The sequence below is a fragment of the uncultured Nostoc sp. genome, assembly GCF_964245445.1.
GTDB lineage: Bacteria > Cyanobacteriota > Cyanobacteriia > Cyanobacteriales > Nostocaceae > Nostoc.
In genome coordinates, this window is the sequence record NZ_CAXTNE010000015.1 from 1 (window position 1) to 54913 (window position 54913).

The 54913-nt window shown below is 40.2% G+C and carries 53 protein-coding genes, 1 tRNA gene and 1 pseudogene; 23 read left to right on the top strand and 32 right to left on the bottom strand.

Features of this window, described 5'->3' with window-relative positions; translation table 11 throughout:
• Positions 1-169: 169 nt before the first annotated feature.
• Positions 170-901, bottom strand: coding sequence for a hypothetical protein (locus tag ACFE90_RS04345; protein WP_375498069.1), 732 nt, complete (start codon positions 899-901; stop codon positions 170-172).
• A gap of 253 nt (positions 902-1154) precedes the next feature.
• The gene (locus ACFE90_RS04350) at positions 1155-2639 is read right to left on the bottom strand and encodes a sensor histidine kinase (RefSeq protein WP_375498071.1); all 1485 of its coding nucleotides are present in this window, start codon (positions 2637-2639) and stop codon (positions 1155-1157) included.
• 747 nt (positions 2640-3386) lie between these two features.
• Here ACFE90_RS04350 and ACFE90_RS04355 point away from each other — a divergent pair.
• The 7 genes from ACFE90_RS04355 to ACFE90_RS04385 all read left to right on the top strand — a co-directional run bounded on the left by ACFE90_RS04355 (position 3387) and on the right by ACFE90_RS04385 (position 14829).
• Positions 3387-6116, top strand: a complete 2730-nt coding sequence (locus tag ACFE90_RS04355) for a pre-peptidase C-terminal domain-containing protein (RefSeq protein WP_375498073.1) — start codon at positions 3387-3389, stop codon at positions 6114-6116.
• Between the two features lie 154 nt (positions 6117-6270).
• Entirely contained in the window at positions 6271-6873 is a 603-nt protein-coding gene (locus tag ACFE90_RS04360) for a hypothetical protein (protein WP_375498075.1), read from the top strand.
• A gap of 292 nt (positions 6874-7165) precedes the next feature.
• Positions 7166-7663 carry a hypothetical protein gene (locus ACFE90_RS04365; protein WP_375498077.1) on the top strand — a complete coding sequence of 166 codons (498 nt, stop codon included), beginning with the start codon at positions 7166-7168 and terminating at the stop codon, positions 7661-7663.
• Positions 7664-7729: 66 nt separating this feature from the next.
• Entirely contained in the window at positions 7730-8668 is a 939-nt protein-coding gene (locus tag ACFE90_RS04370; protein WP_375498161.1) for a molecular chaperone, read from the top strand.
• A 210-nt stretch (positions 8669-8878) separates the two neighbouring features.
• On the top strand, positions 8879-11917 hold the full coding sequence (locus ACFE90_RS04375) for a carboxypeptidase regulatory-like domain-containing protein (RefSeq protein WP_375498079.1): 3039 nt from the start codon (positions 8879-8881) through the stop codon (positions 11915-11917).
• A gap of 124 nt (positions 11918-12041) precedes the next feature.
• Positions 12042-14222, top strand: a complete 2181-nt coding sequence (gene ppk1, locus ACFE90_RS04380) for a polyphosphate kinase 1 (RefSeq protein ID WP_375498081.1) — start codon at positions 12042-12044, stop codon at positions 14220-14222.
• A gap of 190 nt (positions 14223-14412) precedes the next feature.
• The gene (locus tag ACFE90_RS04385) at positions 14413-14829 is read left to right on the top strand and encodes a response regulator transcription factor (protein ID WP_375498083.1); all 417 of its coding nucleotides are present in this window, start codon (positions 14413-14415) and stop codon (positions 14827-14829) included.
• A gap of 129 nt (positions 14830-14958) precedes the next feature.
• Here the strand turns inward: ACFE90_RS04385 and ACFE90_RS04390 are convergent, their stop codons facing one another.
• Positions 14959-15132, bottom strand: coding sequence for a hypothetical protein (locus ACFE90_RS04390; protein ID WP_375498085.1), 174 nt, complete (start codon positions 15130-15132; stop codon positions 14959-14961).
• A gap of 307 nt (positions 15133-15439) precedes the next feature.
• On the opposite strand from ACFE90_RS04390, the gene ACFE90_RS04395 reads away from it, so the two are divergent.
• Positions 15440-16009 (top strand): DUF2854 domain-containing protein, encoded by a 570-nt coding sequence (locus ACFE90_RS04395; RefSeq protein WP_375498087.1) that lies wholly within the window; start codon positions 15440-15442, stop codon positions 16007-16009.
• Between the two features lie 346 nt (positions 16010-16355).
• On the opposite strand, the gene ACFE90_RS04400 is transcribed toward ACFE90_RS04395, so the two are convergent.
• Positions 16356-16616, bottom strand: a complete 261-nt coding sequence (locus ACFE90_RS04400) for a chlororespiratory reduction protein 7 (RefSeq protein ID WP_375498089.1) — start codon at positions 16614-16616, stop codon at positions 16356-16358.
• A gap of 282 nt (positions 16617-16898) precedes the next feature.
• Between ACFE90_RS04400 and ACFE90_RS04405 the strand changes: the two are divergent.
• Positions 16899-17845, top strand: a pseudogene (locus ACFE90_RS04405) (transposase); the annotation flags it as partial.
• A 107-nt stretch (positions 17846-17952) separates the two neighbouring features.
• On the opposite strand, the gene ACFE90_RS04410 reads toward ACFE90_RS04405, so the two are convergent.
• From ACFE90_RS04410 to ACFE90_RS04435, 6 genes are all read right to left on the bottom strand, one after another.
• A complete protein-coding gene (locus ACFE90_RS04410) occupies positions 17953-18780 on the bottom strand; it encodes a glycosyltransferase family 2 protein (protein ID WP_375498091.1) in 828 nt (275 codons plus the stop codon).
• 39 nt (positions 18781-18819) lie between these two features.
• Positions 18820-20124 carry an NAD(P)/FAD-dependent oxidoreductase gene (locus ACFE90_RS04415; RefSeq protein ID WP_375498093.1) on the bottom strand — a complete coding sequence of 435 codons (1305 nt, stop codon included), beginning with the start codon at positions 20122-20124 and terminating at the stop codon, positions 18820-18822.
• Positions 20125-20214: 90 nt separating this feature from the next.
• Positions 20215-20571 (bottom strand): EamA family transporter, encoded by a 357-nt coding sequence (locus ACFE90_RS04420; RefSeq protein WP_375498095.1) that lies wholly within the window; start codon positions 20569-20571, stop codon positions 20215-20217.
• A gap of 3 nt (positions 20572-20574) precedes the next feature.
• Positions 20575-20988 carry an EamA family transporter gene (locus ACFE90_RS04425; RefSeq protein ID WP_375498097.1) on the bottom strand — a complete coding sequence of 138 codons (414 nt, stop codon included), beginning with the start codon at positions 20986-20988 and terminating at the stop codon, positions 20575-20577.
• A gap of 204 nt (positions 20989-21192) precedes the next feature.
• On the bottom strand, positions 21193-21594 hold the full coding sequence (locus ACFE90_RS04430) for a hypothetical protein (protein ID WP_375498099.1): 402 nt from the start codon (positions 21592-21594) through the stop codon (positions 21193-21195).
• Positions 21595-23199: 1605 nt separating this feature from the next.
• Positions 23200-23454 carry a hypothetical protein gene (locus tag ACFE90_RS04435; RefSeq protein WP_375498101.1) on the bottom strand — a complete coding sequence of 85 codons (255 nt, stop codon included), beginning with the start codon at positions 23452-23454 and terminating at the stop codon, positions 23200-23202.
• A gap of 648 nt (positions 23455-24102) precedes the next feature.
• Between ACFE90_RS04435 and ACFE90_RS04440 the strand changes: the two genes are divergently transcribed.
• The 4 genes from ACFE90_RS04440 (at position 24103) to ACFE90_RS04455 (ending at position 27612) form a co-directional block, all read left to right on the top strand.
• Complete coding sequence (locus tag ACFE90_RS04440) at positions 24103-26262, top strand: Tex family protein (protein ID WP_375498103.1); 2160 nt, start codon at positions 24103-24105, stop codon at positions 26260-26262.
• A 13-nt stretch (positions 26263-26275) separates the two neighbouring features.
• Positions 26276-26617, top strand: a complete 342-nt coding sequence (locus tag ACFE90_RS04445; RefSeq protein WP_375498105.1) for a 2Fe-2S iron-sulfur cluster-binding protein — start codon at positions 26276-26278, stop codon at positions 26615-26617.
• A 275-nt stretch (positions 26618-26892) separates the two neighbouring features.
• A complete protein-coding gene (locus ACFE90_RS04450) occupies positions 26893-27291 on the top strand; it encodes a phage holin family protein (protein ID WP_375498107.1) in 399 nt (132 codons plus the stop codon).
• A gap of 129 nt (positions 27292-27420) precedes the next feature.
• On the top strand, positions 27421-27612 hold the full coding sequence (locus tag ACFE90_RS04455) for a YqaE/Pmp3 family membrane protein (protein WP_100898558.1): 192 nt from the start codon (positions 27421-27423) through the stop codon (positions 27610-27612).
• Between the two features lie 408 nt (positions 27613-28020).
• Here ACFE90_RS04455 and ACFE90_RS04460 read toward each other — a convergent pair whose 3' ends face one another.
• Positions 28021-28821 (bottom strand): histidine kinase, encoded by an 801-nt coding sequence (locus ACFE90_RS04460; RefSeq protein ID WP_375498109.1) that lies wholly within the window; start codon positions 28819-28821, stop codon positions 28021-28023.
• Between the two features lie 191 nt (positions 28822-29012).
• Here ACFE90_RS04460 and ACFE90_RS04465 point away from each other — a divergent pair, with 191 nt between their 5' ends.
• From ACFE90_RS04465 to ACFE90_RS04475, 3 genes are all read left to right on the top strand, one after another.
• Complete coding sequence (locus tag ACFE90_RS04465) at positions 29013-29237, top strand: hypothetical protein (RefSeq protein WP_375498111.1); 225 nt, start codon at positions 29013-29015, stop codon at positions 29235-29237.
• A 55-nt stretch (positions 29238-29292) separates the two neighbouring features.
• The gene (gene petJ / locus ACFE90_RS04470) at positions 29293-29628 is read left to right on the top strand and encodes a cytochrome c6 PetJ (protein ID WP_375498113.1); all 336 of its coding nucleotides are present in this window, start codon (positions 29293-29295) and stop codon (positions 29626-29628) included.
• A gap of 372 nt (positions 29629-30000) precedes the next feature.
• Positions 30001-31020: an aldo/keto reductase gene (locus tag ACFE90_RS04475; protein ID WP_375498115.1), complete on the top strand. Its 1020-nt coding sequence runs from the start codon at positions 30001-30003 to the stop codon at positions 31018-31020.
• 417 nt (positions 31021-31437) lie between these two features.
• Here ACFE90_RS04475 and ACFE90_RS04480 read toward each other — a convergent pair whose 3' ends face one another.
• Positions 31438-31911, bottom strand: a complete 474-nt coding sequence (locus ACFE90_RS04480) for a DUF4385 domain-containing protein (RefSeq protein WP_375498117.1) — start codon at positions 31909-31911, stop codon at positions 31438-31440.
• A 76-nt stretch (positions 31912-31987) separates the two neighbouring features.
• Here ACFE90_RS04480 and ACFE90_RS04485 point away from each other — a divergent pair, with 76 nt between their 5' ends.
• Together ACFE90_RS04485 and ACFE90_RS04490 are read left to right on the top strand one after the other, a co-directional pair.
• Entirely contained in the window at positions 31988-32455 is a 468-nt protein-coding gene (locus tag ACFE90_RS04485; protein WP_375498119.1) for a VOC family protein, read from the top strand.
• A gap of 28 nt (positions 32456-32483) precedes the next feature.
• A complete protein-coding gene (locus ACFE90_RS04490; protein WP_375498121.1) occupies positions 32484-32780 on the top strand; it encodes a hypothetical protein in 297 nt (98 codons plus the stop codon).
• Between the two features lie 401 nt (positions 32781-33181).
• On the opposite strand, the gene ACFE90_RS04495 is transcribed toward ACFE90_RS04490, so the two are convergent.
• From ACFE90_RS04495 to ACFE90_RS04525, 7 genes are all read right to left on the bottom strand, one after another.
• Positions 33182-34456, bottom strand: coding sequence for a ribulose bisphosphate carboxylase small subunit (locus tag ACFE90_RS04495; RefSeq protein WP_375498123.1), 1275 nt, complete (start codon positions 34454-34456; stop codon positions 33182-33184).
• Between the two features lie 91 nt (positions 34457-34547).
• Entirely contained in the window at positions 34548-34934 is a 387-nt protein-coding gene (locus ACFE90_RS04500; RefSeq protein WP_375498125.1) for a type II toxin-antitoxin system VapC family toxin, read from the bottom strand.
• Positions 34931-35158 carry a type II toxin-antitoxin system Phd/YefM family antitoxin gene (locus tag ACFE90_RS04505; RefSeq protein ID WP_375498127.1) on the bottom strand — a complete coding sequence of 76 codons (228 nt, stop codon included), beginning with the start codon at positions 35156-35158 and terminating at the stop codon, positions 34931-34933. The genes ACFE90_RS04500 and ACFE90_RS04505 overlap by 4 nt, the downstream gene beginning before the upstream one ends.
• A 60-nt stretch (positions 35159-35218) precedes the next feature.
• Positions 35219-35845: a GDSL-type esterase/lipase family protein gene (locus tag ACFE90_RS04510; protein WP_375498129.1), complete on the bottom strand. Its 627-nt coding sequence runs from the start codon at positions 35843-35845 to the stop codon at positions 35219-35221.
• 177 nt (positions 35846-36022) lie between these two features.
• Positions 36023-36361: a ribulose bisphosphate carboxylase small subunit gene (locus ACFE90_RS04515; protein ID WP_334824616.1), complete on the bottom strand. Its 339-nt coding sequence runs from the start codon at positions 36359-36361 to the stop codon at positions 36023-36025.
• Between the two features lie 47 nt (positions 36362-36408).
• Positions 36409-36816: a chaperonin family protein RbcX gene (locus ACFE90_RS04520; protein WP_229460141.1), complete on the bottom strand. Its 408-nt coding sequence runs from the start codon at positions 36814-36816 to the stop codon at positions 36409-36411.
• Positions 36817-36948: 132 nt separating this feature from the next.
• Positions 36949-38379, bottom strand: a complete 1431-nt coding sequence (locus tag ACFE90_RS04525; protein WP_375498131.1) for a form I ribulose bisphosphate carboxylase large subunit — start codon at positions 38377-38379, stop codon at positions 36949-36951.
• A gap of 805 nt (positions 38380-39184) precedes the next feature.
• On the opposite strand from ACFE90_RS04525, the gene ACFE90_RS04530 reads away from it, so the two are divergent.
• From ACFE90_RS04530 to trmFO, 4 genes are all read left to right on the top strand, one after another.
• Positions 39185-40291, top strand: a complete 1107-nt coding sequence (locus tag ACFE90_RS04530) for a two-component regulator propeller domain-containing protein (protein WP_375498133.1) — start codon at positions 39185-39187, stop codon at positions 40289-40291.
• Positions 40292-40418: 127 nt separating this feature from the next.
• Entirely contained in the window at positions 40419-41189 is a 771-nt protein-coding gene (gene panB / locus ACFE90_RS04535) for a 3-methyl-2-oxobutanoate hydroxymethyltransferase (protein WP_229497845.1), read from the top strand.
• 64 nt (positions 41190-41253) lie between these two features.
• Positions 41254-41970 (top strand): Uma2 family endonuclease, encoded by a 717-nt coding sequence (locus tag ACFE90_RS04540; RefSeq protein ID WP_375498135.1) that lies wholly within the window; start codon positions 41254-41256, stop codon positions 41968-41970.
• 180 nt (positions 41971-42150) lie between these two features.
• Positions 42151-43467, top strand: coding sequence for an FADH(2)-oxidizing methylenetetrahydrofolate--tRNA-(uracil(54)-C(5))-methyltransferase TrmFO (gene trmFO / locus ACFE90_RS04545; protein WP_375498137.1), 1317 nt, complete (start codon positions 42151-42153; stop codon positions 43465-43467).
• 476 nt (positions 43468-43943) lie between these two features.
• On the opposite strand, the gene ylqF is transcribed toward trmFO, so the two are convergent.
• The 10 genes from ylqF to ACFE90_RS04595 form a co-directional block, all read right to left on the bottom strand.
• Positions 43944-44825, bottom strand: a complete 882-nt coding sequence (gene ylqF / locus ACFE90_RS04550; RefSeq protein ID WP_375498139.1) for a ribosome biogenesis GTPase YlqF — start codon at positions 44823-44825, stop codon at positions 43944-43946.
• Positions 44826-44856: 31 nt separating this feature from the next.
• On the bottom strand, positions 44857-45240 hold the full coding sequence (locus ACFE90_RS04555; protein ID WP_375498141.1) for a VOC family protein: 384 nt from the start codon (positions 45238-45240) through the stop codon (positions 44857-44859).
• 129 nt (positions 45241-45369) lie between these two features.
• Positions 45370-45792 (bottom strand): type II toxin-antitoxin system VapC family toxin, encoded by a 423-nt coding sequence (locus tag ACFE90_RS04560; RefSeq protein ID WP_375498143.1) that lies wholly within the window; start codon positions 45790-45792, stop codon positions 45370-45372.
• Positions 45792-46049, bottom strand: coding sequence for a DUF2281 domain-containing protein (locus ACFE90_RS04565; protein WP_375498145.1), 258 nt, complete (start codon positions 46047-46049; stop codon positions 45792-45794). The genes ACFE90_RS04560 and ACFE90_RS04565 overlap by 1 nt, the downstream gene beginning before the upstream one ends.
• Before the next feature lie 35 nt (positions 46050-46084).
• The gene (locus ACFE90_RS04570) at positions 46085-46213 is read right to left on the bottom strand and encodes a hypothetical protein (RefSeq protein WP_375498147.1); all 129 of its coding nucleotides are present in this window, start codon (positions 46211-46213) and stop codon (positions 46085-46087) included.
• Between the two features lie 48 nt (positions 46214-46261).
• The gene (locus ACFE90_RS04575; protein ID WP_375498163.1) at positions 46262-46411 is read right to left on the bottom strand and encodes an N-6 DNA methylase; all 150 of its coding nucleotides are present in this window, start codon (positions 46409-46411) and stop codon (positions 46262-46264) included.
• Positions 46412-46615: 204 nt separating this feature from the next.
• Positions 46616-46688 (bottom strand) — tRNA-Arg (locus ACFE90_RS04580).
• A gap of 66 nt (positions 46689-46754) precedes the next feature.
• Positions 46755-47960: a murein hydrolase activator EnvC family protein gene (locus tag ACFE90_RS04585; protein ID WP_375498165.1), complete on the bottom strand. Its 1206-nt coding sequence runs from the start codon at positions 47958-47960 to the stop codon at positions 46755-46757.
• Positions 47961-48103: 143 nt separating this feature from the next.
• A complete protein-coding gene (locus ACFE90_RS04590) occupies positions 48104-48298 on the bottom strand; it encodes a hypothetical protein (protein ID WP_375498149.1) in 195 nt (64 codons plus the stop codon).
• Between the two features lie 387 nt (positions 48299-48685).
• Positions 48686-49234, bottom strand: coding sequence for a hypothetical protein (locus ACFE90_RS04595; RefSeq protein WP_375498151.1), 549 nt, complete (start codon positions 49232-49234; stop codon positions 48686-48688).
• 306 nt (positions 49235-49540) lie between these two features.
• Here ACFE90_RS04595 and ACFE90_RS04600 point away from each other — a divergent pair, with 306 nt between their 5' ends.
• On the top strand, positions 49541-51148 hold the full coding sequence (locus tag ACFE90_RS04600; RefSeq protein ID WP_375498153.1) for an NAD(P)H-hydrate dehydratase: 1608 nt from the start codon (positions 49541-49543) through the stop codon (positions 51146-51148).
• 484 nt (positions 51149-51632) lie between these two features.
• Here ACFE90_RS04600 and ACFE90_RS04605 read toward each other — a convergent pair whose 3' ends face one another.
• The 3 genes from ACFE90_RS04605 to larC all read right to left on the bottom strand — a co-directional run bounded on the left by ACFE90_RS04605 (position 51633) and on the right by larC (position 54824).
• Positions 51633-52253 carry a hypothetical protein gene (locus tag ACFE90_RS04605; protein ID WP_375498154.1) on the bottom strand — a complete coding sequence of 207 codons (621 nt, stop codon included), beginning with the start codon at positions 52251-52253 and terminating at the stop codon, positions 51633-51635.
• Positions 52254-52472: 219 nt separating this feature from the next.
• A complete protein-coding gene (locus tag ACFE90_RS04610; protein WP_375498156.1) occupies positions 52473-53069 on the bottom strand; it encodes a hypothetical protein in 597 nt (198 codons plus the stop codon).
• 468 nt (positions 53070-53537) lie between these two features.
• Positions 53538-54824 (bottom strand): nickel pincer cofactor biosynthesis protein LarC, encoded by a 1287-nt coding sequence (gene larC, locus ACFE90_RS04615; RefSeq protein ID WP_375498158.1) that lies wholly within the window; start codon positions 54822-54824, stop codon positions 53538-53540.
• Positions 54825-54913 lie beyond the last annotated feature (89 nt).

Below are 54913 nucleotides of genomic sequence, written 5' to 3' on the forward strand. Positions count from 1 at the left end.
TGGTAACTTTCATCTTCTTACTTCTCCCGCCTTTTTTCTAATTCACATTAGGCGTGAGTTATAAGTTAGTAGTAATTCTTTTGTAGGGTGTGTTATGGCTTTAGCCTAACGCACCACCATATAACTAATAACTAACTCCTCACTCTTCACTTCTAACTCCTAAGTATTTTTAATTCAAGAACACTGAACCGTTTTGTTCAATTCTCATAGTACTTCTACCCTGTGCTGCATTCGTGGCTTCGTTAAATCTAACTTCCAAACTTCCTGATTCTGAAGAGGGTTGTGGAGTAACTATCAACTGTCCACCATCTTCTCGTTCAAATGTCACTGTTACTGGTGCGTTTAGAGCTTGCAATATTACATTTGACTTACCAGCTAGCGATCGCGGTGCCGTATCACCAATTACTTGGTAGGTTACCTTAGCCGCAGTGTCATTTACCAACGTGACATTAACTTTACCATTTGCTAGTGCGATCGTAGTGCTGGGGGTTTGCCGTGGTTGTAGTAGTTGTTGATCAGTAGAAACCGTCCCTGTTGCAGGCTGTTGAGTTTGATCGCCAGAAACTGGGCTTTGTGAACTGACACTTGGTACTGGAGCTTCACCACCGACACCCAATTTTGTTTGCTCTTGTGATGGGGTAGCAGGTACGGGAAGAAGCCCTTGAGCAGCTAGTCTTTGTGTTATCGCATTAGGAGGACATCCCTGTGGCACGACAACCTGACTATTGTGTGGTTCTTCATAGAAAATTCTAGGACAAGGGTTAACCTTGGGAGTAGATTGTTGTGTTACTGATTGTTGTGCTAGTGCTTGGGGAATTGCTGGCAGAGTGATTAGTAATCCACCGCATATAGCACCAAATAACTCAGCAGACTTGCGAAAACTTTGAAACTTCATATTCATTCTTAACTCCTGATACAATTCAATTTGTCTTTCTTTAAAAGAAAAGTTTCTCAAACAAAAAGTTGAATTAGCAGTTAATATATGCAATTTGAATGTATAACAGCTTACTAATTACTCAGCTAAAGTATAAATAATATAAATTATGATGTTAGTAAGCAATTCGATTGCTAAATATTACAACTGTCTTCATATAAATTAGTAAATAAATTGACTTGTCTACATCTATCACAGGAAACAAAAATTTATTGTCTAATTAAGACTCAAGATTTATTGGTAAAGTGATAGTGAATGTAGTGCCAATGCCTTGAGTGCTTTCAACTTGAATGTGACCCTGGTGATGTTCAACAATAGCTTGAGCGATCGCTAATCCCAATCCTGAACCAGTAACACTGGCTGTAGCTGTATTCTCAGTTGTATGAGTCCGTGCCGGATCTACCCGATAAAACCGATCAAACAAGCGTGGTAGTGCAACTGATGGAATTCCAACACCAGTATCACTCACTTTAACTTGCAACTGGGCGCTGGTATAACGCAGTCCAGAAACGCGATTTATTCCTTCTATCCGCGCTAATTCTACTTTCACCCGTCCACCTGCTGGAGTGTAATGCAAGGCGTTAGCAATCAAATTTGTGAACAGCCGCACCAGTTGATCCCAATTGCCCACAAGGGTAAACCAATTTTCCAGTAATTCCGGGCTAGTTTCAAAGACGGGAGGATCAACTAAGTCTAGAGAAAGAGCGATTTTTTTTTCAGGGACTAACAATTGTTGTTCTTCAACCACTTCCATCAGCAAGGCATCTAGCGGACAAAGTGAAAAAGTATCTTTGCTAATACCACTATCCTGTCGTGCTAAAAACAGTAAGTCATTAACTAACTTACCCAAACGCTGCGTTAACCGTTCCACCACCTTTAACTGTTGTCGATACTGCAAAGAAGTAGTCGCTTCTGCCTCTGCTAAATCCAAGTCAGCAAGAGCGACTTGCACATTAGTTTGAATCAAAGTAATGGGACTTCTAAGTTCATGAGAAGCATCAGCAGTAAATTGTTTGAGGCGTTGATAGGACTCGCCTACAGGTTCCATCGCTTTACCCGAAAGAAACCAGCCACTTGCGCCGACAGAAAGCACCATTAACCCAATACCTAGCGCCAAATCAAAAATTAACTGGCGACTGGGTTTAGTAACTTCAAACCAGGGATGACTAACACGCAGATATCCTAATACTTGTCGCCCTACTTCCACCCGTTGGGTAACTTGCCGTAATAACAGTGCTGAGTTGGGAGTGGGAAGTGAGGAGTTAGGATTGAGGAGTTTATCATCTTTGCCTTTTTCTTTCTCTGCCTTAACTACGCGCACAGTTTCACCAGTGCGGTTGGCATGAATGGGAATATTTAGGGGTTCGGATAGCGTTGACCAAAGTAATTCACCAGTCGGACTAAACCATTCTAGGTCGATGTGGTCATCTTCTACGGTGTCAGTATTGTCACGAAAACTGGCTTCTACATTAATGCGAAATTTATCTGCATCAGCATTAATTGGCTCAAACATGAGCTTAGATGCACAGGGGCTTGTTGTGAGACAACGCTCCACTATTTCCACTACATGGTTAAGGGTATCATCAATCCGTTCAATTAGTGTACTGCGGACGTATAAATAAACGCCACTGGCAAACAGCAGTAATAATACAGCAGTGACAGTAGTATACCAAAGGGCGAGACGGCGACGAGTAGCTTGAAACATATTGCAATGCCACGAAAAATGCTTTGGGTAAGCGAGTTAGCAAAGAAGAAAACAGATATGGTATTATCGATTATTTTCCTTGAAAATACTCTTAGTTAGGATATAACCGGAAAAATTTTATACTAATACTCTTTAATGAAATAATTTGATTTTTTAACAATCAATATTAAAAAAATAAGTACTTTTACGCAGGCATCATCTTTTACCTAAGAGTTAAATTTTATTTGCAGTGAAGTTTGAAGGATAAATGCAAAAGAACATTAAAATTTTCATAGCAACAGCTAATACATAACTCTTTTGTGGATGAATTTATAAAGTTGTAACAAAATTACAATTGGCTACAAAAAGTTTGAGTAACTTCGTAATGGCAAAAACTTTCCTCATCTAGTACTTATTTTTCGCTGAAATGAACCAAATTGACTGCTAACGAAAGACTAGGAAAATTTAGCAATATGTTTAAAATTTGAACCCTAGACTCAAATCTATGCAGTTATCTATTTACACAGGTGCAACAAATATCATGATTTGAAATATTTCACATCAACTAATTCACATACAGCCGCTTAAATTACGACATAAAAACCATACTTGTGAAAGGGTGCATTATCACGACATAGTTTAACAATTTGCCAGAAGTAACAAAAAATTTGTGGTTGATTAATAGTAAAAAACTTGCGTTAGTTGCAAAGCTATGAGTAATTTGCAGCCAATACAAGTGTTTATTTTATACAAAATAATAGATAATTTATGCCAAGTCCTTATTCAGGATTCCCCGATCCAGGAAGTACAACAGCCACAGCTTTAAATACTACATCTGCATCTTATATTGGTGGCTCTCTCACTAGCACATCCAATATATTTCAAGACTCTCTCAGCAACTCTGATAGAAACGATTACTATAAATTTACTCTTAATAGTTCTAGTATAGTTACCTTAAGCCTCACTGGATTAGCGGCAAATAGTGATGCCAATTTAATCTTAACAGACAGTACTGGTGCAACTATAACTGCTCCTAACTTGTCTGGTAATGCATCAGAAAATATACGTTTTACTCTCAATAACCAACCTTCCAACACTTACTATGCCCGGATTTATTTAGTTACTGGGACAGTTAGCACAACTTATAATCTCACTATGTCAGCCGAAGCCATTCAAGATAGTGGCATCGCTGACGATACAACTACACTAGCAAACACTAACAGAGATATTAGTGCAAGTGTCAATGCCGGCAGCTACAGCGCAACTGATTTTGTTGCAAGCACAGGTAAAGGGAACATTACTGACCCTAGCGACTACTACAAATTTACCTTAAATAACAACGGTACTATTGGTATTAACCTCAATCCTTCAAGTGGTAATGCTGATATACAGTTGTTGAATAGCTCTGGACAGTCTCTTCAACCTGCCGCCACTAGTACTCAAACAGGTACAAACCCAGATTCTATAAATCGTTCTCTCGCCGCAGGTACTTATTATGTCCAAGTCTATGCAAACGCAGACTCGACTAATTATAATTTGCAGGTTAATTTTACCGCAGATGCACCAGACCAAGGAGGAAACACTCTAGCAACTGCTACTACTATCAATCTTCCTGCCACTATCTCAGATTTAGTCAGCACTGTTGATACTCAAGACTATTACAAATTCACTCTTGCCTCAAGTGCCTTAGTTGATATTAAATTCACATCACTCTCAGCAGACGCTAATTTAACACTGCAAAATCAAAACGGTAGTAATATTGTAACTACTAGCCAGTCAGGAACAACGCTAGATCAAATTCGCCGCAGCTTATTAAATCCTGGTACCTACAACATCTTAGTAACTCCTGGTGCTGGTACAACAACAGCTAACTATACTCTGAGTGTAGTTGCCCAAACTATAGGCGCAGACCAAGCTGGTAACAGTCAAGGAGCAGCCCAGAATTTAGGTACTTTAAATGGTTCTATTTCCCGCAGTGAGTTTGTAGGCAATATAGATACTAATGATTACTATAAGTTCAATCTTAATAGCACCAGTTCCTTTAACCTCACCCTTTCTGGTTTGAGTGACAATGCAGATGTGCAACTAATTAGGGGTAGCAATGGCCAAACAATACCATATACTAACCAAACGGGGAGTACTAATGAAACCATCACCAATCTTCCTCTGAGTGCAGGTACATACTACATTCGCATCTACGCCTCTGGTTCAGCCGAAACTTTCTACAACTTGGACATCACGGCGCAGCCACAAGCACAACAACTGGAAATTAATCCAGGCTCTGGCAGTTCTGACCCTAAAAACTTAACTGTTTGGGGCAATACTTTGTACTTCACTGCCAATGATGCTACTACGGGTATTCAACTGTGGAAGAGTGATGGAACTACAAACACTCGCATCACTAATAATAGTGGTTTCAACCCTGATGCTCTAATAGTCTTTAATAACAAGTTATACTTCACTGCTACTGACAGCACCTATGGTACAGAACTTTGGCAATACGATGGCACATCTGTAACTAGGATTAGTGATATTAATTTGAATTCTGGCAGTTCTAACCCCAGTAATCTCACCGTTGTCGGTAACAAACTCTTCTTTACAGCAGTTGATAGCAGCAATACCAGAAAACTTTGGGTTTATAACAGCACAAACGTCAGTTTAGTAGACATTAACCCCGGTTTCAGTAGTTCTCAATCACCCACTTTCACTGCTTTTAACAGCAAGCTATTTTTCACAGCCAAAAATAACACTCAGCTTTGGTCAACTGATGGCACTATAGGCGGTACGCAAGTTATCAGTGTCGGAGGAACTACTCAATCATATCCTGCAAACTTTAGGGTGGTTGATAGTACACTATACTTTACTGCCAGCAATGCTACAAGCGGTTTTGAGGTCTGGAAATACCAAAGTGGTACAACAGCTAGCTTGCTGAAAGATATTACACCTGGGAACAATGGGTTCGCGCCGACATATTTGACAGCCGTTGGTAACACTTTGTACTTTGTGACAGATAGCGATAATGACTTTAACTTGGAACTGTGGAAGAGTGATGGAACATCTAGCGGAACCGTCAACATTAGAACTAATGGACAAGCACCTAATGTTGGTTTAGGGTCTTTCTTTCTAACTGCTGTTGGTAATATTCTCTACTTTGTTGGCAACGACCCAGTAACTGGTCTAGAATTGTGGCGAACTGATGGCACAAACGCCAACACAGTATTAGTAAAAGATATTTGGACTGGCGCAAACGCCAATAACCAGCCCAATAACAGTATTCCCACTAGTCTCGTTAATTTCAATAGCACTCTGGCTTTTGCAGCTTCTGATGGCAGCAACAGGGAGGTGTGGTTCAGTGACGGCACAACTGTCAATACTCGCAAGGTTAGCAACATTAACGCTACAGGAAATGCTAACCCTGACAGGCTGACTGTCGTTGGTACACAGCTGTTCTTCACCGCCAACAACGGGACTAACGGTACAGAATTGTACGTGCTTTAAATAGGAGGTGATTGTTAATAACAAAGTCGATATAAGAATAAGCCAAATTTAACTGGTTGTAGTTTCACTAAAATTTCAGCCATTTGTAGACAAACTATCGAGTCCACGAAATTTACTAACGGTCAACACAAACAATAGAGAGATATTTTCCAATATGAAGAACAAATTTTTAGCTCTTGCTGCTTTTGTTACTGCTGTTTTAGGTGGTGCGATTCTTTCTGCCCCTGCTAGCGCTCAGATTGCTCAAGGTTCAGGCCCGAATAGCACAATTAATGTTACTGTCAGTGTGCCTGAGATTCTCTACTTGAGAACTATCACAACTGCCAATGTAGCCATTACTCCAGCTGATTTAGTTGGTACATCAGGAGCAGCAGGGTTAACTGCAGTTAGTAGTAGTACTCCCCCCGCTTATCAAGGCAGTGGCACATCTTCTGGTGCTACTGTTGATACTACATCCCCCTTCTCAGTGGGCGCAACACCTGTAACCAAAACGATTACCAGTGCCTACGTTGTTTTTTCTAACAGTCCCACAGGAACTTATGAAGTAGCCATTACACCCGGTACTTTTACCGGACCAAGCAGTAATACTCTTGCCGTTGGTGTTAATGCTAGTGATGTTAGTAGCGCTGCAATAACTGCTGAAGGCTTAAGTAGTGCTACTGCAAAGGATATTATTCTAGATGTCCCGTTAAGCGCTACTGCACCGGCAGGAAGCTACACAGGTACTCTGGCAGTTGAAGCTTTCAGACCTAACTAACCTTTCTTTAGGTGACAGTGGGAGGAGTAATCTGACTCAAACCTGACAAGCAAAAGACAGATTGCTCTCTTACTGCTGATGTAATTCCGTAAACTGGTTAACTTCGTGAATATCTCCCCAATCCCCTAGAATCTTGGGAGATATTCTCCATATTAAATCTATTAGCAACAAAGTTCAGTAAAGATTTGATTTGTATACATGACTTGAATGTGAATAACTTAGCAATATGTCATGGCATCTAACTAAGAGTTACAAACATTACCTACTCAACTCCATAGCTGTCAGTATAGCTATGTTAGCGTGTTCACAAACACCGACTGCGGCACAATTAATCCCCACCATTCAACCCATAGAGATTTACCAGTTAGCTACTCCCCAAAGACTCAAAATTCCTCCCATCACACAGTCAGAAATTTCTGTGGCTACTAAAAGTGAGTCAGTTACTAATTCAGGAGACTTATTAGCACCTCCCCGATTTAATACTTTGATTGTTCGGGAATTTCCTAATATTTGGCAGATGCGTATTCCTACAAACCAAGTGAATTTACTTTATGCCACTTATGAGATGAAAGCCGAAAATGGCAGAAGCGATGCAATTAGCAGTGAACAGCGTTCTAATTCTGCGGTTCAAGTTGTTATAGAGCCGTTGCCCATCATAGAAATTTCTCGTGATTCCAATACTAATACAGCTTTGGTACAAGGGGGATTCCGATTAAAAATGGACGTTTCTGGTACTCAAGTTGCAGGTCAATATACCGGGGAATTGTCAGTAGTAGTAAATAGCCGTTAATTGCTGTAATTAGATGGAGAAAATAATTGCTTTATGGTGTGTTTTAAAATGAAAAATTTAATCCCCATGTTGCCAAAATCAATAAATATTGCCTTGGGTGTAATGGGAGCATTAGCTCTAAGTATGCCTTCTGCAATGGCAGTTAATATTGGTGTGAGTCCACCCAGATTTCACATAGATATGAACAGCAACAAAACACGCTCTCAAGCTATTCGTGTTTTCAACCTTGATTCTCAACCAGTTGAGCTTAAGGTTTATGTGCAATCGTGGGCAATGAACGAGGAAAATAAAGTACAAATACTTCCTCCTAAAGAGCAATCTTTAGAGCAGTGGATTATTTTTACTCCTTCTAGATTTATAATTCCACCTGGTGGCTCACAGACTGTTCGTTTTGCCATTCGTCCTAGAGTTAAGCCCCAATCAGGTGAACATAGGGCAGTACTTTATTTTGAAGAAATACCCCGGACAGCTACACGAAATAAAGGTATAACTTTAATTGGCAAATTAGGAGTTGCAATATATGGTTATGTAGGAGATATCAAGAGAATTGGTGTATTAAATTCTGTGAGTGTCAAGCCTAAATCTAATGCTCTCAATGCCGTCTTTGATATTTCTAGCCAAGGTAATGCATCTGTTAATATGCAAGGTCAATATGCTATTTGGCCGGCTGCTAAATATCCAGGTGCTGAGGTGACAAAACCCATAGCTCATTTAGAAAAACCAGAGGTAAAAATTTCTGAGCCTTTAGTGGATGCAGGATTTTTACCTACAACACTAATTTTGCCTGATAGCCGTCGTCAAGTTTTACTACCAATCACTAAAAAGTTACCCCCTGGTAGCTACGTTTTGGATATCAATGGGGAATTAAATGGTGTAGCAATTAAAAAAGGTATACCTTTTACAGTGCCAATTAATGCTCCACTGGCTAACAATATCAACACTCAAACTCAGTCAACTTCTCAAAAACTGAAAAATTCTCTCAAAAATCCTCAACGTAGCAGATAAACTATTCCACATTTAAATTACGTTAATCGGGCTGAGTAAGATGCCTAATCCACTAGATTGATGTAATTTATATGTGCAAGTCAAATGCATTTAAGCTTTTGTGAATCCAAAAGCTTAAATTTTGCTAACCAATTTTCTCAATCTTCCCAGTAATTATTTGTAGCCGGAAACTTTCTTCGGCTACCCATACAAATTTGTGTACTTCAGTCTATGCTTTACCAACCTTCAGCATCTCCCCCAGCAATAACAATTATACAGTCAGAGAATGGTTCTTGTAAAACGCAGTTAGATACCCGCGTTAGTCAAGAACATAAAGCATTTGCCGGAGCAATTGCAACTCCTTCACCACCAGAAACATTACCACCTGAGTTTTCCACGGATAAATCACAGGATTCTTGCAAGATAGATAATGAAAAGATTACAGCTAGTAATAGACCTACTGAAAATGCTCTAGATTATGACACCAAGCAACTTAGTCAACAGGTTGTGGCTCAAAGTATCAAACCCTCAGCAGCCTCCCAGTATTCAGGTGTTAGTGACATCAAAAGTACTCTAAAAAATATCAGGAATGCTGCTCATAATAATTATGCAAAAAATCTGCTTTATCCTGACAAGGAACAAAAGGTTAACAATGTAGTTACTCCAGATTCTACTAGCACCGATACTTTAAAAACTTCAACAGGTAAGAATAATCCTACTCCAAATCCTCCTATTAATAATATCTTGGCTGAGGGCAAAAATTTATTAGTGGGAGTATTCATTAATGGACAGGAAGTTGGTAGTTTAGAAGTTATTCCAGAGGGAAAAAATTTATTAATTCCACTGTCTGATTTTGCCCAAATAGCTGGATTTACGGTGGAAAATCTTGATACCGACAAAACTTACCTGAAAACACCTTTAGGTGAGGTAACTATTACAGACTCAGACTTGAAAAAAATTAATGGTATTACTTATATTAGTGATACTTTCTTAAAAGAAAAATTACTTACTGAGATAGAGCTAAAAACTTCAGATTTAGCTTTGAATGTTGATTTACCTTGGCGCAGAGGTAGTGGAGAATCTAGCAATCGGGCAATTGACCTCAAACCTGAAGTTAGACCTCCTAGCAATGGTTTATCTAATTTCCGGCAAGAGTTAAATTATTACAGTAATTCTGGTAATACAAACTGGCGTACTTCTTCTCTTTTGGGTGGGCGTTTAGGAGGTGGTGCGTGGCGGTTACGTTTAGAGAATGATTTTGTTAACTCGCCCCAACTAAGTGAATATTTTTACTTTAAACGTTCAGGGCGAATGCTTTATCAAATAGGTCGCCAACAAATTGGGTTAAATCCTTTAGCTACTAATCTCAATTTGACGGGAGTGCAGATTGGTTATACTAATTTACCTGCCGACAGGTTTAATCCAAGTTATAGTGCTAATGAGCTTCTACCAAGACGTTCCCAACCTATACAAACATTTCGTGGTGTAGTTCCCCCAGCCAGTTTTGTTCAGTTAAGAGTTAGTGGCGTAGTGGTTGCCCAACAGCAGGTAGGACTAGGTGGAGAATACGAATTTGCAGGTGTCAATTTGCCTACTGGTCAAAGTAATGATATTGAACTGTTTGTATTTGACCGCAATAATTTCAGCGTACCTACAGAAATTCGTTCTTTAAGACTCAATGCTTCAGATTTATTGTTACCATCTGGCGGTAATGTGCAGTTAGCCGGTATAGGATTAACTGGTAACTATATCCAAAATAATTTATTGGATGATTTTCCTTCGACTCAATCAGGCAAATTGGCTGGATTTTATCAAATACGTCAAGGTATTTCTGATAATTTAACGTTGGAAAGCTCTGCACAATTATTAGCTGATGGTACACAAGCGCAGGCAGGTTTTGCTTGGCGTTTGGCAAATCCTGTAATTTTATCAGCGAATGCTGGTACTTCTAACGGTGAGTTAGGTTATGCGGCTAATTTAGATATTCAGTTGAATCGGTTGCAAATTTTGGGAGTTTCTGAATTATATCCAACAGGCTATTTTAGCAGCAATGATCAGTCACGCGATCGCAAGAACAATGCTCTAGATGTCAGATATAAATTCAGTAATAGCTTTAGTTTAGGCTTGATTGCCCGCAGTTACCAAAACCAAAGTGATTCGAGTACTTACATTCTGCCGACTTTTTCATTCCGCGCATTGTCTAACTTGTCTTTGAGAGGTACACCAGATTATTTTGGCAACTATTCATTCAACGCCTTCTATCAACCAACAAGAAACAGCAGGCTATCTTTTAATTCTTTTGCTAATGTTTATACAACAGATTTTGGCTATAACCTAAGCCGTGATTATCTAGTATCCTTCGGGACTGAATCGGGTGGTGATTTAGCGACTCGTTACACTTTGGGACTGAATTATACCTCTCCTAGTATTTCAGGTCTGAGTTGGCGCTTAGGACTAGGATATAGAGATGGAGAAGTTGGGCCAGTTGTAGGCGCTAGTATGCGAATAGTACCAGGATTATTCGCCTCAATTGATTATCAAGGCATCCCCTCTAGAAATAGAAATATTCTTGGTGGCATTGGGGACGATCGCCTAACCATATCCTTAGTATCAGATTTATCATTTGCTGGCGGTAGAGTGTCGCCGGCTGAATATAGCTCAGTTACCAAAGACAGAGGAGCGATCGCTGGACGAATGGTTATTGAAGGTGGTAGGAAGGGTGTAGACCTTGGTGGCGGTACTATCAATGTTTACGATAACCGTAGTCGCAGTGTCGGTACAGCTAAAATAGACGCTCAAGGTAATTTCTTTGTCGGTAACTTGCGAGAAGGTGTCTATGTAATTGCACTAGACCCAGACGAGTTACCAATTGAAGTTGCTGTGCGGAAAACTTCTATAGTTGCAGAAGTAGCAGGTGCAGCTGTGACTCAGTTAGATTTCCCCGTTAGATTAGAATATGGTATAGCAGGCAAAATTACTGATGTGTCAGGTCAGCCAATACCAAATGTGGAAGTAGAACTAGTTGATGCTCAAGGCAAACGAGTAGTATCATCTGTGACTGATCAATTTGGTCTTTACCGTTTAGATGCTGTTCCCGTTGGTAACTATACATTGCGCGTTCCAGTTCAAGATGGCATCGCCAGCAGCAATACTTTACCAAAATTAGAAGTAGCAATTAATAAAGAGTTTATCTACGACCAAAATCTGCAATTGCCAATAGCCGCAGCAGCTAAGGAAACTCAAGAGAAAAAAGAAACTCAAGAAAAATAAGTTTTTAAGATTTTTCTAAAAGCGACAATTAGGGACAAACCGCTTCACTTGGATGCCCGATTTAATTTATTATGTGTATTATTCTCCAACTGTATGGGCTATATCTGGCTACCCTAAGATCGTTATGGCAAAATCGAAGAAAAGCGCCAATCCCATCAATTTGAACGATCCACAATATTATCTTAACCGAGAGTTAAGCTGGCTAGAATTTAATGCCAGGGTATTACATGAAGCCTGCGACGATCGCACGCCCCTTCTGGAACGCCTGAAGTTTTTGGGAATTTTCAACTCTAATTTGGATGAGTTTTTCATGGTGCGCGTTGCTGGTTTAAAGCAACAAGTAGAAGCGAAAGTTAGTCTGTTGACTCCTGATGGTCGGACACCACAACAACAGTTAGACGATATTAGGTCTACCCTCATTCCTCATGTAAAGAAACAGCATCAACATTTTGAGCAAGTACTTCGTCCTCTACTAGTAAATAATGGCATCCATATTCTGGATTACATAGATTTGAATCAAAAACAACGGACTCATCTCAACAGTTATTTTGAGGAACAAGTTTTTCCAGTTTTGACTCCTCTGGCTGTTGATCCTAGTCATCCCTTTCCTTTTATTTCTAATCTCAGTCTGAATCTGGCTGTTGTGGTCAAAAACCCAGACACCGAAGAAGAATTCTTTGCCAGAGTTAAAGTCCCCAGTGTTCTCCCCCGATTTTTACCAATACCGCCGGAGTTAGGAGATCAGAAAAACGACAAACCTGCCCACTGGACTGGTGTACCTTTAGAACAAGCGATCGCTCATAACTTGGAATCTCTATTTCCAGGGATGAACATTCAAGAATATCATCCATTCCGCATTACCCGTGATGCCGATTTGGTCTTAGAAGAAGATGAAGCAGATGACCTATTGTTAGCGATCGAACAGGAATTACGAAAACGGCGTTTGGGTGGAAGTCCAGTCCGGTTAGAACTTCAATCCCAGACTCCTGAAATAGTGCGATCGCGATTATTGCATGATTTGGAATTAACAGAAAGCGATCTCTACGAAGTAGACGGTCTTTTGGGACTGCGGGATTTGATGTATTTTATGTCCTTGCCATTACCAGAACTCAAAGATCCACCACGCCAATCTGTTGTACCATTACGCCTGCAAAGGTTGAGGGAACCGAGTTTAGACCCAGATACCGTGGAGACGGACGAAGGAAAAGACTTTTTTGCTGTGATTCGGGAAAAGGATTTGCTAGTACACCATCCCTATCAATCCTTTTCGGCTACAGTGGTGCGCTTTATTACCCATGCTGCCTACGATCCGAATGTGTTAGCTATCAAGATGACCCTTTACCGGACTTCTGGTGACTCGCCCATCGTCAACGCCTTAATTGCCGCCGCCGAAAATGGCAAACAGATATCCGTACTGGTGGAATTAAAGGCGCGATTTGATGAGGAGAATAATATTTACTGGGCAAAAAGACTAGAGAGAGTCGGGGTTCATGTCGTCTATGGTTTAGTCGGGCTAAAAACCCACAGTAAAACCGTCATGGTGGTACGGCGAGAAAAAGACCGGATACGGCGGTATGTGCATATTGGCACTGGTAACTATAACCAGAAAACGGCACGGCTGTATACAGATTTGGGATTGTTCAGTTGCCGTGAAGAATTAGGTGCTGACATCACAGATTTATTTAATTTCTTGACAGGATACTCCCTGCAAAAGTCTTATCGAGAGTTGCTGGTTGCGCCTGTGAATATGCGCGATCGCTTTTTAGCACTAATTCGCCGCGAAATCGAAAATGTTCAAAATGGATTTTCTGGACGCATTGTTGCCAAAATGAATGCCATAGTCGATCCAGAAATCATCGCCACTTTATATGAAGCTTCCCGCGCCGGAGTGGAAATCGACTTAATTATTAGGGGCGTTTGTTGTTTGCGCCCAGGACTCAAAGACATTAGTGAAAATATTCGCATAATCAGCATTGTCGGTCGCTTTTTAGAACACTCTCGGATTTATTATTTTCACAACAATACACAGGAAGAAATCTATATCGGCAGCGCCGACTGGATGCGCCGCAATTTAGATCGCCGAGTGGAAGTAATTACCCCAGTCAAAGACCCAGATATTGCCAAAGATTTGCAAGAAATTATGGGAATTATGCTCGCAGATAATCGCCAAGCTTGGGAATTACAAGCCGATGGCACTTACGTTCAACGGCGTCCATACGATGATTCTCCAGAAGCTAATTCACAAAAAATTCTCATGAATATGGCATTACGCTCAACTGGTGTAGCCTCAAACCTGATTGATTAAAAATAAGTTACTTCTATCTTGACAACTAGCTCAACTTAATTTTTTTAGAAAACTTGATTTTTCTGAGAAGTTATCTAAGTTGTTTGTTATGGGTTAACACAAGTTATTCAACCATAGGATAGAGTCAGTACTGGCATTTGTTCTCATAAACTAGAGAGGTTGTTCTGAAATAATTTCTTCTTTCCCCTTAATGTTAATGTTATCCTGTGAGCTTTCTACCTTGCGTGTTCTAGTAGTTGATGACCACGAACTGACTCGTTTAACCTTACAATTAGTTTTTTCTTGCCAGGAAAATATTCAAGTAGTAGGTTTAGCCAGTAATGGTGAAGAAGCTATAGAAATGGTTAAACGTTGCCATCCTGACGTAATTGTTCTAGATTTACAGATGCCAGTCATGGATGGCTGGAGTGCGTCTAGTCACATTAAAGCTATATCTCCGAACACCCAGATCCTTGCTTACTCCTCAGTAGAAGACGTAAATTTTCAGGGGACAAAGGCAATGTCTAGCTTTGATGATGTTTGCAAGAAAGATGTACCTACAAAAGAACTTATTGCTTTAGTTAGGCAGTTAGGTCAGCGTGCAGGAGATGGTTCAGGTGTAGGATAAATGATACAGCTATGTTGCTTCGTCAACTAACACTTAGTTCACTTCTGGGGATTTGAGGACATGATAATACTGAAGAGCGTCGGTTTAACCTGAAGTTGACAGTTAAACCGACGCAATTTTTGATAATTTCTACTCTACCGGAATGGTGCGTCTAAATTCATCAATTAATTCATCCAGTTCTTCCAAGGCCTGATTTACGTCAACTCTCAAAGTTCCCAAATTTGGTTGCTCCAGTAGACCTAACAGGTACTCGCGTTTGCCTTGAACTACAGCAATTCGTTCTTTTATAGTCTGTAAATCCATTATTTTTTTCCTATCTTTAACTACCTTTAAATTTAAAGTTAACTCAAAATCTAACATTCTGGGGCAATAATACGGCCTTACTAGTTACTACACGAACTTTGTGCCTTAGAAATCCGTGTTCTTGCGTCTACGCAAATTCTTATATAAAGAAGGCAGAACCCCTTGATTTCTTACCGTGTCAGTCTTAACCTACCAATTTGGAGTTGGTTGAATATTACTGTCTAGGAACGATGTTCTTCCCTAATTAGTTATTCATAGCCGATGATAATAAAACTGAGGTATTCAGATTTTATACTAATTTAAGCTCATGCTACGCCAAATCTCTTTGGGAACACTCGGTTTAACTATCGGCAGTATATTAACCATCATGGGTTTCGTTGCCTATGGTGTTAATAATGCCACATTAAATCTTGTCGGATTTTTTTACGGAATTCCTCTATTATTGGGAGGGTTGGCGCTGAAAGCTAATGAACTCAAGCCAGTGCCCTTTACTCAAACTACGTCACCGTCAGCATTGATATTGCGGGAACAGCAAGCAACTGACACCCAAAATAAAATTCGCAAAGACATTACCCGATATTGTTACGGTCAAGATGCTCATCTAGATACAACACTTTCTTTTCTGGGTTTGAGTCCCTCAGACCAGGAACGACCAACAGTAACAGGCTTGCGAGAAATAGAAGTCAATGGCAGCTATGCCCTAGTTTTAGAATTTGATTCACCCCTAATACCAATTGATGTCTGGCAACAAAAGCAGGAAAAAATGACCAACTATTTTGGCCCTGGATTGGAGGTTCAAATAACGCAGCCATCTGAAAACAAAATTGAGCTAGCACTGATCAATACTCAAAAAGAGTCATTAGTTAGTAGTCAATAGTCAAGAACAAAAATTATCGTTACCCAAACTCAATTCTTTTATGTACCAATCCTGAATCAAACGCGCAGATCCCCGACTTATCAAAGAAGTTGGCGATCTGCCAATACGGTTCGGATAAGCGGGGCAGAAAAGAGGGTATTTTTGAGTAATTCTTCTCTCACCCTGCTTACAAGACTGCGTAGGTTAAGCCTAGAAAATAACTCCAATGTAGGTTGGGTTGAGGAACAAAACCTAACATTTTCAAGGCTTTATTGGGTAACACTTAAGTTCAACCCAATCTACAAATCTACTGTCTGTTATGCTACTTCTTAATTGACTTTTTTCTTCTTAATAGCTAACCAAAAAGTTACTTTTCTAAACGAACTGCATACCACTGCAAATATTGCCCAGGAGCAATATCTAATTCGCAGGTGGTGTCTAATAAATGTTGTGCTTGAGCTTCCGCAGTATCAAACTTTTGCAAGTCAGGCGGCAAATCTTGAATTACAAGTTGTTGGAGAGTTGTTTTGAGCTTTTCTAATAACTCTGATTGTGTCAGAAATTGTTCTGGTTGATTTGTTTCTAGAACAACAAAATGATCTTGCTGATACATTAATGAGTCTGGCATTTTGAATATTTAGTGAATGTAAATAGGTTTTGATTTTTGGTCAAAGAAAAATAGCAGTTTTATATGCTAATTCTGAATTAATTGTGAGATTCATCTATTCAATAACTCTTAATTTAGCATATCTAAATTTGTAAGGATTCAGGTCTGAGGGTATTGACAAATGTGACACCCAAGGCAGAGTATCAAAATTATGGATAAAGAACACTCTGCTTACCTAAATCATGAAAGCCTGCTCCAATTGTCAAATGAATAATTGGTAAATGTCATAGTGGAGCAGGTGTTTGGGTACAACAGACACAGCCAAACATACACTCAGATGAGACTCTTTAGCTAGTTAAAGGTGTAAAAGAGCGGTTGTGGATTTTTGCTCATACAGAGTTTGCTTTGTTTCACGTAGCAGATACTCGTTCGCGTGCAGAATTAGAAAAGATTCTGAGGTTAAACTATATTGGTGTGTTAAGTTCCGATGATTACAGCGTTTACAATGGCTATGATATCAAAGCCCAACAGAAATGCTTGGTACATTTACGTCGCCATTTTAAAAAACTAATTAAAGCCGGGGTTAAATCAATACGATTCGGATAAGCTCTTGAGGCTCTTGAGGAAAGAGAGTTATTATTAAGCAATTTCTCTTCCCCTGCTTCTCTTCTCCCTCTGCACAAGAACTGCTCGCCTCAACGATAACTTTGTTAACCGAACCGTATTGGGGGTTAAATAACCAAGAAATAGGAGACAATTTCGTCAACTTAATTGACGAAGCATTTAAAAATTACGCCATTTTCCAACAAACCCAAAATCTTTCAGTGTCCTTTAATTGGGCTTACGAGTTGAAAGTAAAAGTTGAGTCTTCGATTAATGAGTGGATAAATATTGCTCAGGGGGAAGCTGGTAAGCTTTTATGATTGCTAAGAGACAAAACAGATCAATGGTGGTATTTTTTAGACCATCCAGAGGTACCCCCAAACAATAACCTCGCACAGCGATCGCTTAGGCTAGCAGTAACCAAGAGAAAGGTTAGTGGAGGTTCCCGTTCAATGGAGCGGTTTAAACATACTGCCAATTTACTGACGGTAGTACAAACTTGAGGCAGTGCCGTGGGCGGGTTTCCCGACTTGAGGCGACTGCCATGTCGTCATCCTTGACGTTCCGTAATTGATTTTTTTGAGCAAGCTATAAAAGCGATGGTTAATCCAAATATGCAAGAACCATCTTTAATTCTTCAAGTTTAGACCTGAATTCTTACATTTCTGCCTTGCTCGTCCCTAGAATGATACCGTTGATAAATTACTATTTTTCATCCAGTTAATTCTTGGTGAGAGCCTATTCCTTCTCAAGTTTATTTACGATTTGTTATTTTCAATGGAATTCTTGCTGTTTCTTGCTGATTGAAAGTCTGACCTAAGTTAGCAGCAGCTGGCGCTGGCGATGTTAAATTCTTGAACAATAGCTTTAGAGTTCGAGTAATAGTTTTAATAATTTTCATTTTGCTGGCACTCGGCTTTTCGTCATATCTCAAAACCATTGGAATTTCTACAATTTTTGGTTTGAGCGGTTTGGCTTTCAGCAATAAATCTATCATGCAAGCAAATCCACTTTCAGTGAATAAACTCTCGCCATAATAAATATCTAGTTTGCTGACAAAAGTACGGTTATATAATCTGTAACCACAAGTGTAGTCTCTTACACCTGGTACATGGGCGGCAATTCTAAAAAGCCAGCTTGCTCCGTAGCTCATCACCTCTCTAAATTTTGATAAGCCTATGACTTTGGAGCCTTTTCGATATCTAGATGCGATCGCAATATCATAGCTACCAGCTATCATCGTCTCATACATCTTGATTAATAGTTCTGGTGGTTGAGTGTTATCGCAATCCATCGCGGCTAAAAAATCACCTTCTTTAGAAATTTCTAAGAAAGTTGTGAAACCTGTTTTAATTGCTTGACCTAAACCAGCATTTTTGGGATGCTGGACTAATTTCAGTGATACCCCCAGCGATTGAGATTCATCTAAAGCAGTCTGAGCAGTTGCATCCTTGCTACCATCATCAACAAGAATCAGCCGGATATCCATATTAGATATTTGCTGCAATACCTGAAACTTTTTGAACAAGGGGCGAATTGATTCTTGCTCATTGTATGCGGGTAAAAGAACAAAAAGACTCATAAGTACCTCGTGTAATTTTCAAAATATTATTCTCTAAGCTTAAGAATTAAGTAATGTTGATTTATTGAGAAATTCATCAACCTGTCGGACGACTGCGTTGTTATTGACGCTATCATTGACCAACTGTGAGGTATTGACAACGAAAAAATCATCGTTTTCAGTACTCACTTTTGGAACAAGGCTTGAATAATTTAAAACTTGTAGTGGCTGTACTTTAATAGCTCGATTAATGTGTGCCGCAACAATATCATCTGCTTTGAGTTCTGGGAACATCAAACGTATACCCTGGAAAAATACTTGGCGCAATTCATCATCTGGCTGTTTTAATAACGGGTCAGTGGAAAGGATATATTTTGGTAGGAATGTGATGTGATATCCTGCTGTCTCTTGCAAAGAAACTAGGTTACTCATACCGATGACTCCAGTAAAGGGAACATTTCTATCGGCAATATTTACTACGTAATAAGGAATTAAAGCCTTGCGAGTAATAAGTACCATGCAGATTACGCCCAGGTATTCTACTGTTTCACCTGTCTCTGAAACTTTCACCAGTTCTTTGGCAGCAACCTGTTGCAGAATATTAACTGGGCCAGTAAAGATGACTTTATCAAAATGTTCCTTTTTGCTCTGATATTCTACCCACATTCCACCCTCTGGATGAGGTGCAATATATTCCACCGCAACGCCTGTGTGGATATGACCCCCAGCCGCGTAAACTAATTTTTCTATATGGTCAAAAACAGTTTTGTAACCGCCTGAAACATAACCAAGTTGTTCTTTGTTTAATGAAGAATCCCGCGCTGAAAATAACCGTTTGATATAAGCCCAGATAAAAACTGCTGATATTCGCTTATAATTCTCTCCTAATTTGGATAGAAGCAAAGGTTTCCAGAGCTTTTCGTATGTGCTTTTACCACCAAGTTTTAATAGCCAATCTTCAACTAAAATCTTCTCTAAGCGCCGCCAGTTATTAAGGCGTGAACCATACAATAAAGTAAAAGCTAATCTTATTTTACCTAGAATTCCAAATAAAGGAAAGCGCAAAAATTCTATAGAGTTACTGATAGAATAAAATTTTTGATTGTCGTAGAAGCCTGTTAAACTTCGATGCCAACGCAGCTTATCTCCAAGACCAATATCTCTGAGAAAATTTATTAAATGAGTATCAGAAGGGAGGATAACGTGATAAAACCGATCCCAGGTAAATAACCCATAATCATGATAAGTGGTAAGTCCACCAAGCTGTTTATTACTGTCGAATACAGTTACTTTATGTCCTTGATTTGAAAGACGTTGGGCTAATACTAGCCCAGTAATACCCCCGCCAATGATGCCTATATTCATAAATTTAATTAAGATTTATGTAAGGATACTTTTGATATTTATCTTCAAAAATTGTAATATTAATAGTCTTGTTGTCTACCCCTTTGGCTATTAATTTACAACCAGAATTACACCAGTTATAATAATGGAAATTCCTAACCACTGGCTAAATACAACCTGCTCTTTCAGAAGATAGTGAGAAGCAATTGGTACAAATGCATACATTAATCCTAAAACTGGAAATGCTTGGCTCAAAGGAATTGTCCGCAATACATAAAGCCACAATATAGTCATAAATGTATAGCAAACAAACCAAATCCAAAAATAACGAGACAATAACAGATTTTGGATAGATGCGCTTGCTCCCTTAGTATGGGTAGAAATGTGAAGTCCATACTTTAGTGATAGGTTTGCTGTTGTTCCGAATAAAACCACAAGCATTAAGACTAGCCAAGTAATAATGTTCATTTTTCAATCTTCTTGATGAGATTTGCTATACATTGATGTAGATTTTTTCAGGGGAATAACTACTAAAAGAACACCCACAAAAATAGTGATCACTCCTGCTATTCTAGTTAATGTAATTTCTTCATTAAAAAAGTAGTATGAGCCGAAAAATATACCTACATAATTTAAACTAGTCAATGGATAAGCAATACTCAGTTTTACATATCGCAGAGCTAATATCCAATTTACTACTCCCAAGCAATAAACACTAATAGCTAATACTAATTTTTGAATAAATACCCAATTAAATAGTCCATCATTTGTATGGCTCATGGTATGCTTCATCAGCAATTGACCAGAAATACTAAATAAAATACTGACAAACAATATAATATAAGGAATTATTTTAACGTTTGAAGTTTGCGAGATAGATTTCATAATACATTTGCCTCAATCGAGATATTAGGTACGAACCGGACAGTAAACAATTTATCGTTTTAAAAGTTTCAGATTTAGGTCATACCTTATTTGCAATTCAATTTCCACTTCAGTAAATAGACAACAAAATTAGGAAGGTTATGTTGAAGGGACTGATATCAAAATGATCATATAAGCTCATGTCCAAGAGTTAGCAACTAGATACTATGCAGCTTGGAGGACGGTTACTGTATTTTGGCAAAACCCGATATTATCGGAGTAGAGTATGCTAAATTTGCTTACTGAGTTACACTCGCAGATATAACAGTTTAATCGCTTGACAATTGGCACAAACAATTTAGCCTTTGCCCAATTGTGAATTGCAGATGTCTTCCGTATCAGCCAATTATGTTTCCAGACTAGTTTGAGTGCGATCGCAATATCTATATCGTAGTGAATGCATATATAGGGAACATTGAGTGCTTTGCCACAAATGTGTGGACAAAGTTTAGCAGTGAGATATCGCTTATGCTGAACTCGGATTCGGTCCGCATGTTCAACAGATGGAGTTAAACAAATAAAAATGGATTCCTGGAATTTTTTATTAATCCACTCATTAACTTTCATCAGTTGTATCCTGCTATAGAAACCTTGTTGAAGGACACTACTCAACTTCTAAAGCCGTTCACTTATATATCAAAACCAAGCTGGATTGATAAATGTTCTTAATTTTCTCCAGGAAGTGTTTATTAGTTCTCCGACATGCCATAGAATTTATCCAGGCTTACAGACATATCTGCAACCTAGGCTGGAAACTAAGCCGATTCATAAAAATTTGTATTCAAAAATAGTGTGTATACGTACTCTTTTTGGACATAGGAACACAATAGTTAAGAAAGATCTGCATGAGAGGGAAAACCATCTATAGATAACTATACAGTAATGCGCCTTACGGGTTTTTGGGGAATTTTATTGCATGTCAAAATAAATGGAGCTTTTGATGACACTAAGGGGTAATGTAAACTAGCGTTTGGCGAGCAACTCGCAGCTTACTTATGTTGAGTTAAGTGGATTTGAGATGTTTTTACATTATCTTAGTACTAGTGTTGTCTAATTGTTTTTAACTATATGTAATTTTAACTAGAGCTTTATCTCAAAATTTCTTTTTACATATAATTACTTACTAGAATACCATGAGAAAACAATGTTGCAAATTTATCGCCACACTTCATCAAAAATTCATTTTAGGAAAATATACTTAAACAGAAACTTTATAAAATATACATTTTTCTCTTGATGAATCTTTACTTTTAAGAATTTGTACATTTATGTACCACTTTCTGACTAATAAAGTTGCAGAAATAGCGATTTAGTATCAGACTCTAAAAGTGCAAAGCTAAGAGTTTTAGTAAGCAGAATTGAAACTTGAACACTAGTGCAATTAAATAATTTTTAGTATAAACAAACACTTACTATTAAAAGCATAGATGCTAACCAATAGTTTGAATCATTTTTTATTTATGAAAATCTTCAAATTCAGATATTTTAGACAAAACTTATTTTAAGGTTAACTTAGACACCAAATAAGGCGTAAGTTCCTATTACTGAATTCTCTTAGGAAGGCGGATTTAATAAAGTACAAAATCTTACCCCCAACCTCTCTCTTTACTACTACTGTGTATACCCAAGTCGAGTCAGGAATCCAATGGACAGAAAAGAACAAAAAATTATTTTTAAAATCCTTGATTTTCTGTTATATCTATATCAATAATCTGGCACTATTAAATCAGTAAACAGTCAACATTTATCAGTTATCACGGTAACAGTGCGGGGATTTGACCCCGACTGAAACACACTACTTGTCAGTTGTGGGGAACTGTGACTCTCAATTGACTTACAATTTTTCACTAATAACTGATGATAATCAGCTAGATTTAACTTAAAACCTTGCCCAACAAGGCTTGTATCTCACCAGGAAAGGATTTTAGGACTTGTGTATACACCGTAGCTCCTTACTAAGGGACTGACAAATAAAAAAATATCCAACTATTTATTGTGGGGTCGGCGACACGAGCGTTCCACAAGTAGTAGTAATTTATTTGTTGGAAGTCTCTAAGGAGAGGGGAGACTTTGACTTTCATCAAAGGCGGGTAAGGTTAAAAATCACATGTGGATGTTATTTAATTCACATTCCTATCAAACTTTATATTTGATACTTAGTGGTAGTTGGTATTATTTAGTTTCCCTAAATTGCTTTTCTTTGCTTTGAGTCTGTTTTGACTCATTTTCCTGCAAAAGTCTATTGGTAATAATTAAGACAATGATTAACAATCCAAACTGAATCTGCCAGGGTGCTAATACTAAACTGAAAATCAAGCTAATAGCTGCAAATACACCTGCAATATATGCAAGTTCATCACTACTCTTTTTAAAGAAGTAGCCAGTGGCTAAAGCCGTACACAGTGGTATCAAAAAAAACAAAGCCATTTTCCTAACTTCTGAACTATAAGTTGTTGTGCTTATAAAACAAACTGAAATTGTTTTTTGGAATTGTGGTTAATTTTACATCCAATGAGGTTTTAGCCACAACAGCCCATTGAAATAAATATTATAAAAAATCAAGATTACGCAACCTCGTATCTTACACAAATTGGAATAATTCTTGCGACAGAAGCAGCGTCCAAAAGCTTGGCCAATCACTCCTTCTTCTGTGGTCGAGGGTGAGCCAAGCTCGCTTTAATAGTAGCTTACCAGACGCTAGACGTAGCTTGGTGAGGAGTGCAAAAGCTCTTCTGGTGACACTATCCCAACTCAGTATAGCTGCGCTATGCTATCCAAACTCTTGTTTACCCACGCAGATTGTAAGGCTTTAAAACTTGCGTAGGTGGGTTTTGTCTATTTAGCCAATTGCACTCTTGTGAGTAATCATCTGGTAAATTAGCTTAAAACTTTGGCCTTGCGCCAAGATCAGAATTTAATACAGCGCGGCGTAAATCAAGCTACCATTTTAAACAAGCAAAAGCCTTGATATACAAAACTTTTGACTTTTGAATGCGTGACTTTTGACTTCCGCCTTGCGGTACTAGCATATTACCTTTAGAAGTAGCATTTTCATTTTTTCCTTTTAGACACTCAATGCTGAACATTCCTCAATTACTGGCAAGTGAAATAAACCTCAAACCTCATCAGGTGCAAAACGCGCTGGAACTTTTGGCGGAGGGTGCAACAATTCCTTTTATTGCACGTTACCGCAAAGAGCGCACCGATGAGATGAATGAAGTACAACTACGTGAACTGGCTGATCGATATACTTATTTAACAGAACTAGAAGAACGAAAATCTGTGATTTTAAGTGCGATCGCCCAACAAGGTAAACTCACAGATGAACTCAAAGCCAAAATCTCATCCTGCTTACAAAAAACCGAACTTGAGGATTTATACTTACCCTATCGCCCAAAACGACGCACCCGTGCCACTATTGCCAGAGAAAAAGGACTCGAACCACTGGCGGAATTCATCAAGTCATTAAATGTAAAAAATGCTGCAACTGTTTCCCTGGAAGAAGAAGCGGCTAAGTATATTTCTGAAGCCAAGGGAGTAAAAACAGCAGAAGAAGCGCTTAAAGGTGCTGCTGATATTTTAGCGGAAGAAGTTGCTGAAAAAGCGGAATTACGCGCATATATCCGTGATTATCTTCTTGAAGAAGGGGTATTTGTCTCCCGCATCAAAGATGATTATCCCGAAGGTACAACCAAATTTGAGATGTACCGTAACTATCAAATTAGGGTAAAAAATATTGCACCTCACAATATGCTGGCGTTGTGTCGGGGTGAAACGGAGAAAGTATTAAGTTTTGAAATTGCTTTTGATGAAGATACAGTACTTTACTATCTTGAGTCGAAAGAACTTAAAACCAAAGTTCGGACAATTCGGGATTTTTATCAGGCGATGTTGAAGGATGCATTCAATCGTTTGATAAAAGTCTCTCTAATGGGAGAGGTAATTTCTGAGAAGAAAGTCTATGCAGACATGGAATCAATCAAGACATTTGAAACTAATCTGCGAGAGTTGCTGCTATCTGCACCAGCAGGAATGAAACCAACCTTGGCGATAGACCCTGGATTTAGAACTGGGTGTAAAGTTGCCGTCCTCGACCAAACCGGGAAATTTTTGGAATACCAAGCGGTTTTTCCTCACCAAGCTGCTGAACAACGCGCTAAAGCGACACAAACTGTCAAAAATTTAATTGAAAAATACAAGATTGAGTTAATCGCCATTGGTAACGGTACAGCGTCCCGCGAGACAGAAGAGTTTGTCACACAAGTATTGCAAACCATAGATCGCAAACCAGTTAAGGTGATGGTGAATGAATCTGGTGCATCTATATATTCTGCTAGTATTGTGGCGCTAGAAGAGTTTCCCGATTTAGATATTACCGTGCGCGGTGCAATTAGCATCGGCCGCCGTTTGCAAGATCCTCTAGCGGAACTTGTGAAAATCGATCCCAAATCTATTGGTGTGGGACAATATCAGCACGATGTCGATCAGAAATTGCTGAAAAAGAAATTGGATGAGACTGTGGAAAGCTGCGTTAACTACGTCGGCGTAGACTTGAACACCGCCTCGAAAGAACTTCTAACTTCCGTCTCTGGAATTACGGCAACAGTTGCCAATAATATTGTCGCCTATCGCAACCAGAATGGAGCCTTTAAAAATCGCCGACAACTTTTGAAAGTTCCGAAGCTAGGGCCAAAAGCCTTTGAACAAGCGGCGGGTTTTCTGCGAATTCGCGGCAGTGATAACCCATTGGATAATACAGCAGTGCATCCAGAGAGTTATTCTGTAGTAGAAGTGATCGCATCTGATCTAAATGTGCCATTAGATCAGGTAACACAAATTGCCGAAAAACTAAAAAAGACCAACCTGAAAAAATATGTTACCGATAGCGTCGGCGAACCCACATTGCGCGACATCCTCAGCGAACTAGAAAAACCAGGTAGAGATCCCCGTGCAGAATTTAAGTATGCCACCTTTAAAGAAGGAATTAAGGAAATCAGCGACTTAAAGGTGGGAATGGAACTAGAGGGAATGATCACAAATGTCGCCAACTTCGGTGCTTTCGTTGATATCGGCGTACATCAAGATGGCTTGGTGCATATATCCCAACTTGCTGATAGATTTGTAGACGATCCCAAAAAAGTTGTCAAAGTTGGACAAGTAGTTAAAGTACAGGTGCTAGAAATTAACGAGAAACTCAAGCGGATTAGTTTGTCGATGAAAGCAGTTAAACAATAATTACAAACAGCAGATGACAATTTATCAAGTTCAATTCATCAATCCTACACTTGGATTAGATTGCACTATTTCAGTACCAGACGATCAATATATTCTAGATATGGCAGAAGAAGCAGGTATCCGTTTACCATCTGGGTGCAAACAAGGCGAATGTTCTGCTTGTGTCGCCAAACTCATTAGCGGTGAAGTCGATCAAAGTGAGCAAAAATTTCTGCGTCCAAATGAAGTACAGGCTGGTTATATTGTTACTTGTGTAACTTACGCCTTATCTAATTGCACTTTAGAAACCCATCAAGAACAAATCTTGTATAAATCAGCGCTTTATTATCAGCCTGAGTCTGAAAAATCTAAGTGATTGCAATACTAATCAGTTAAGAATATTTGTAGGTTGGGTTAAAGGTAGTGAAACCCGACAAAACCGTGAAAATGTTGGGTTTTATTCCTCAACCCAACCTACCTCTGAGTGCTTTTTTAAGCAAAACCTACGCAGTATTGAAATCGCTATATTTTTCTCAATGATCGGCCTAACGGTAGAAGGAAATTCTATCTTGCAAGAGAGGTTAAAACTTAGTAGATAGTTGAATATAAGATAAGAAGTTACAAAAAATCTTTAGTGATTAGGTAAGAAAAATGTTAACACCATTATTAACCGCCCTAGCTACAGCTTTGAGCCTGTTGATTGTTGATTTAGTTGTTCCAGGCGTTAATATTGCTAACTTTCCCGCAGCTATAATTGCTGCTTTAATAATTGGTCTAATTAACGGTTCAGTTAAACCAGTTTTGTCTACTCTTTCTCTACCACTTAACTTTCTATCATTTGGAGCATTTTCGCTCGTCGTCAACGGTTTGTGTTTTTGGTTAGCAGCAGTGCTAGTTCCTGGATTCGCAGTTCGCGGACTTATTGGTTTCCTTCTTGGGCCAGTTATTCTAACTTTTGCTAACACCTTCATTAACAACTACTTTGTTGAAAGAAATCTTTTAACCAGCAGTGGAGATGTAAAAAGCCAAGGTGAATTACCTTCTAGATAACGATTATTTGGAGTAGAAACACAATTTTTATTATGTCTCTACTCCAAATAAATATCCGAAGGTGGATTTCCTGATTCGGTATCTTCACGAAAATGTAATTAAAGAAAATCACAAAAATACAGCAAAATCATGAAATTAGTTCGTTTTCTTCTAGGTTTGTTAGTGCCTCCTTTAGGCGTTTTCCTGACTGTTGGAATTGGTCCAACTCTGTTTATTAACATCTTGCTCACAGTTCTAGGTTGGCTACCCGGTAGTATTCATGCAATTTGGGTTATTGCCAAGCATGATGAACAACTGAATAGAGAAGGAAATATTTACTAATACGCAAGATGAATTTTAGGGAATTTTAAGTAGAGTGCGTTATGGCTAAAGCTGTAACGCACCATTTTAGTTTTTACCAGAATTAGAAGTTATAAGACCTAACCCCCTAACCCCCTTCCCGAAGCGGGAAGGGGGGAAAATTCCATTCCTCTCTCCTTTTAGTAGAGAGGAATGGAAGTGAGGTCAAAATTGTACATCACTAGGTCGATAACTGATATAACGATAGTTCTACGATTATACAATTTAAATATTTTTCAGCTTATCAAGCAGTGGGTTATACAAAAGCTAATGCACTCTACGAAAAGTGAATCTTTAATAATTATACAAATACGTTATTAAGGACACGGCAATGCCGTGTCCCTACTAAAATTCTATATGTATCAGGGTTTTTATCAAAAGCAGTCTAGTCTATTTATGAATAGTCTCCCGCTCTTTATTAGCAGCTTCCTTATCTTTGAATAAGTCAGCCGCCGTTAAGAGTAACTCTCTTAACGTTTGTTTGATTTGGCGCTCTTTTCTTGCTAGAGATGTACCAGCTTCACCCAGTTTATCTTCAAGCTGCGATCGCTTTTCTTCTACCTGCACAGCCATAGATTCTGCTTGAGGACGAGCTTTATCGTACCAGTGTTTAGCCTCGTCTAGATAATCCTGAACTTCCATATTACGTCCGCCATAGCGTGCAGCTAAGTTAGCTCGAACAATGGCTAGCTGTGCTTGCAGTTGTGCGTAACGTTTCTTTAACAATCCGACTTCGTCACTATCTTTAATAGCATTGACAGCAGAATCAATGGCGGTTTTGGTACTAGCAGGTTTTTCCTTACCCGTCTCCTCAATTTCTGCCAAAATTACATCAACCTCTTGCTGGAGTTGTTCTTCTTCACCATCAAGTTGCGCCTGTAGCCGCTTGATATCTGTCTGAGTTCTAACAATGTTTTGGTGTCTTTGGCTATTAATTCCTTCCAACGCTCCTTCAATGGAAGCTGTCACTTCATCTTTGAGTTCACTACCTTTTTCTTGGAAGTTGTCAATTACAGCAGAAACAGCATCTTTGACAATGCTACGAACTTCACTAGAACCTTGTTTAAACTCAGAAGCTACTTGAGAAACTGCGGATTTCACAATTTCCCGAATCCGCTCAGTTCTTAATTGTCCAGTTTCTTTAGCTTGTTGCAGGTCTGCTTGAATTTGTTGTTTGATATTGTTAGGCATTTTCAACTCTTAGGGTTTAACTATTTTGGATAATATTTTCTAGACATGTTCCCATACCTACATTATGGCGTAGTCTGATAAGGCTCGGCACTTCCTTTAGATAGAAAATAATAACCTTGAAAAGGTGATGTATAGCATGTTGCCGATTCGTGAGATGATTAATATTTGTTGCTAGTAATTGAGATGAAAATATGTGGCAAGTAAATATTACTTGTTCGGGTGATGCATGGAAGCTTTATGGTACTGAATTTAAAGCGATCACAGAAAAATATCAAGGTGAATTGATTGGTTCCAAAAAAATGCCAGATGGTACGCGCATCATGTCTTATAAAATTGAGGATGTTAGCGATGCCGAAGCCTTTCAAGAAGATTGTGCAAATTTTGCTGGATTTACAACTGACTTTGAATCCTTATAGTATTGGTTCTGACACAAATCTCTGCAACCAATATGTCCAAATCAGGAGAAGTTAATTGAAAAGACTACTTACATTAGTATTAGTAATGTTTTTGTTATTGATAAGCACTTTTACTTTACCTGCTAGTGCAGCAGACACAGTTAACGGTGAACAAACATTTAGTGTTCATTGTGCTGGTTGTCATATTAACGGCAGCAACATCATTAGGCGAGGTAAAAATCTCAAAAAGCAAGCATTGAAAAAGTATGGTATGGATTCAATAGAGGCAGTTACATCTATAGTTACCAATGGTAAAAATAATATGTCAGCCTACAAAGAACGCCTCACTGAACAGCAAATTCAAGATGTTGCTGCTTACGTTCTCGAACAAGCTGAAAAAGACTGGCGTTAGAAAGTTAGGAGTTAGGAGTTCAAAATTAGGAGTTAAGAGTTAAGATTTAAGAGTTATTGATTATTGCTGTTATAAATGGTTCTTAAGAAAGTATAAAGCCTAAGAATGTTGTAAGAGGTTGTTTGAAAAGTTGTAAAGTATACTCAAAACCCCGTTTCCATTCCTCTCCCCTAAAGGTCGTGAGGCTTTGAAACCCCGATTCTTTTGTAGGGAAGAAGACGCGGGGGTTTAGCTTTCCGAGAGCTTAAATGTTACCAAAAATACTTTTCAAACATCCTCTAATAAGATGCTTACGAATTTGCTAATTCTTCATTCTTCTCACTCCTGTACAGACGCGATTAATCGCATCTCTTCTCACTCCTAAACTTGAAAATGAACTTACCCGCAGCTAGCCGTCTCCAATTCACTCCTGATTTGAACATTTGCCGGATCTTAAATGGGATGTGGCAAGTCTCCGGCGGACACGGACGGATCAATCCCCAAGCCGCTATTGAGACTATGTTCAAATATGTAGATGCAGGCTTTACTACTTGGGATTTAGCAGATCATTATGGCCCCGCAGAAGACTTTATTGGTGAGTTTCGCTGTCAACTAATTGACAATCGTGGTAAAGATGCTTTATCTCAGGTACAAGCTTTTACAAAATGGGTGCCTCGTCCTGGCAAAATGACGAAAAAACTCGTCGAGGAAAATATTGATATTTCCTTGAGAAGGATGAATGTGGAATCGTTAGATTTGATGCAATTTCACTGGTGGGAATATCAGGATAAAAATTACCTGGATGCCCTCAAATATATGACAGAACTTCAGACTGAGGGTAAAATTAAGCATCTAGGTTTAACTAATTTTGACACAGAAAACTTGAAGCTGATTACCGAAGCAGGGATCAAAATTGTTTCTAACCAAGTGCAATTTTCCCTTGTTGACCGCCGTCCCGAAGTTAATATGGTGCAGTTTTGTCAACAGCATGACATAAAGCTTTTTACTTACGGTACACTATGCGGCGGTTTGTTATCAGAAAACTATTTGGGAAAACCGGAACCGCGAGGATTTGATTTATCTACTGCTAGTTTGAAAAAATATAAAAATATGATCGATGCTTGGGGTGGTTGGCGATTATTTCAAGAGTTGCTGGCTATCCTGAAGGAAATTGCTAATAAGCATGGAGTAAGCATTTCTAACGTAGCAGTGCGTTACATTTTAGATCAGCCAACTGTGGGCGGTGTGATAGTTGGTGCAAAACTTGGTGTATCTGAACATATAGAAGATAACGCCAAAGTATTTAGTTTTAGTTTAGATGAAGACGATCGCGATCGCATCAATGCAGTATCTCGCCAATCACGGGATTTGTACCAGCTAATCGGCGATTGTGGCGACGAATATCGGCGATAACCGTTAAGGCTTGAAAAATTGGTTGATAATACGGTGAAGGTTATTGTGCAATCTACCCCTGCAAACCATGCCTTTAAACTTCACCTTCGCCCTCAGTCACCTGTAGTCCCCCCGATGCTTTGGGGGGACGGCATAGCCGGGGGGTAAATATATGCAGCTTCACAAAGAAACGGTATAAGCTACAGCTATTGTTGCACAGTATGATTTTTGTCGCTTTGGTGAAGGGAAAATGCGATCGCGTTACTCTTAAATTAATTAGCCACAACGTGAGTGACAACATTCTGCAATTAGTCCCCAAGATTCATTCACGAAGCTCAGAGGTTCATTCACGAAGCTCAAAGGTTCATCGACGAAGCTCAGAGGTTCATTCACGTAATACACTCTCCGAAAGCCGCTCAATTGAAAGTTAATAGTGTTTTACTCTAGCTCATACATCTGCTTATGTTTGGCTAAAAGCTTTTGATATTTCTCATTTGTCTTTGCTTGTACCCACTTGGCTTTAAATATTGCTGCTGATTCCGCTTTAACTGGGTCAACTTCATAGGGAAGAATTTCTTTTTTAGAATCTGAAGTTTCGGAATTTTGTTTATACTTCCTACCACTTTTATGATTAGCATAACGGCGAGAGCGAGTATAGCCCATTTGGATAAACTTTCGTGCCATATCTGCGCCGACAAAATCATCTTTATCTAAATAATTAAGAAATATCTCGTATATTTTTTCACTTGACTCTCTAGCAATATCAGGAGTTTTGAACCGCCAGTAAGGAAGAATTTCTGATTTGTATGGTTCAACCAAAAGTACACCCTGCTCACCCTTCCCAACACGATAGAGTTCAGGATGTTGGCGAAAATCAATATTTTTAAAGTCTAAAGAATAATCAAAAGCCATGATAGATTTTTATTAGGAATAATAAACTTTAAAACAAAGTTCAACTTCTATCTAAGTATTGAGATTTTGTTCTACTATGCTATCTAGCACCCAATCCGTGAACAGTGTCCTTGCGCCAGGAAATCTGCGTAAAGTGCATCACATTGCCCTCAACGTCCAGGATATGCAAGCCTCGCGCTACTTTTATGGCACTATCTTGGGTTTGCATGAACTCACAGGCGACGAGATACCTGCAACCCTGGTGGAACTTGTAGCATCTGGAAAAGTAGCCAACTTCATCACCCCGGATGGTACAATTCTGGATTTATTTGGAGAACCCGATTTAACACCACCAAATCCAGACCCAGAAAAGACCTTCACCAGAGCATACCATCTAGCCTTTGACATCGATCCGCAGTTATTTGATCGCGCGGTGACAGTGATCAGAGAAAATAAAATAGCGATCGCACATGGCCCAGTCACTCGTCCTACTGGTAGAGGTGTGTATTTTTACGATCCAGATGGTTTTATGATTGAAATTCGTTGCGATCCAGAAGCTAGTTAACTTGAGGGTAATAATAAAAGTATCTACTATGACCGCGAAAATCACGCAAATATTTAAACTAATTGAAGACACAATCACAAAACCGCCAATTCCACACGAACCATACAAGCAATCATTGAAAGCCTGGGCGATGTATTGTTTACGAGACAAAGGTTTTATAGTCGTTTATGCTCAAAATGCCGACTTTGCTATTGAAACAAAAGGTACAGAAAAGCTATATTTTAAAGTTTCAAATAGCCCCGATGATTTAGATAATTCTATTAGCTGGATTGTTTGGGATAGTGCAACAAAAAGCGCCAGTCTCATTCCCAAAAAAATAGAGTGATACCAAAATATTCATCAAATGTTTTCCTGATTCTTTAACTATTCTGGCTCCTGAATTCTGACTTCTGAATTCTGACTAACTATCTTCCTTCCCCAGTCAATTGCTGCACAAATATTTGATGCTCTGGCGAATTTAATCCCAAGGTTAACCATGATTTTCTGCTCTGGCAAGGAGTCTTACTTTATTATGGCTTGATGCATATTTTTCTTATGATGCCGCCCAAGCCTCATCTTGTCAAAAAAGCGTTATATAGCGCTTCTGGGTTGAGTTCAATAGAGACCTAACCCCCTTCCCGCTTTGGGAAGGGGATTAGTTCTATTTGTATACCTGTACCTCACCGGATTGAAAATGACTATAGTCCATAGTCATTAGTTTTTCCGCCCACTTTCTTTTACCAATGACTAATTTTTTCCATTCGGACGTTGAATAATCGTCTCCACCACCCGGCGCTTGGCTTTTGGATCAATACCTACCAAGCGCACGTACTCACCGCTATATTCTGTCAGAGTTGATTCCAAATTTGAGATTGCATCAGACTCTGCATCAATGTGGCTATGAACACAACTTTGCCAAGAACCTGTGCGGAAGCGGCGCTCATCTACGTGTTCAATACTAATTATGTAGCCTTGAGACAATAATTGCCTAATTTGTGCTTGTGTATCCAAGCTCAAATGTGGACTCGATACTTCCTGTTTCTGGAATCCATTAGTTTTTACTTCTTGAGTTGCACCATTGCTTGACGGCTGATTAATTGGTGTTACAACAGCAGGTTGTGCAGATTGAGAATTTCTACCTCGATTGAGTCGATTGTAATCATCAACCAAATGGGAATTTTCCACTCGTTTTTGTTCACCAACCAGGAAGTTACCAGACTCAATTAAGTGAGACAGCCTGAAATCTGGCTTTTTAAATTCTGGTGGGCCTTTAACGCTGTTAACCACACTTAAGGATACCTGCTCAAAACCTACTTGATGGATGTAGTTGCGGATTTGTTCGTCATAAATGCGCGATCGCAAAGCACTAAAAAAGTCAATGGACTGATTGACAAAAGTATCAACTAGCTGTTCAACTTCCTTCTGCGATAGTCCATCCGATTCAAAAATCCCCTTGACAATTCCCACCTTGTCGTCTCTGTCTGGTTCCCAGTAAAATTTCTCCATCCGTCCATCCCGAATTAACGGTGCATAGAGAGTGGAAAAATCATTACCTGTGACAATAATCGGTACACGATGTAAAGGCGTGGAATCATAGCTTCCAGGCAACTGCACATCTGTGGGATTATCAGCAATATTCATCAGTGTGGCATTCACCAACTGCGTATTTACAGTATATTGAGTGCCTTCATCAAAGCGTCCAGCACCGGCATCTAAATCGTTAATCATCAGTACACACATTTTGCCGCGTACTTTAATCAGTTCTGCTGTTTCCCGATAGCGCAGCCGAATCAACCGCGCTGGATCTCCTGCATCTGGACTTTCTAATTCGCCGCCAGATATGTTAGTCACTTCGATACCCATTTTCTCGAAGACTAATTGACATTGAAATGTTTTGCCTTCCCCTTTGCGTCCGTGAATACCTAAAATCACGGGAACTCGCACGCCAGGAAGCTTTAGAAAGTTTTTGGTGATGTGGACAGCCAATTTGTCCAGAAACCGAGGAGCGATGTAGTAACCCATAAAATTATCTTTGCCTAGCACTGCTTAAAGTAATGTTAAGTTTTTTTGGTGATAACTGTTTATTTATCTTTTGGTAGAAAAGCAATGCTACCTACCACACACGTCTTATTGGATATGCATCAAAAATTTTATCAGCACTCAGTATAGGTATATTTTCTGCAAGTACTTGTGCAATTAAAAGTCGGTCGAATGGATCACGGTGATGTAAAGGTAGTGTAGCAACAACAGTAACATGGCTAATTTTGATATCGAGTAAACTAAAATCGTTCAGACTGAGTTGCTGTGTAATAAATATTTCAAATGGCTGATTGAAATTAAGCTTTCCTAAATTCTGCTTAATAGCTATTTCCCATAGACTAGCGATACTTAGCAAAATCTCATTATTCTCATCATTGATAAACTCTAGTACTTGATTACTAAGTCTTGAATTGTCAGTCACATACCAAATAAAAGTATGTGTATCCAACAGTAATATCATTCCATATATTCCTTAAAATCTTCCAGTGGTTCATCAAAGTCATCAGATATTGTAATTAAACCCTTTGCACTTCCAGGTTGACGGCGGCGTTTAAATTGCGGCACAGGAGTCAACTTCACCAACGGTTGATTATCTTTGATTATAATAATTTCCTCACCACTGAGTGCTGCTTCAATTAAGTCGGGTAAGTTTTGAGATGCTTCAGCTAGAGTAATTTGTTGCATAATAACTACCTTTACATATAAAAATAAGCTGCTACCACCATCCTAACTTTGAATGTTAGATTAAGTGAGAGGAAACCAATTTAACCAAGCGTCCCAATTTTCTACAATTTGGGCAAATTCTGTATAACCTCCTGCTCTTGGATGAGCGCCATCATTAGCTCTTGCTTCATCTATCCAGATATTTGATTTTTCTAATATAGTAAAAACATCTAAATAAGGCACATCTAGTTTTTTGCAAACTAAAGCTAAATGTTGGGCTAAATCGGTGTTCCTCTGCCTTCTTTGAAAGTCTTTTTGTTCTGCGTGTGGTGCAGGTCCAATCATTAAAACAGGATATAACTTTTGAGCTTCACTTAAAATTTCATGGGTATTTTTGAGCGAATCTGCCAAATCCACGCGAGTTTTACCATTTTCTAATGTTGTGTCATTCAATCCAAAAGAAAACACAACTCTGCCATCATATTCTTTGGGTAATCGTAGTGATACTTCCTGTAACCAACGCTTTGCTATATCAGTACTCGTATCACGCCTAATTCCTAAATTATAGTAAGTAATGTCATAACCTTTTTTATTAGTATTAGCACATACTCTCCCTGTCCAACCAAGACATTCTGAATCGCCAGTACCATTAACAAAAGAGTCACCAACAAAGCAAATTCTTACTTTCGGCAGATGCTGTAATTCCATTTATTGTATTTTAAAAAAAGCAGAGGTTTACCCAAAGAAACGCCGAGTTATTCTCTGCGTTGCTCTGCGTTTTCCTTTGCGTCCCTCTGCGTTTAAAAACAAGCCTAGTAAATAGGAGAGGCAGATAATTCCACCTCTCCTATGGAGATAAACTAATTACTTAGAGCAACGCTTGCTTTAGTATCTGTTGGCTTTGTTGGGTTTGTGAACAATAAAGCTGAGAATTTGGCACTGCTTGATGTTGTCAAAACCCACAACACGGATATAGCTGGTGTTGAATTGAGAACGGCATCCTTGAACTTCGCTCAATACTTCTTGAGTAGATTTAGCACCGAACAAAGGCAGCTTCCACAGTGTCCAATATAATTCTGTTGGCTCAGAAGTTTCGTTAAACTCGATCGCTGGAATGTAACCTTGATTCAAAATGTACTGAATCTGCTTGGCAATTTGAGCGTCAGACAGAGGTGGCAGATAAGAAAGGGTTTCGTAACGACGCTCTTTTGGTAAAGTTTGCATAGCTTTTTGATAATGGGTTGCAATTTTTGACTACTAGGTTGACCGAACTAATTAGATAAATTATCCAAATTCGGATCTGAAGTTGCTTGCTGTTCTGGTTGCAGACTGGGGCTAGATGTGTCTATTCGTGTGATGCGTTCTAAATGCTGGCGACGCTGTTCCATGTTGGCTTGCTGAATGCCAGTGCGAACCATTTCCGGTAAAAATTCGATGATTTCTTCCGCAATGTGTTCTCTGACAGTCATGATTCGCAAAGCCAAATCTGGTTTTTCTCGCAACAGTTGCTCAATGTATGATTCACCATTCTGAATTTTGCCAGACGAAAAGTTATGCAACCAAAGTTCTAATGGAGGATTCGTTTCGCCTAGCTGTGCCAGTACTGTCCTTAGAGCCTGATAAGTCAGGTAGCTTTGGAGAGTCTTGGCTGTGTCCTTCGCAATTTGCTTAAGATTCATGCTTGACCCCAGCCCTGAAGAGTTATGAGTTATGAGTTATGAGTTATGAATTAATGCAAATCCTAACTCTTGTTGTACAGACGCGATTAATCGCGTCTCTACTAACTCTTAACTCTTAACCGTTAACTCAGATCAGACGGTATCCATTGCTTCAAACTCGAACTTGATTTCTTTCCACAGTTCGCAAGCAACAGCTAGTTCAGGAGACCACTTGGCAGCTTCGCGGATGATATCGTTACCTTCACGAGCCAAGTTGCGGCCTTCGTTACGAGCTTGAACAACGGCTTCCAAGGCGACGCGGTTAGCGGTTGCACCAGGAGCGTTACCCCAAGGGTGACCCAGAGTACCACCACCGAATTGTAGTACAGAGTCATCACCGAAGATTTCTACCAGCGCGGGCATGTGCCATACGTGGATACCACCAGAAGCAACTGCAAATACTCCAGGTAGAGAAGCCCAGTCTTGGGTAAAGTAAATACCACGAGACTTGTCTTGTTCAATGTAGTTTTCACGCAATAGGTCAACGAAGCCCATTGTGATGCCGCGCTCACCTTCCAACTTACCAACTACGGTACCGGTGTGGATGTGATCACCACCAGACAAACGTAGGGCTTTAGCCAATACACGGAAGTGGATACCGTGATTCTTTTGACGGTCGATTACAGCGTGCATAGCCCGGTGAATGTGCAGCAGGATACCATTATCGCGGCACCAACGAGCCAATGTGGTGTTAGCGGTGAAACCTGCGGTCAGGTAATCGTGCATGATGATGGGCTGTTTGAGTTCTTTAGCGTACTCAGCCCGTTTCAGCATTTCTTCACAGGTGGGGGCGGTGACGTTGAGGTAGTGACCTTTGATTTCACCGGTTTCAGCTTGGGCTTTGCTGATAGCTTCAGAAACGAACAAGAAGCGATCGCGCCATCTTTGGAATGGTGCGGAGTTGATGTTTTCGTCGTCTTTGGTGAAGTCCAAACCACCGCGCAAACACTCGTATACAGCGCGTCCGTAGTTTTTAGCAGAAAGACCCAATTTGGGCTTAATGGTACAACCCAGCAAAGGACGACCGTATTTGTTTAACTTGTCGCGCTCAACTTGGATACCGTGAGGAGGTCCTTGGAAGGTCTTGATGTAAGCTACTGGAAAGCGAATATCTTCTAGACGCAGTGCTCGTAGAGCTTTGAAACCAAATACGTTACCTACAATTGAGGTCAATACGTTGGTTACAGAGCCTTCTTCAAACAAGTCCAAAGGATAGGCAACGTAGGCAATATATTGGTTGTCTTCACCGGGAACTGGTTCGATATCGTAGCAACGACCTTTGTAGCGATCGAGGTCGGTTAGCAAGTCTGTCCATACAGTTGTCCAAGTACCTGTGGAAGACTCAGCCGCTACAGCCGCACCTGCTTCTTCGGGAGGAACACCAGGCTGAGGTGTCATACGGAACGCAGCTAGAAGATCGGTATCTTTTGGTGTGTAATCGGGTGTGTAATAAGTTAGTCTGTAATCTTGAACCCCGGCTTTATACCCAGATTTGCTCTGAGTCTTCGTTTGAGCGTAAGACATATTTTATCCTTCCCTGAAATCACTCTTGTTAATTATCAAATCACGTTTTGTGCAACTTCCCCTCACCTGATTTTTCCCCCCTTCATCGGGGAGGAGATCAGGAAAAATTTTTGTTAGGGGTTGTTTTTGGCAAAGGGTAGCAGTTTTTTTTGCGGCTGACACTTTGGTAGCGGTGGTAGCCCTCCTCACCAGTGTTATCCCCTTCTAGGGGTAAACGACCTAGCGCTTCTACTGTTTCCTCTTCCTACGAATCAAAATTCTTTTTTACCTCTTTTTCGCACCCAACTAAACCTTCTCAATTTCGCCAAAACTTCCGCTTTTCGCGGCTTGATTTAGATAATTTCCCTACAAATCGGGGTATTCAGGGGATTGGGCTGGCTGGCACACATTCCCGCCTCTACACTCCTTATATCTTCTCCGTTTATGGAAAAAATACCAGAAAAGAATTTACTTGACAGAGATTTAGCAGAGTCGTGAGCGTAAAGATAAAAAATTGCACACCACGTAATTTGTAACTTATTCCACAATATATCAAGAATTCGATAAGTTATTCTTTGAAAGTTTTTAACTTATATATTTAATTTTGTTATTACATAAAGATTTAACATTTTGTTACAGATGCTTTACAAGGTGTCATCAGTAGTGTGTGGGGACTGGGTATTGGGTATTGGGTAATGAGAAAGTATTCCTAAATATTTATTTCCTATTCCCCAATCCCTATTTCCCAGTCCCCAATCCCCAATGTTTAAAAAATCCTGACTAGGGGAACACTGGAACTAACCCAAAGCCAGTTTAGGTAACGGGTATGGGTATTGTCTCCAAAGGAAATGTCACCGTGGTATTGTTTTGCAAGCGTACTAGTTTATTGACTACTTCTATCTTGCTGGGGTTGATAGCTTTGCCAAGTATAGGATGGGCACAAAAAACCCCTGATATTAATTCATCTGATGTAACCCCTGTTTACCCATCTTCTGCACCGCCACCGCGAGTAGAACCTTTGCCCGAGGAGCGAGGAGTGCAAGAAAATTTGCCAAAAACTGATTATCGTGTCGGTAACTTACTGGGAGATATTACTGGCAATCTTTGGGTAGGTTCTTGGCGGGGACTAGCGCGGATTGATCCTAAAACCGGCAAGATTATTTCTCGTGTTAGTTTACCGAATGTTGCCATTGGTGCTTTAGCCCAAGACAAAGTAGGACGTTTGTGGGTAGGAAGTTATGATGGACTGTTCCGAGTAGACCCCCGTACTAGCGAAATCACCGCGCAGAATTTATTTTTGCCTTCTAAACGGGTATTGTCATTGTTAATTGACAAACGGGGTTATTTGTGGACTGGAACCGATAGCGGTTTAGCCCTAATTAGTCCCGACCAAGGCTTGATTATGACAACATTAAAAAATCTGCCTGGTGTCAGCGCCAACACCCTGACTTTAGATGCTGAAGGTCAACTGTGGGTTGGCACTCTTGATGGATTGGTGCGGATAAATACTGCTAGTGCTGCGATTATGAAACGGATAGCCGATTTACCAGGGACGACTGTCCAAGCTTTAGCTATCAGTCCAGAAGGATTAATTTGGGCAGGAATGCCAAATAATTTACTAGTTATTAACCCAAAAACTGGTGCAGTAGTGCGGTCTGTAACTCGCCTGCGTGGGCGTGACGTGACGGCGGTACGTTTTGCTAAAGATGGTAGTGTCTGGGTTGGGACTAACAATGGTTTGTTACGATTAAATCCAAATACAGGAGCTGTGTTAGATGCAGAAGTTGCTGGACTTCCTTCTAGTCGGGTTCTTGCCCTTGCACCTGACATCGCCAATAAATTATGGATCGGCACTAGTGAAGGTCTAGCTTGGTTAATGCCTAAAACCGACAGTGCAAAACCCCATATTGCTTTCAGTCGCGCCGTGAAGTAACAAGTTAGGAGTTAAGAGTTAGGAATTAGAAGTTATGAATTAAATTAAACCCTAAACTATTTACTCCTAACTCTTCGCTCTTCACTCCTAACTCAGCACTCAGCACTCAGCACTCAGCACTAAAAAAATGGCAATCACTACCCAGCAATTAATTCAATGGAAACAACAGGGACGTTCAATTGTAGCGTTGACGGCCTGGGATTATGCGATCGCTCAACTCATCGATGCAGCTGGTGTAGACTTAATCCTTGTGGGCGACTCTATGGCAGTAGTTCTAGGGTATGAAACAACACTGCCGATAACTTTGGATGAGATGATATACCACGCCAAATCTGTGCGCCGTGGGGTTAAACGCGCATTAGTTGTTGTAGATTTACCATTTTTGACGTATCAAGAAAGTCTCCAGCAAGCAATGCATTCAGCTGGGCGGGTACTGAAGGAAACAGGCGCTCAAGCGGTAAAATTGGAAGGTGGCTATCCAGCGATCGCAGAAACTATCGCTCGTTTGGTTCAAGCTGGAATTCCGGTAATGGGTCATGTCGGTTTGACACCGCAATCAGTACATCAACTCGGTTTGCGACAACAAGGAAAAACGCAAGAAGCGAGTGAGAGGATTTTACTTGAAGCGATCGCTCTGGAACAAGCTGGTGTATTTTCTTTAGTTTTAGAGCATATCCCCGCAGATTTGGCAATGCAGATTACACAAAAACTGAGTATTCCGACAATTGGTATCGGTGCAGGAACTCACTGCGATGGACAAGTTTTAGTTACCTCTGATGTCCTCGGACTTACCGAGAAGCATCCACCATTCGCCAAAGTTTACACAAACTTGCGGGAGACGATTACCAAGGCTGTGCAAGATTATGCTGTGGAAGTGCGCGATCGGAAATTTCCATAATAGTAGAATCTGAGTTGAGTCAAAATTTCTATGACTACTAAAATCCATACTTGGAGGTGCAGCAATGGTACAACAAGTTACACCAGAAACCACCATCGAAGTCATCTACCCAGAAAGCGACGGACAGCCAATGGCGGATAATACAGAACAATTTGCATGGATTGTCAAAATTAAAGAAAATTTAGAAATCCTATTTGCATCACAATCTGATGTATTTATCGCCGGAGATTTGTTTTGGTATCCAGTTAAAGGAAGCCCGAATATTAAACAAGCGCCGGATACGATGGTAGTTTTTGGTAGAGCAAAAGGAAAACGGGGTTCCTATTTACAATGGGATGAAGATAATATACCTCCACAAGTAGTATTTGAAATTCTATCGCCAGGTAACACACTCAAAGAAATGACCAAAAAATTGCAGTTTTACCAGCGTTACGGCGTGGAAGAATATTATATTTATGATCCGGCTAAGAACGATTTAAATGGCTTGCTCCGTTCTGAGGATAGTTTTGAAGTTATCGAAGAGATGAATGGCTGGGTAAGTCCGCGTTTGAGAATCCGTTTTACACTAACATCGGATACTCTGGAAATTGTTTCTCCCACCGGACAAAAGTTTTTGTCACCCGTAGAAATTGACCAGTTGCGGGAACAAGAACGCCAACGTTCAGAACGGGAATGTCAAGCAAAGGAAGCGGCTTTACAAGAATTAGAAAAAGAGCGCGCTCGCTATCAAGAATTGTTAGCTAAACTCAAAGAAAAAGGAATTGATACAGATAATTTATAATTGTTGACTCTAAATCAGTTCTTTTTTGCAGGTTATAGAAAATATAGGCATAGCAGAGATTATCTAGTGTTGTTGCTCCAGCATGTTTTACGCTGATTATATAGTAAGCATGACTTTTTATTTAATTTTACGTCTGTGATGTTGATGGATACTTATGATATAGGAATTAAAAATTTAACTATGGAACAACAACCGATACAAGTAATTGGAGGTGGACTAGCTGGGACAGAAGCAGCTTGGCAAATAGCCCAAGCTGGAGTGCCAGTAATTCTGCATGAAATGCGTCCAAAACGCTTCAGCCCTGCTCATCATACAGAACATTTGGCAGAATTAGTGTGTAGTAATTCCTTTGGAGCAATGGCAAGCGATCGCGCAGCTGGATTATTGCACGAAGAATTACGCCAACTGGGTTCTATCGTCATTTCTAAAGCTGATGAACACGCCGTACCTGCGGGTGGGGCGCTAGCGGTAGATAGGGGACAATTTGGGCAAGACTTGACTCAAACTTTAGCCAGCCATCCTTTAATTGAATTTCGCCGGGGTGAAGTGTCTGCAATTCCTGAAGGAATTGTGGTTTTGGCAACTGGGCCTTTAACGAGTCCCGACTTGGCGGAGGATTTGCGCCGTTTTACCGGGATGGAATACCTGAGCTTTTTTGATGCGGCTAGTCCAATTATTGTAGGAGAATCGATTAACCGTGACATTGCTTTTATGGCATCACGTTATGACAAAGGTGAAGCCGCTTATCTCAACTGCCCAATGAATAAAGAGCAGTATTTGAGGTTTCGAGAAGAACTTTGTAAAGCTGAACAAACAGAACTTAAAGGTTTTGAACGGGAAACGGCGAAATTTTTTGAAGCTTGTTTACCCATTGAAGAACTAGCACAGCGTGGGGAAGATACCATGCGCTACGGCCCCCTAAAGCCAGTAGGATTGTCAGATACTCGCACAGGGGAACGTTCTTATGCTGTGGTGCAGTTACGACAAGAAGATAAAGCCGGTCAACTGTGGAATATGGTAGGATTTCAAACTAATCTGCGTTGGGGTGAGCAAAAGCGTATATTTCAGCTAATTCCCAGTTTGGAAAAGGCGGAGTTTGTGCGATTGGGAGTTATGCACCGCAACACTTTTATTAATGCTCCTCAGCTAATGCATCCGACTCTGCAATTTAAAGAGCGTCCAACATTGTTAGCTGCTGGACAGTTGATTGGTACTGAAGGTTACACTGCTGCGGCTGCGGGTGGCTGCTTGGCGGGAATTAATGCAGCGCGGCTAGCCTTGGGTAAAGAAGCTTTAGTTTTACCACCAACAACAATGATGGGTGCGTTATTGGAATTTATTAGTTCCGCTTCGCCGAAGCATTTCCAACCAATGCCGCCCAACTTTGGGATTTTTCCTGAACTGGGTGCGAAAATCAAAAGTAAGCAAGAGCGTTATGGACGTTACCGCGATCGCTCTTTAACTGATTTAGCAAACTGGAAAGTTAATCATAATTAATGGGCATTGGGCATTAAGCATTGGTTACGAATTATTCTCCTCTGCCCCTGTGCCCCTAATTTATCCCTATTTCCCAACTTGCTATCTATAAAAGGCTTCACGAGTTTTAACGCTAACATCGGATATTTGTTCTACCAGGAATTTCCTTAGAAACATCATAAGGTGATGTCTGAGAAGAATCCCCAGTGGCTATTCCCTGATTTTGAAGTTATCTCTCTTTTGCAGAAAGCCTTGAAGGTCTTTTATACTCACCTTGACTTCCTTAAATTCATTTTCGGTTCGCTCCCACTTGTGATCTATTGCTACTTGGGCGATCGCTTCTGAGGCATCGCCTGAAAAATTTGCCTACTGGATTGGCGATAACGTCCAAACAGTTTTGAGATACTACTGCCACCCAGATGTCACTAAAGCAGAGTGCCCAGATTTTTGAGTGCTACTCATCTGCGACTCAAAAACAGTCTGAAAATGCTTGTAATCTAGTCAGGAGGCAATTCTAAACTCATTTCACCTAACAAACCTTTGCGAAAATCCGTTAAAAGTTGCCTTGCAGCTCGCTCTATATCACCTTTGTAACGATGCTCTGCCAAGGCGTACAAATAGGTATCTCCGGTGTCTGATGTCGAATCGAGTTGGTAACGGGACTGTAATGGTTTCTTTGGTAATAAATCTGCGGCTACAGCTTCCAAATAGTTGAGTAAATCCACTAGGGCTGCTGCTACTAGCTGGTTATCGTAAGATGCTTCACCGATATCATCACAAATGGCTAATTTCAATGCTGCATCTTGGTCTTCCAATCTTAAAGGGATGACACCAGGAGCATCTAGCAATTCCAAATGTTCTGAAATTCGCACCCAGCGCAGTTGGCGAGTCACCCCAGGACGGGCTGCACTTTCTACTACTCGCCGTCCTAACAAGCGGTTAATCAAAGCTGATTTACCGACATTGGGAAAACCAATCACCACAGCCCGCACTGGACGGGGTAACATGCCGCGATCACTTCTTCTTTTATTAAGTTCTACTCCAGCAGCTTGTGCTGCCCGCGCCACTTCTGCTATACCTTTACCATGTTGAGCGTTGGTAAAATAAGGGACTTCTCCTTGACGTTTAAACCAATCTATCCACAGCGATCGCATTTGCGGCGTAATCATATCTACTCGGTTAAGTATTAACACCCGTGTCTTACCCTCCACCCACTCACCTATTTGCGGATGGTGAGTCGCTAAGGGAATCCGTGCGTCTCGTACCTCAAACACCACATCTACGCGCTTCAGCTGTTCTTTGAGCTTCCTTTCAGCTTTCGCAATGTGACCTGGATACCATTGAATCAGGTTTAATCTATAGTTTTGAGTTATAGCCATAGTCAATTACCAAATAAATTATTATCACTTATTAATTATCATTCACTGGGGCTTGATGTAAAATTATCCGATTGCCATCAGGATCATAGGCATAAATTTCTCTGCCGTGAGAAGCAATGGAAATCTCTCCTGGCGGGGGATAGCCTAAAGCTGTTAGGTGAGCGATCGCATCTTCTAAGTTACTCACCTCTAAGCACAAACTTATTTTACTTTTGGCAATAGCTTCAAATTCCGATTCGTTTGTGTTCTTTGGTTTAAAAATACCTAAACGCATACTAACCAAATTAAACTCAGCATAGACATTCGCAATTAAAATAACTGGCTTTTGCTCCAGCAATTTAGTATAGAAATTCACTAACTTCTCGTAATTAACCGATGCTATGGTGACAAATGCGTTAGTGTACTGGAAAACCATATTTGCCTTTCGCCTTTTGAACTTTTAAGTTACACAGCATAGACAGGCAAAATGTCAAGCTTAGAGGATGTTTTAAAAGTAATTGGCTGTAATTTTAGGTACTTATATCTCACTTATACCTATCCCCTTTTATATCCCATCAGCAATAATCAAATCCATAATCTCATTCTTATTCTTCCGATAAACCCGAAAATCACTATCTAGCGTCAAGACACAACTCCCCACAATTAACTCACTCATTCTTACCAAACACGCATCAGCTAACGACATTGGCACATTCTGATATCGCTTCAGCAACTCTCTAACCATTCCTATTTCATCACTGAGACGAAAAGAGATTTGAATTAAGCCAGTATCTAGTAAAGACATAACTGTATCCTCTCCGTTATAAAAATCTCGCAATATAAAACACGCTTCCCTAATTACTGCTTCACAAGTCAAGAAAGGGTAAGCTAGATTAGCAACTTCTTTTGTAGCCCAACTATGATATTGTTCCCGATTATTAATTAAAGCAACTAGAGGACCAGTATCAATAATGATATTTTGCTTCACTACCTACCGTATCCTTCTATATGCTTTTTATTAGTCGCCAAATCTCCAGTCCCTCCATCAACACATCCAATATACTCCTTGGCAGCTTCTAAAAATGAAACTTTTTTTTCCTTCTCTTTATCCTCAAGTGTCTTCTGGTGTTGCATCTCCTTAAACTGCAAAAATTCAATAAAATTTAATACCTCCTGCTGCTTCTCAGGAGATAACTTTTTAAATTCATCAATTATCGTTTGTTCCTTATCAATTGCTTGAGTCATTAATCCTATCCTCCTGAAAAAATAAATACCAAAATCTAAAATTTAAAATTAGCAAGCACCTCAGCTAAATCTTTACCCGCCCATTTCTTCTCTTGTCTGGCTACCGCCAAATCTGTCAAAATATCCGTGAGCGATCGCACAATGCACAACTTTATTGCTAACATCTACAAACTGCGAAGGGCTAAGATTATAATCCGCTTGCCTCAACTCTTCTATTTTTCATAAGCATCTGCGCCGTAGTTATCCTGATTCCACATCGGATTAGCAACCACATAATCAAAGCGCATCACCTTCTTGTCAACCGTAAATTTAAGTTGCCTGGATGTATCGCCAATCTCAATTTGAAGTTTAGTATAAATTATATTAAAAACCTATTTTGTAATAAGTTATTAGGGATTATCATAGACAGGATTTGTCAATAACTTATAATCCCAAATTATATTACTAAGTCTAAATAATTTTTTATATTCCAGCTACCCGTTGCCATTTTCTCTCATAGGAGAAATTGGGTTTATCCCATGAGAGAAAATGATCTGTTGATTTTATGGTTAGTCTTGTAAAAGTAACGAGCGCGGAGGGATTTGAACCCCCGACCCACAGAACCGGAATCTGTTGCTCTATCCACTGAGCTACGCGCCCTTAGTCTTACATATTATAGCATGTCTGTGATAAAATTTGCAGCCAAGAGAAACTTGGTTTATAAGTTCAAAGATAATTAGCTGGGTCTACCGGTGTACCATTCCGGCGGACTTCAAAGTGGAGGTGAGGGCCAGTTGAGAAACCTGTGGAACCGACAGCAGCGATCGCTTGTCCGCGTTCAACTACTTGTCCTTCGGAAACATACAACTCGCTGGTATGTCCGTACAGTGTAGTAAGGCCATTGCCGTGGTCGATAATTACTGCTCTGCCATAACCACCATACCACCCAGCAAAAATTACTCTGCCCGAATCGGCTGCCCGAATTTTACTACCATAGCTAGCGGCAAAATCCAATCCGGCATGAAAGCGACGATAGCCAAGGATTGGGTGCATCCGCCAGCCGAAGGGACTGCTAGTAGCAGCATCGCTAGGATATGCCATTACACCAGTTCCCCGAATGATCACACTTGTCCGGCTGTTGGTTTTTGCTTGGGCTTCTTCTGTTGCTCTAGCTTCTGCTACCTTTTGTTGAATCAAGACTTCCAGATTTTTGGATTCCCTCTCTAACTGGTTTTGTGCCGCTTCCAAAGCCAAGCGATCGCTATTAAGACGTTGAATCAATTCCGATTGTGACTCCGCCTGGTTTTGATAATCGGATTTTTGTGCTAACAATTGCTCACGAATCAAGGCAATTTCGTTTTTTTGCTGTTCTACGTCCGTTTTTTGTTTATTTATCAGCTTTGCTTGCTGGTTCAGTTTTACCAAAATTTGTTCGTCTGCCTGATACACTAACTTCAACTGATGACGACGGCTGAAAAAGTCGCTGATATTTTCACTTTCGAGCAAAACTGCCCATCCGACAGATGCAGGCGATCGCTGGAGATAACGCAATCGTGCTACTGTTGCTATTTGCCGCTCCTCATAAGAACGTTCCGCCACAGCTAAATCAGTTTCCAAGTGCTGGAGGCGTTGGGTGGTGAGTTGTAATCGTGATTCGCTCTCTTGAATGTAGCTATCTGTAGTTTGCAGATTTTGCTTTAAACCAGTGAGGTGTTTTTGGGCTTCTTGTTGGAGATTTGTTAAGCGATTGCGATCGTTAACCACACTCTGACGCTGCTGGTTCATTTGTTGCTGCTGTTGGCGCAAATTATCAATAGAACCTGTAGAGGTTGCGTGAACTGGAATTAATACCAAACAAATCCACAAAATGCAGCAAAATCCAATAGATAAACAGCCAAAAATCTGCTTTTTTCCTATAAATCGCGCTCTCATAGCGTGAAGCCTAACCAAAACGATGCTTTCATACACTATGAGGATTATTCCCAAAATCTGATTCACCCACTCCAACGCATGATTAAATTGTCTGCCAAGTTGTAACACAAAGATTCCAGCTATGTCAGCATTAAGCAGATATATCAGCCGATGAGATGTATGAATACACGTATAGCAATTCTCTTAATTACCTTCAGTAGACCGAAAAGTTCTGCGATGCCAACTCTTGCAGAGGCTGACGCTCGTTCGCCTTTGGCGTCTCCCCTTGGGAGAGGACTCGCTACCGCTTCTCTACGAGACGCTGCACGAACGCTAATGCTAACAGCGGGCGTAGCCATCGCTCTATCATCGTACCTACATTTATCGCATCAATGTATTTGCCGTAATTTAGAATAAAATAAGAAAAATTAAAAACCCACAGTTATTAAATGCGGGTTTTTACTTGTGTGCTTTAGCTCCAATTGGGAACTTACATTGTCATTCTCTAAAAATCTAAAAGGTTGTTTTAAAAGTCCTAGAAGGTATAATTTTCTAGTTTTAATTTAGCTCAATGACAACGGAAAAACAAGGTTTCAGTCATGTACTGAGATGCTTTGTCGTGTTCACCATGAGAGTAAAAGAGCCTTTTAAAACATCCTCTTGGACAACCATATTAGTGCTGTCTGCTATTTTGGTCATCACCGAAGATGCTATACGAACTTAATCATTCCTATGATCCACTATCACTACTTAGGAACACCCTTTGTTCCGTCACCATTAACGTCCTGTCCTATACATGATCCAGTCCAACATCCAAAAAGATCTACTCCTCCCTTGTACACAACAACACCGCCATTATAAGTAACTACAGTGTTAATTTTAGCACTTTCGGGAATGTATTCATCAAGTGCCTTGAATATTTCGTCAGCAGCAGGTTGAGCAGAAGCTCCTATGATAGGAATAGATCCCGCTAAAATTGTAGCTATTTTTTCAAAAATAGTCTGTGCTGTAATTGCAGAGGTGTTGAAGTTGCCCTTATACACAGCAAACTTTGTCAAGCCCTCTGGTCCATCAGTTGCTGTTGTAAGACAACTAGTCTCACTAAAGTTACAACACTCCTTGTTCTTTGGTCCAATAACCTTTTTAAAAGAGTCTGGTTTAACTGGTAGTTGGAGCGCTGTAATATCTTGATCTGAGTCGTTGTATACACAATAAGCAGCTGCTGGTTTCAGTGGAGATAACACGAAACCCACAGGAAAAAGTCCAAGCAAAATTAGAGAAAGTAGTTTTTTCATGATTGTTACCAAAGTTTCTTGAAAGTTGATAATCTTGATATTCGCAAATGATAACTAACCACGTAAAGGTACTTTTATGACAACATATTTGCCGACTTGTGACAACATATTTGCTAACTCGTGCAAACTGTACCAAGTTTTCTCAGAAATGTTCACTACACATATTGACATAGGCCATAAGGCATAAATAACCTCAATTTATTAGCGTTATAAAGGGTTTTTAAATCTGCTAAAGTTTCAGGGTACTGAAACTCATAACTCAGCACTAGCTAAACCATAGCTATCCGCTAACAGGACTTAGGACTGATGCAGAACAGACAAGAAAAAATTTCGCAAGTGGTAGTGACTGCTGTGCAGATGCGCGATATTGAAGATCGGATCTTTGCAGTAGGAATGCCTGTAGTCGCTTTAATGGAAAAGGTGGCGGGATTAATTGCCCGTCGCATTCAAGAGATCCCCCCAACCCCCCTTAAAAAAGGGGGCTACATCCTTTCAAACACCGTGTTCTTAAGAAAGTCGCCGCAGGCAAGGGGATCTCGTGTCGGAATTCTTGTCGGCCCGGGTCATAATGGCGGAGATGCTTTAGTAGTAGCCCGTGAATTACACTTTCGCGGCTATGAGGTTTGGATTTATTCTCCTTTCTCTAAGCTTAAGGAATTAACTTCGCAGCACTTACAGTATGCTCAGAGTTTAGGCATTCCAATTTATCAAACAATTGAGCAACTGCCAGATTCTGATTTGTTGATTGATGGCTTGTTTGGGTATGGTTTAGAAAAAAATCTCACTGATCCCATTGCCTCTGCAATTAATCAGCTAAATGAATTGCCTGTGCCGATTTATAGCATCGATTTACCTTCAGGTTTACACACCGACACAGGCGAAGTATTAGGAACTGCCATTCGTGCTACTCACACTTTCTGCTTGGGTTTATGGAAGCTAGCTTTCTTCCAAGATCAGGCGCTGGAATATCTCGGCAAAGCTGAGTTAATCGATTTCGATATTCCTTTAACTGATGTGGAAGCTGTTCTAAAAGATGCACCCAGCATTAAACGTATTACACTAGCAACGGCACTTGCTAATTTACCTCTACCCCGTCCACCAGTCACCCATAAATATAAAGAAGGACATTTACTACTGATTTGCGGTTCGCGGCGCTATGCAGGCGGGGCAATTTTAACTGGTTTGGGTGCTAGGGCTAGTGGTGTAGGTATGCTTTCCATTGCTGTACCCGAATCGCTGAAATCTCTTTTGGTGTCACATTTGCCAGAAGCGCTAATTGTCGGTTGTCCAGAGACGGAAACTGGAGCCATTGCTCAATTACAATTGCCAGAAAAAACTGATCTGAGTTCCTTTAATGCGATCGCTTGTGGCCCCGGTTTAACACGAGATGCCACTCCCATTGTCCAAGAAGCGATCAACAGCGATCGCCCTTTACTTCTTGATGCCGATGGTTTAAATATCTTGGCACAAATGGGAGCGATCGCCACATTAAAAAAACGTCTTGCTGTAACCGTACTCACACCCCACACTGGCGAATTTGAGCGATTGTTTCCTGATGTCCCCAATGCCAAACATGACAGGGTACAAGCAGTAAGAGAAGCAGCCGTGCAAAGTGAGGCGATAGTGTTGTTGAAAGGGGCGAGAACTGCGATCGCAAACCCTGAAGGTGCTGTTTGGATTGTTTCTGAAAGTACACCCGCCTTAGCACGTGGCGGTAGCGGCGACGTGTTAACTGGGCTACTGGGTGGATTATTGGCGCAAGCAGCAACTAAACAGATTCCCACAGAAGATATTGTGGCAACTGCCGCTTGGTGGCATTCACAAGCGGGTATTTTAGCAGCCCAAGAGCGTAGTGAATTGGGTGTAGATGCGTTTACATTGACACAATATTTGATAAAAATTCTAAATAATTAAATGCCTTCTAACTATGACTCTAAAACTCCAGACCCAAAAAGAAAAATTACAGGCAACCATTAGTAGTCTGCCAAGGTAACAATGCTTGGTCATATAGTCGGATATAAGCGCTCCCTTTCTTTGTCCATCTGTGCTTTGAAATGGCATTTTTTGACTCCGTAATCATATAACTAGGACTTCCGCATTGTACAAATTAGCCATAATATGTTTAACGGTATTTGTTCGTTTCGGGCGCTTCGCATAACCCTTATTTATTCGCTTATTTGCGTAGGCGTAGCCCATCGTAGACATCGCTAGATGCTAAACATAGCTGAAACACTTAGACCTCTTGCAAAAGTCCCAAAATCAGGTATGTCATTCTGAGCAAAACGCAGGGGAGAGAAGAATCTCGCTAAATGTATCACTCCGCTCAATATGACAATTTAAGCATTTATGCAAGAGGTCTCTTAAATTGCGTATAGTACTTATGTACGATGCCTAAGTCCTAATAATACGGCTTGTTGGGTGATAAGGGTAACACTTTTATCTCACTACCGTCTTCAGTAACGACTTTTAATGGAAGTGAATCCTGATGCTCTCGTCTAGATAATTGAATATATTGACGACCTTTCTTTGTTGGCTTAACTACCATAAGATAGTGATTGCCTACCCACTTAATACTTATTGCTCTGTATAGCAAAACCCAGACTTCAGCTATCTCTCCAGTGTTAATTTTATTCCTTGATGATTTATCACATTGCCATACAAGATTATCGCTGGGTGTCCATAAACCTGCAAGATAATGATAATCAAAAAACGAACTACCACCAAAAGTTGTAAACGAATAAATATTATAGCTCAACCATCTTTCATAAAGCTCAGGGTTCTTAGTCAGATCATTATATCTTGCGCTCATAGACGACCGTAGAAACTTCATTTGTTCTGCTTCAGTAGGGCGCACCCATGTTTCGGATGAGTTGCAAATTTTAAATGGTACTTCAATCGCTTTACTGCGATTAGTGGACTGTGAGTCAGCAGGCTGTGAAAAAGTTATGCTGATAATAGTCTGAGCGCTTACAAATGCTCCTGTTAACAGGAACATGTTTACTAATTTAAGAAGTTTCATGATTTTGCTTGTTTATTGCTATAAACAGTATTTGTAAGGAAACCCCGTTCAAGGATAGCGGGGTATATGCGTGCCATCATTGTTTAGTTAGGAATGAGTGAAGTTAGCTTATGCATTAGACTCAGCCGCAACCCAGAAGCAAGAATGGACCAATTCTACTGCAATCAGCCGCCATGTGACCTTGAAATAGTTCACACTATGGAGGTTGAGGAAATAACCCTAGATTTTTTTATCAAGTTGAATTTCATTTTCTAGTTGGCCTAGAGGCACTAATGTTAGCTGTGACACAGCGCGTTGCTGAGTTATATTTTGGCGGCGGCGATCAAGAAAGTGTAGCGTGATATACCCGTAGCGCTTACCTCGGTAAAAACTGGGTCTGGGAGTGTTATCGTTTCTCTTATATATCAGGGTGGAAGAAGCAAAATCTTGAGCGATCGCAGAATCGTACACTTGTTGAATCAGATTAATTCCGGCGGAATTGTTTGGATCGAAATTGAAAGACGTATCACTAGACTGATAATCGATCATTTCTCGGATCACCAAGCCATTAGGTGCCCAAACGGCAAAACTTAACTCCTTGCCAAGGCACTTAGATGTAGAAGACAAATCGGGTTCTCCCGCTTGTAACTTGATGCTAGGCATGAGGAAAGCAATCAACTGATGATCATCTGACCATCGCATTACTGTCTCAGCGTCTTGCCCTGGTAAAGCTGCTGCTGGTAGATTAACACAAGCGCTAAGGGCGCTGATTAAGCCTACTAAAAAACTAAACTGAAGCTTAGACACGTTAATGTAGATCAGTTGAATAGGGGGCATTATTGACTTATGCTTAGAAATTTCAACGCTATAACGTTGCTTACAATTAGCAATATATAAAATTTAGTAAGATATGGATAAAGACATTGTGTCAGTACCTGAATATAACTATTAAATAGTGGGTAGTGCATAGCTTATCAGTTTTATTTAAAAGTAATCTGAAGCGTTGTTGTACATAAACTTATTCTTTAAGACGTAAGTATCGAGTTTCATCATTTTGAGTATGACAATTCTCCAATTGGACTAGTTAGTGCGAATTATTTGAACAACATCATTACTTAAACTAGAAAAATTCATATCTCTAAAAATGTCGGAAAATGGAAGTTTTCCATCGCCCAAAATATGACAATCGAATGGCACGCTTGTAAAAGCGAAACACGGTAGAGTTTATTGATGTGTGAGCAGAGGCAGAACCTTTAGGATGGCATTCCCAGTACGAGACTGGGAACGAGGAACGAGGAATTTGTATCAGCCATTGACTAAATACCAACGCTGTAGTGCCAACCGTTGAATTTCGCGCCAAGGAATATTATGTTTTCGGGCTAAGTCTGCACAATCTTCATATTCTGGCTGCACATTTGCAATAACTTTTTCTGGTGATTGCCCTTTCCATGCTATCTTGACGCGCACTTGACCATATTCAATTTCCACTTGTTGAATTTCCCGTTGTAAAATGGCGCGTTGCTGAGTTGTTCGCCGAATACCCAAAGTTGTAGTTTCGCGGAATATAACTGCTTCACAACTGAGTAAATTTTCTAGATGACAAATCACAGTCAGCAAAATCCCTGGACGGGACTTTTTCATTGCGATCGCTTGGGTAAATACATCTAGCGCACCAGCAGCAAACAACGCCTCAAACACATAGCCGATCGCTTGCGGATTTAAATCATCAATTTGAGTTTCTAGTACTGATATCGTTTCTAAATTTGAGCTACTACCTTCAGAATCGCTGAAATTTGACTGTAAACTTGCGCTTTCACCCACCCAAAGGCGTAAAATATTGGGAATGGGTAAATTTATGGTTCCTGCTCCCAATCCTATCTGCTTGATAGCGATCGCAGGTGGTGAACCAAAATCTCTTGCCAAAGTAGTAGCGATCGCAGCTCCTGTTGGTGTCACCAGTTCTCTGTCAATCCCATTGCTATAAACTGGACAACCCCGCATTTCCCACAGCTTTAATACTGCTGGTACTGGTACTGCCATCTGACCATGTGCAGCCCGAACAGTGCCGCCACCAGTCGGGAACGCCGAGCAATAAAGTAGGGGCAATCCTTCGTCATTGCTCTCAATCCCCAACCAATCTAATCCCAGACAAGTACCCACAATATCTACGATCGCATCTACAGCACCCACCTCATGAAAATGAACTTTTTCAGGAGAAATGCCATGCACCGCCCCTTCTGCGACTGCTAGCTGTCGGAATACCGCCAAACTCCAAGCTTCTGCCCGTGATGGCAACCCCGCTTTGAGAATCATCCGCTCTATTTCTGGCAGGTGGCGTGTGTGATCATGACTGTGTTCGTGGTCGTGGTGATGGTGGTGGTGGCGATCGTGTACTAAATCCACATGAACTTTAGTCCCCTGCTGACCATTACGTTGGACAAATTCTGCCCTTAGCTGATATTCCTGTTCAATACCCAACCCATTGAGTTTTTCAATTAAATACTCCACAGGAACACCCAAACTCACCAAAGCACCCAGGCACATATCACCAGAAATTCCTGTCGGACATTGAAGATAAGCAATTTTATTCATAATAAATTAGTCATTAGTCATTAGTCATTAGTCATTAGTCATTAGTCATTAGTCATTAGTCATTGGGCATTGGTTATTTATTTTTATCC

What these genes read in the sequence shown, in the direction of transcription:
- ACFE90_RS04360 (WP_375498075.1), top strand. Translation starts at nt 6,271, where the DNA reads ATGAAGAACAAATTTTTAGCTCTTGCTGCTTTTGTTACTGCTGTTTTA.
- ACFE90_RS04475 (WP_375498115.1), top strand. Translation starts at nt 30,001, where the DNA reads ATGAACTTACCCGCAGCTAGCCGTCTCCAATTCACTCCTGATTTGAAC.
- ACFE90_RS04540 (WP_375498135.1), top strand. Translation starts at nt 41,254, where the DNA reads ATGGTACAACAAGTTACACCAGAAACCACCATCGAAGTCATCTACCCA.
- ACFE90_RS04400 (WP_375498089.1), bottom strand. Translation starts at nt 16,616, where the DNA reads ATGCCAGACTCATTAATGTATCAGCAAGATCATTTTGTTGTTCTAGAA.
- ACFE90_RS04355 (WP_375498073.1), top strand. Translation starts at nt 3,387, where the DNA reads ATGCCAAGTCCTTATTCAGGATTCCCCGATCCAGGAAGTACAACAGCC.
- ACFE90_RS04430 (WP_375498099.1), bottom strand. Translation starts at nt 21,594, where the DNA reads ATGAAAGTTAATGAGTGGATTAATAAAAAATTCCAGGAATCCATTTTT.
- ACFE90_RS04465 (WP_375498111.1), top strand. Translation starts at nt 29,013, where the DNA reads ATGTGGCAAGTAAATATTACTTGTTCGGGTGATGCATGGAAGCTTTAT.
- ACFE90_RS04565 (WP_375498145.1), bottom strand. Translation starts at nt 46,049, where the DNA reads ATGACTCAAGCAATTGATAAGGAACAAACGATAATTGATGAATTTAAA.
- ACFE90_RS04590 (WP_375498149.1), bottom strand. Translation starts at nt 48,298, where the DNA reads ATGGCTACGCCCGCTGTTAGCATTAGCGTTCGTGCAGCGTCTCGTAGA.
- ACFE90_RS04415 (WP_375498093.1), bottom strand. Translation starts at nt 20,124, where the DNA reads ATGAATATAGGCATCATTGGCGGGGGTATTACTGGGCTAGTATTAGCC.
- ACFE90_RS04595 (WP_375498151.1), bottom strand. Translation starts at nt 49,234, where the DNA reads ATGAAAAAACTACTTTCTCTAATTTTGCTTGGACTTTTTCCTGTGGGT.
- ACFE90_RS04450 (WP_375498107.1), top strand. Translation starts at nt 26,893, where the DNA reads ATGTTAACACCATTATTAACCGCCCTAGCTACAGCTTTGAGCCTGTTG.
- ppk1 (WP_375498081.1), top strand. Translation starts at nt 12,042, where the DNA reads ATGGCAAAATCGAAGAAAAGCGCCAATCCCATCAATTTGAACGATCCA.
- ACFE90_RS04585 (WP_375498165.1), bottom strand. Translation starts at nt 47,960, where the DNA reads ATGAGAGCGCGATTTATAGGAAAAAAGCAGATTTTTGGCTGTTTATCT.
- ACFE90_RS04460 (WP_375498109.1), bottom strand. Translation starts at nt 28,821, where the DNA reads ATGCCTAACAATATCAAACAACAAATTCAAGCAGACCTGCAACAAGCT.
- trmFO (WP_375498137.1), top strand. Translation starts at nt 42,151, where the DNA reads ATGGAACAACAACCGATACAAGTAATTGGAGGTGGACTAGCTGGGACA.
- ACFE90_RS04490 (WP_375498121.1), top strand. Translation starts at nt 32,484, where the DNA reads ATGACCGCGAAAATCACGCAAATATTTAAACTAATTGAAGACACAATC.
- ACFE90_RS04395 (WP_375498087.1), top strand. Translation starts at nt 15,440, where the DNA reads ATGCTACGCCAAATCTCTTTGGGAACACTCGGTTTAACTATCGGCAGT.
- ACFE90_RS04365 (WP_375498077.1), top strand. Translation starts at nt 7,166, where the DNA reads ATGTTAGCGTGTTCACAAACACCGACTGCGGCACAATTAATCCCCACC.
- ACFE90_RS04530 (WP_375498133.1), top strand. Translation starts at nt 39,185, where the DNA reads ATGGGTATTGTCTCCAAAGGAAATGTCACCGTGGTATTGTTTTGCAAG.
- ACFE90_RS04500 (WP_375498125.1), bottom strand. Translation starts at nt 34,934, where the DNA reads ATGATATTACTGTTGGATACACATACTTTTATTTGGTATGTGACTGAC.
- ACFE90_RS04495 (WP_375498123.1), bottom strand. Translation starts at nt 34,456, where the DNA reads ATGGGTTACTACATCGCTCCTCGGTTTCTGGACAAATTGGCTGTCCAC.
- ACFE90_RS04485 (WP_375498119.1), top strand. Translation starts at nt 31,988, where the DNA reads ATGCTATCTAGCACCCAATCCGTGAACAGTGTCCTTGCGCCAGGAAAT.
- ACFE90_RS04440 (WP_375498103.1), top strand. Translation starts at nt 24,103, where the DNA reads ATGCTGAACATTCCTCAATTACTGGCAAGTGAAATAAACCTCAAACCT.
- ACFE90_RS04600 (WP_375498153.1), top strand. Translation starts at nt 49,541, where the DNA reads ATGCAGAACAGACAAGAAAAAATTTCGCAAGTGGTAGTGACTGCTGTG.
- ACFE90_RS04370 (WP_375498161.1), top strand. Translation starts at nt 7,730, where the DNA reads ATGTTGCCAAAATCAATAAATATTGCCTTGGGTGTAATGGGAGCATTA.
- ACFE90_RS04420 (WP_375498095.1), bottom strand. Translation starts at nt 20,571, where the DNA reads ATGAACATTATTACTTGGCTAGTCTTAATGCTTGTGGTTTTATTCGGA.
- ACFE90_RS04455 (WP_100898558.1), top strand. Translation starts at nt 27,421, where the DNA reads ATGAAATTAGTTCGTTTTCTTCTAGGTTTGTTAGTGCCTCCTTTAGGC.
- ACFE90_RS04610 (WP_375498156.1), bottom strand. Translation starts at nt 53,069, where the DNA reads ATGCCCCCTATTCAACTGATCTACATTAACGTGTCTAAGCTTCAGTTT.
- ACFE90_RS04425 (WP_375498097.1), bottom strand. Translation starts at nt 20,988, where the DNA reads ATGAAATCTATCTCGCAAACTTCAAACGTTAAAATAATTCCTTATATT.
- ACFE90_RS04555 (WP_375498141.1), bottom strand. Translation starts at nt 45,240, where the DNA reads ATGGTTTTCCAGTACACTAACGCATTTGTCACCATAGCATCGGTTAAT.
- ACFE90_RS04350 (WP_375498071.1), bottom strand. Translation starts at nt 2,639, where the DNA reads ATGTTTCAAGCTACTCGTCGCCGTCTCGCCCTTTGGTATACTACTGTC.
- ACFE90_RS04525 (WP_375498131.1), bottom strand. Translation starts at nt 38,379, where the DNA reads ATGTCTTACGCTCAAACGAAGACTCAGAGCAAATCTGGGTATAAAGCC.
- ACFE90_RS04435 (WP_375498101.1), bottom strand. Translation starts at nt 23,454, where the DNA reads ATGGCTTTGTTTTTTTTGATACCACTGTGTACGGCTTTAGCCACTGGC.
- ACFE90_RS04385 (WP_375498083.1), top strand. Translation starts at nt 14,413, where the DNA reads ATGTTAATGTTATCCTGTGAGCTTTCTACCTTGCGTGTTCTAGTAGTT.
- ACFE90_RS04375 (WP_375498079.1), top strand. Translation starts at nt 8,879, where the DNA reads ATGCTTTACCAACCTTCAGCATCTCCCCCAGCAATAACAATTATACAG.
- larC (WP_375498158.1), bottom strand. Translation starts at nt 54,824, where the DNA reads ATGAATAAAATTGCTTATCTTCAATGTCCGACAGGAATTTCTGGTGAT.
- ACFE90_RS04345 (WP_375498069.1), bottom strand. Translation starts at nt 901, where the DNA reads ATGAATATGAAGTTTCAAAGTTTTCGCAAGTCTGCTGAGTTATTTGGT.
- panB (WP_229497845.1), top strand. Translation starts at nt 40,419, where the DNA reads ATGGCAATCACTACCCAGCAATTAATTCAATGGAAACAACAGGGACGT.
- ACFE90_RS04515 (WP_334824616.1), bottom strand. Translation starts at nt 36,361, where the DNA reads ATGCAAACTTTACCAAAAGAGCGTCGTTACGAAACCCTTTCTTATCTG.
- ylqF (WP_375498139.1), bottom strand. Translation starts at nt 44,825, where the DNA reads ATGGCTATAACTCAAAACTATAGATTAAACCTGATTCAATGGTATCCA.
- ACFE90_RS04410 (WP_375498091.1), bottom strand. Translation starts at nt 18,780, where the DNA reads ATGAGTCTTTTTGTTCTTTTACCCGCATACAATGAGCAAGAATCAATT.
- ACFE90_RS04480 (WP_375498117.1), bottom strand. Translation starts at nt 31,911, where the DNA reads ATGGCTTTTGATTATTCTTTAGACTTTAAAAATATTGATTTTCGCCAA.
- ACFE90_RS04510 (WP_375498129.1), bottom strand. Translation starts at nt 35,845, where the DNA reads ATGGAATTACAGCATCTGCCGAAAGTAAGAATTTGCTTTGTTGGTGAC.
- ACFE90_RS04390 (WP_375498085.1), bottom strand. Translation starts at nt 15,132, where the DNA reads ATGGATTTACAGACTATAAAAGAACGAATTGCTGTAGTTCAAGGCAAA.
- ACFE90_RS04445 (WP_375498105.1), top strand. Translation starts at nt 26,276, where the DNA reads ATGACAATTTATCAAGTTCAATTCATCAATCCTACACTTGGATTAGAT.
- ACFE90_RS04520 (WP_229460141.1), bottom strand. Translation starts at nt 36,816, where the DNA reads ATGAATCTTAAGCAAATTGCGAAGGACACAGCCAAGACTCTCCAAAGC.
- ACFE90_RS04605 (WP_375498154.1), bottom strand. Translation starts at nt 52,253, where the DNA reads ATGAAACTTCTTAAATTAGTAAACATGTTCCTGTTAACAGGAGCATTT.
- ACFE90_RS04570 (WP_375498147.1), bottom strand. Translation starts at nt 46,213, where the DNA reads ATGTTAGCAATAAAGTTGTGCATTGTGCGATCGCTCACGGATATTTTG.
- ACFE90_RS04505 (WP_375498127.1), bottom strand. Translation starts at nt 35,158, where the DNA reads ATGCAACAAATTACTCTAGCTGAAGCATCTCAAAACTTACCCGACTTA.